The 56,802-nt window shown below is 48.5% G+C and carries 60 protein-coding genes, 1 tRNA gene and 1 pseudogene (1 of these 62 only partly in view); 43 read left to right on the forward strand and 19 right to left on the reverse strand.

The annotated features are described in order from the left end of the window. Positions 1–1,355, forward strand: a 1,355-nt coding sequence (locus tag QQK89_RS12495; RefSeq protein WP_434481674.1) for an ATP-binding protein, incomplete at its 5' end; no start/stop codon positions are given. On the opposite strand, the gene QQK89_RS12500 is transcribed toward QQK89_RS12495, so the two are convergent. Next, positions 1,320–2,357, reverse strand: a complete 1,038-nt coding sequence (locus QQK89_RS12500; protein ID WP_284238907.1) for a YkvI family membrane protein — start codon at positions 2,355–2,357, stop codon at positions 1,320–1,322. The two genes, QQK89_RS12495 and QQK89_RS12500, sit on opposite strands and share 36 nt — an antisense overlap. 67 nt (positions 2,358–2,424) lie before the next feature. Continuing rightward, positions 2,425–3,102 (reverse strand): hypothetical protein, encoded by a 678-nt coding sequence (locus QQK89_RS12505; protein ID WP_284238908.1) that lies wholly within the window; start codon positions 3,100–3,102, stop codon positions 2,425–2,427. A 208-nt stretch (positions 3,103–3,310) separates the two neighbouring features. Between QQK89_RS12505 and QQK89_RS12510 the strand changes: the two genes are divergently transcribed. The 3 genes from QQK89_RS12510 to QQK89_RS12520 are packed head-to-tail and all read left to right on the forward strand — an operon-like array spanning position 3,311 to position 4,471. After that, positions 3,311–3,880 (forward strand): xanthine phosphoribosyltransferase, encoded by a 570-nt coding sequence (locus tag QQK89_RS12510; protein WP_284238909.1) that lies wholly within the window; start codon positions 3,311–3,313, stop codon positions 3,878–3,880. Positions 3,881–3,920: 40 nt separating this feature from the next. Then, a complete protein-coding gene (locus tag QQK89_RS12515) occupies positions 3,921–4,235 on the forward strand; it encodes a hypothetical protein (RefSeq protein ID WP_284238910.1) in 315 nt (104 codons plus the stop codon). 20 nt (positions 4,236–4,255) lie between these two features. Continuing rightward, positions 4,256–4,471, forward strand: coding sequence for a hypothetical protein (locus QQK89_RS12520; protein ID WP_284238911.1), 216 nt, complete (start codon positions 4,256–4,258; stop codon positions 4,469–4,471). 119 nt (positions 4,472–4,590) lie between these two features. Here QQK89_RS12520 and QQK89_RS12525 read toward each other — a convergent pair. Continuing rightward, positions 4,591–4,677, reverse strand: a tRNA-Leu gene (locus QQK89_RS12525). A 178-nt stretch (positions 4,678–4,855) separates the two neighbouring features. Here QQK89_RS12525 and QQK89_RS12530 point away from each other — a divergent pair. Further along, positions 4,856–5,635 (forward strand): divergent polysaccharide deacetylase family protein, encoded by a 780-nt coding sequence (locus tag QQK89_RS12530; RefSeq protein ID WP_434481685.1) that lies wholly within the window; start codon positions 4,856–4,858, stop codon positions 5,633–5,635. Here QQK89_RS12530 and QQK89_RS12535 read toward each other — a convergent pair. After that, positions 5,600–6,310, reverse strand: coding sequence for an N-acetylmuramoyl-L-alanine amidase family protein (locus QQK89_RS12535; protein ID WP_284239194.1), 711 nt, complete (start codon positions 6,308–6,310; stop codon positions 5,600–5,602). The two genes, QQK89_RS12530 and QQK89_RS12535, sit on opposite strands and share 36 nt — an antisense overlap. Before the next feature lie 152 nt (positions 6,311–6,462). Between QQK89_RS12535 and QQK89_RS12540 the strand changes: the two genes are divergently transcribed. Then, entirely contained in the window at positions 6,463–6,651 is a 189-nt protein-coding gene (locus tag QQK89_RS12540) for a YqzE family protein (RefSeq protein WP_284238912.1), read from the forward strand. Here QQK89_RS12540 and QQK89_RS12545 read toward each other — a convergent pair. From QQK89_RS12545 to QQK89_RS12555, 3 genes are all read right to left on the reverse strand, one after another. Continuing rightward, the gene (locus tag QQK89_RS12545) at positions 6,648–7,541 is read right to left on the reverse strand and encodes a hypothetical protein (protein ID WP_284238913.1); all 894 of its coding nucleotides are present in this window, start codon (positions 7,539–7,541) and stop codon (positions 6,648–6,650) included. The two genes, QQK89_RS12540 and QQK89_RS12545, sit on opposite strands and share 4 nt — an antisense overlap. Positions 7,542–7,695: 154 nt before the next feature. Beyond that, the gene (locus QQK89_RS12550; protein ID WP_284238914.1) at positions 7,696–8,628 is read right to left on the reverse strand and encodes a YqhG family protein; all 933 of its coding nucleotides are present in this window, start codon (positions 8,626–8,628) and stop codon (positions 7,696–7,698) included. Beyond that, positions 8,625–10,430 carry a DEAD/DEAH box helicase gene (locus QQK89_RS12555; protein ID WP_284239195.1) on the reverse strand — a complete coding sequence of 602 codons (1,806 nt, stop codon included), beginning with the start codon at positions 10,428–10,430 and terminating at the stop codon, positions 8,625–8,627. Before QQK89_RS12555 ends, QQK89_RS12550 begins: the two co-directional genes overlap by 4 nt. A 332-nt stretch (positions 10,431–10,762) precedes the next feature. On the opposite strand from QQK89_RS12555, the gene QQK89_RS12560 reads away from it, so the two are divergent. Continuing rightward, positions 10,763–13,363 carry an adenosylcobalamin-dependent ribonucleoside-diphosphate reductase gene (locus QQK89_RS12560; RefSeq protein WP_284238915.1) on the forward strand — a complete coding sequence of 867 codons (2,601 nt, stop codon included), beginning with the start codon at positions 10,763–10,765 and terminating at the stop codon, positions 13,361–13,363. Positions 13,364–13,490: 127 nt separating this feature from the next. On the opposite strand, the gene QQK89_RS12565 is transcribed toward QQK89_RS12560, so the two are convergent. From QQK89_RS12565 to QQK89_RS12575, 3 genes are all read right to left on the reverse strand, one after another. Beyond that, on the reverse strand, positions 13,491–13,802 hold the full coding sequence (locus QQK89_RS12565; RefSeq protein WP_284238916.1) for a hypothetical protein: 312 nt from the start codon (positions 13,800–13,802) through the stop codon (positions 13,491–13,493). Next, on the reverse strand, positions 13,802–14,161 hold the full coding sequence (locus tag QQK89_RS12570) for a MerR family transcriptional regulator (RefSeq protein ID WP_284238917.1): 360 nt from the start codon (positions 14,159–14,161) through the stop codon (positions 13,802–13,804). Before QQK89_RS12570 ends, QQK89_RS12565 begins: the two co-directional genes overlap by 1 nt. A 74-nt stretch (positions 14,162–14,235) precedes the next feature. Then, on the reverse strand, positions 14,236–14,799 hold the full coding sequence (locus tag QQK89_RS12575; RefSeq protein ID WP_284238918.1) for a helix-turn-helix domain-containing protein: 564 nt from the start codon (positions 14,797–14,799) through the stop codon (positions 14,236–14,238). Between the two features lie 182 nt (positions 14,800–14,981). Between QQK89_RS12575 and QQK89_RS12580 the strand changes: the two genes are divergently transcribed. The 3 genes from QQK89_RS12580 to QQK89_RS12590 are packed head-to-tail and all read left to right on the forward strand — an operon-like array spanning position 14,982 to position 17,111. Beyond that, positions 14,982–15,977, forward strand: coding sequence for a Gfo/Idh/MocA family protein (locus QQK89_RS12580; protein ID WP_284238919.1), 996 nt, complete (start codon positions 14,982–14,984; stop codon positions 15,975–15,977). Further along, on the forward strand, positions 15,974–16,735 hold the full coding sequence (locus tag QQK89_RS12585) for a sugar phosphate isomerase/epimerase family protein (protein ID WP_284238920.1): 762 nt from the start codon (positions 15,974–15,976) through the stop codon (positions 16,733–16,735). Before QQK89_RS12580 ends, QQK89_RS12585 begins: the two co-directional genes overlap by 4 nt. 13 nt (positions 16,736–16,748) lie before the next feature. Then, entirely contained in the window at positions 16,749–17,111 is a 363-nt protein-coding gene (locus QQK89_RS12590) for a cupin domain-containing protein (RefSeq protein ID WP_284238921.1), read from the forward strand. Positions 17,112–17,165: 54 nt separating this feature from the next. Here the strand turns inward: QQK89_RS12590 and QQK89_RS12595 are convergent, their stop codons facing one another. After that, a complete protein-coding gene (locus tag QQK89_RS12595; RefSeq protein ID WP_284238922.1) occupies positions 17,166–18,041 on the reverse strand; it encodes a LysR family transcriptional regulator in 876 nt (291 codons plus the stop codon). Positions 18,042–18,166: 125 nt separating this feature from the next. Here QQK89_RS12595 and QQK89_RS12600 point away from each other — a divergent pair, with 125 nt between their 5' ends. Further along, positions 18,167–19,093, forward strand: coding sequence for a DMT family transporter (locus QQK89_RS12600; protein ID WP_284238923.1), 927 nt, complete (start codon positions 18,167–18,169; stop codon positions 19,091–19,093). Between the two features lie 59 nt (positions 19,094–19,152). After that, a complete protein-coding gene (locus QQK89_RS12605) occupies positions 19,153–19,899 on the forward strand; it encodes a carboxylesterase family protein (protein WP_284238924.1) in 747 nt (248 codons plus the stop codon). 61 nt (positions 19,900–19,960) lie between these two features. Here the strand turns inward: QQK89_RS12605 and QQK89_RS12610 are convergent, their stop codons facing one another. Then, entirely contained in the window at positions 19,961–20,812 is an 852-nt protein-coding gene (locus QQK89_RS12610; RefSeq protein WP_284238925.1) for an aldo/keto reductase, read from the reverse strand. 279 nt (positions 20,813–21,091) lie between these two features. Between QQK89_RS12610 and QQK89_RS12615 the strand changes: the two genes are divergently transcribed. Next, the gene (locus tag QQK89_RS12615; protein ID WP_284238926.1) at positions 21,092–21,412 is read left to right on the forward strand and encodes a carboxymuconolactone decarboxylase family protein; all 321 of its coding nucleotides are present in this window, start codon (positions 21,092–21,094) and stop codon (positions 21,410–21,412) included. A 20-nt stretch (positions 21,413–21,432) separates the two neighbouring features. Continuing rightward, positions 21,433–21,837 (forward strand): cupin domain-containing protein, encoded by a 405-nt coding sequence (locus QQK89_RS12620; protein ID WP_284238927.1) that lies wholly within the window; start codon positions 21,433–21,435, stop codon positions 21,835–21,837. Between the two features lie 163 nt (positions 21,838–22,000). Here QQK89_RS12620 and QQK89_RS12625 read toward each other — a convergent pair whose 3' ends face one another. Next, positions 22,001–22,603: a hypothetical protein gene (locus tag QQK89_RS12625; RefSeq protein ID WP_284238928.1), complete on the reverse strand. Its 603-nt coding sequence runs from the start codon at positions 22,601–22,603 to the stop codon at positions 22,001–22,003. A gap of 138 nt (positions 22,604–22,741) precedes the next feature. Between QQK89_RS12625 and QQK89_RS12630 the strand changes: the two genes are divergently transcribed. The 4 genes from QQK89_RS12630 (at position 22,742) to QQK89_RS12645 (ending at position 26,133) form a co-directional block, all read left to right on the forward strand. Beyond that, complete coding sequence (locus tag QQK89_RS12630) at positions 22,742–23,032, forward strand: DUF3817 domain-containing protein (RefSeq protein ID WP_284238929.1); 291 nt, start codon at positions 22,742–22,744, stop codon at positions 23,030–23,032. Between the two features lie 182 nt (positions 23,033–23,214). After that, complete coding sequence (locus QQK89_RS12635; RefSeq protein WP_284238930.1) at positions 23,215–24,147, forward strand: ABC transporter ATP-binding protein; 933 nt, start codon at positions 23,215–23,217, stop codon at positions 24,145–24,147. Continuing rightward, positions 24,140–25,078, forward strand: a complete 939-nt coding sequence (locus tag QQK89_RS12640; RefSeq protein ID WP_284238931.1) for an ABC transporter permease — start codon at positions 24,140–24,142, stop codon at positions 25,076–25,078. Before QQK89_RS12635 ends, QQK89_RS12640 begins: the two co-directional genes overlap by 8 nt. A gap of 116 nt (positions 25,079–25,194) precedes the next feature. Continuing rightward, positions 25,195–26,133 carry a hypothetical protein gene (locus tag QQK89_RS12645; protein ID WP_284238932.1) on the forward strand — a complete coding sequence of 313 codons (939 nt, stop codon included), beginning with the start codon at positions 25,195–25,197 and terminating at the stop codon, positions 26,131–26,133. A 51-nt stretch (positions 26,134–26,184) separates the two neighbouring features. Here QQK89_RS12645 and QQK89_RS12650 read toward each other — a convergent pair whose 3' ends face one another. The 3 genes from QQK89_RS12650 to QQK89_RS12660 are packed head-to-tail and all read right to left on the reverse strand — an operon-like array spanning position 26,185 to position 28,815. Then, the gene (locus QQK89_RS12650; RefSeq protein WP_284238933.1) at positions 26,185–27,033 is read right to left on the reverse strand and encodes an ABC transporter permease; all 849 of its coding nucleotides are present in this window, start codon (positions 27,031–27,033) and stop codon (positions 26,185–26,187) included. Beyond that, on the reverse strand, positions 27,017–27,820 hold the full coding sequence (locus QQK89_RS12655; RefSeq protein WP_284238934.1) for an ABC transporter permease: 804 nt from the start codon (positions 27,818–27,820) through the stop codon (positions 27,017–27,019). The genes QQK89_RS12650 and QQK89_RS12655 overlap by 17 nt, the downstream gene beginning before the upstream one ends. Further along, a complete protein-coding gene (locus QQK89_RS12660; protein ID WP_284238935.1) occupies positions 27,817–28,815 on the reverse strand; it encodes an ABC transporter ATP-binding protein in 999 nt (332 codons plus the stop codon). The genes QQK89_RS12655 and QQK89_RS12660 overlap by 4 nt, the downstream gene beginning before the upstream one ends. 325 nt (positions 28,816–29,140) lie before the next feature. Between QQK89_RS12660 and QQK89_RS12665 the strand changes: the two genes are divergently transcribed. The 15 genes and pseudogenes from QQK89_RS12665 (at position 29,141) to QQK89_RS12735 (ending at position 43,594) form a co-directional block, all read left to right on the forward strand. Then, entirely contained in the window at positions 29,141–30,055 is a 915-nt protein-coding gene (locus tag QQK89_RS12665) for an EamA family transporter (RefSeq protein ID WP_284238936.1), read from the forward strand. Between the two features lie 177 nt (positions 30,056–30,232). Continuing rightward, complete coding sequence (locus QQK89_RS12670; protein ID WP_284238937.1) at positions 30,233–30,574, forward strand: hypothetical protein; 342 nt, start codon at positions 30,233–30,235, stop codon at positions 30,572–30,574. Further along, positions 30,571–32,325 (forward strand): ABC transporter ATP-binding protein, encoded by a 1,755-nt coding sequence (locus tag QQK89_RS12675; RefSeq protein ID WP_284238938.1) that lies wholly within the window; start codon positions 30,571–30,573, stop codon positions 32,323–32,325. The genes QQK89_RS12670 and QQK89_RS12675 overlap by 4 nt, the downstream gene beginning before the upstream one ends. Further along, complete coding sequence (locus tag QQK89_RS12680) at positions 32,309–34,162, forward strand: ABC transporter ATP-binding protein (RefSeq protein ID WP_284238939.1); 1,854 nt, start codon at positions 32,309–32,311, stop codon at positions 34,160–34,162. Before QQK89_RS12675 ends, QQK89_RS12680 begins: the two co-directional genes overlap by 17 nt. Positions 34,163–34,524: 362 nt before the next feature. Continuing rightward, positions 34,525–34,862 (forward strand): annotated as a pseudogene (locus QQK89_RS12685) (NUDIX domain-containing protein). A gap of 70 nt (positions 34,863–34,932) precedes the next feature. After that, entirely contained in the window at positions 34,933–35,427 is a 495-nt protein-coding gene (locus QQK89_RS12690) for a hypothetical protein (protein WP_434481676.1), read from the forward strand. A 99-nt stretch (positions 35,428–35,526) separates the two neighbouring features. Continuing rightward, complete coding sequence (locus QQK89_RS12695) at positions 35,527–36,522, forward strand: DUF1835 domain-containing protein (RefSeq protein WP_284238940.1); 996 nt, start codon at positions 35,527–35,529, stop codon at positions 36,520–36,522. A gap of 19 nt (positions 36,523–36,541) precedes the next feature. Further along, positions 36,542–37,501 (forward strand): hypothetical protein, encoded by a 960-nt coding sequence (locus tag QQK89_RS12700; protein ID WP_284238941.1) that lies wholly within the window; start codon positions 36,542–36,544, stop codon positions 37,499–37,501. Further along, positions 37,501–38,022, forward strand: coding sequence for a VanZ family protein (locus tag QQK89_RS12705; RefSeq protein ID WP_284238942.1), 522 nt, complete (start codon positions 37,501–37,503; stop codon positions 38,020–38,022). The genes QQK89_RS12700 and QQK89_RS12705 overlap by 1 nt, the downstream gene beginning before the upstream one ends. 250 nt (positions 38,023–38,272) lie before the next feature. Continuing rightward, positions 38,273–39,727: an ABC transporter substrate-binding protein gene (locus tag QQK89_RS12710; RefSeq protein ID WP_284238943.1), complete on the forward strand. Its 1,455-nt coding sequence runs from the start codon at positions 38,273–38,275 to the stop codon at positions 39,725–39,727. A gap of 106 nt (positions 39,728–39,833) precedes the next feature. After that, positions 39,834–40,724 (forward strand): carbohydrate ABC transporter permease, encoded by an 891-nt coding sequence (locus QQK89_RS12715; protein WP_284238944.1) that lies wholly within the window; start codon positions 39,834–39,836, stop codon positions 40,722–40,724. A gap of 21 nt (positions 40,725–40,745) precedes the next feature. Then, on the forward strand, positions 40,746–41,579 hold the full coding sequence (locus tag QQK89_RS12720) for a carbohydrate ABC transporter permease (RefSeq protein WP_284238945.1): 834 nt from the start codon (positions 40,746–40,748) through the stop codon (positions 41,577–41,579). Positions 41,580–41,724: 145 nt separating this feature from the next. Further along, positions 41,725–42,579, forward strand: coding sequence for an ABC transporter ATP-binding protein (locus tag QQK89_RS12725; RefSeq protein WP_284238946.1), 855 nt, complete (start codon positions 41,725–41,727; stop codon positions 42,577–42,579). Further along, complete coding sequence (locus tag QQK89_RS12730; protein ID WP_284238947.1) at positions 42,572–43,225, forward strand: ABC-2 transporter permease; 654 nt, start codon at positions 42,572–42,574, stop codon at positions 43,223–43,225. The genes QQK89_RS12725 and QQK89_RS12730 overlap by 8 nt, the downstream gene beginning before the upstream one ends. Before the next feature lie 3 nt (positions 43,226–43,228). Further along, positions 43,229–43,594 (forward strand): GntR family transcriptional regulator, encoded by a 366-nt coding sequence (locus QQK89_RS12735; RefSeq protein ID WP_284238948.1) that lies wholly within the window; start codon positions 43,229–43,231, stop codon positions 43,592–43,594. Positions 43,595–43,642: 48 nt separating this feature from the next. On the opposite strand, the gene QQK89_RS12740 is transcribed toward QQK89_RS12735, so the two are convergent. After that, positions 43,643–44,284, reverse strand: coding sequence for an SIMPL domain-containing protein (locus QQK89_RS12740; protein ID WP_284238949.1), 642 nt, complete (start codon positions 44,282–44,284; stop codon positions 43,643–43,645). A gap of 187 nt (positions 44,285–44,471) precedes the next feature. Between QQK89_RS12740 and QQK89_RS12745 the strand changes: the two genes are divergently transcribed. From QQK89_RS12745 to QQK89_RS12765, 5 genes are read left to right on the forward strand one after another with little or no spacing between them, the layout of a single operon-like run. Further along, on the forward strand, positions 44,472–44,681 hold the full coding sequence (locus QQK89_RS12745) for a hypothetical protein (RefSeq protein ID WP_284238950.1): 210 nt from the start codon (positions 44,472–44,474) through the stop codon (positions 44,679–44,681). 20 nt (positions 44,682–44,701) lie between these two features. Then, positions 44,702–45,433, forward strand: coding sequence for a hypothetical protein (locus tag QQK89_RS12750; RefSeq protein ID WP_284238951.1), 732 nt, complete (start codon positions 44,702–44,704; stop codon positions 45,431–45,433). Then, positions 45,430–46,656, forward strand: coding sequence for a glutathionylspermidine synthase family protein (locus QQK89_RS12755; protein WP_284238952.1), 1,227 nt, complete (start codon positions 45,430–45,432; stop codon positions 46,654–46,656). The genes QQK89_RS12750 and QQK89_RS12755 overlap by 4 nt, the downstream gene beginning before the upstream one ends. Next, complete coding sequence (locus tag QQK89_RS12760; protein ID WP_284238953.1) at positions 46,631–47,305, forward strand: signal peptide protein; 675 nt, start codon at positions 46,631–46,633, stop codon at positions 47,303–47,305. The genes QQK89_RS12755 and QQK89_RS12760 overlap by 26 nt, the downstream gene beginning before the upstream one ends. Beyond that, positions 47,302–47,694, forward strand: coding sequence for a DUF350 domain-containing protein (locus QQK89_RS12765; RefSeq protein WP_284238954.1), 393 nt, complete (start codon positions 47,302–47,304; stop codon positions 47,692–47,694). Before QQK89_RS12760 ends, QQK89_RS12765 begins: the two co-directional genes overlap by 4 nt. A gap of 58 nt (positions 47,695–47,752) precedes the next feature. On the opposite strand, the gene QQK89_RS12770 is transcribed toward QQK89_RS12765, so the two are convergent. Next, the gene (locus QQK89_RS12770; RefSeq protein ID WP_284238955.1) at positions 47,753–48,433 is read right to left on the reverse strand and encodes a hypothetical protein; all 681 of its coding nucleotides are present in this window, start codon (positions 48,431–48,433) and stop codon (positions 47,753–47,755) included. A 329-nt stretch (positions 48,434–48,762) separates the two neighbouring features. On the opposite strand from QQK89_RS12770, the gene QQK89_RS12775 reads away from it, so the two are divergent. The 4 genes from QQK89_RS12775 to QQK89_RS12790 all read left to right on the forward strand — a co-directional run bounded on the left by QQK89_RS12775 (position 48,763) and on the right by QQK89_RS12790 (position 54,813). Continuing rightward, on the forward strand, positions 48,763–51,828 hold the full coding sequence (locus QQK89_RS12775; RefSeq protein WP_284238956.1) for a CBM35 domain-containing protein: 3,066 nt from the start codon (positions 48,763–48,765) through the stop codon (positions 51,826–51,828). 194 nt (positions 51,829–52,022) lie between these two features. Continuing rightward, complete coding sequence (locus tag QQK89_RS12780) at positions 52,023–52,862, forward strand: DegV family protein (RefSeq protein ID WP_284238957.1); 840 nt, start codon at positions 52,023–52,025, stop codon at positions 52,860–52,862. A 168-nt stretch (positions 52,863–53,030) separates the two neighbouring features. Then, entirely contained in the window at positions 53,031–53,411 is a 381-nt protein-coding gene (locus QQK89_RS12785; RefSeq protein WP_284238958.1) for a hypothetical protein, read from the forward strand. A gap of 193 nt (positions 53,412–53,604) precedes the next feature. Beyond that, complete coding sequence (locus tag QQK89_RS12790; protein ID WP_434481686.1) at positions 53,605–54,813, forward strand: FAD-binding protein; 1,209 nt, start codon at positions 53,605–53,607, stop codon at positions 54,811–54,813. Between the two features lie 28 nt (positions 54,814–54,841). Here the strand turns inward: QQK89_RS12790 and QQK89_RS12795 are convergent, their stop codons facing one another. Next, positions 54,842–55,702 carry an AraC family transcriptional regulator gene (locus QQK89_RS12795; RefSeq protein WP_284238960.1) on the reverse strand — a complete coding sequence of 287 codons (861 nt, stop codon included), beginning with the start codon at positions 55,700–55,702 and terminating at the stop codon, positions 54,842–54,844. A 93-nt stretch (positions 55,703–55,795) separates the two neighbouring features. On the opposite strand from QQK89_RS12795, the gene QQK89_RS12800 reads away from it, so the two are divergent. Beyond that, a protein-coding gene (locus QQK89_RS12800) for an alpha-L-arabinofuranosidase C-terminal domain-containing protein (protein ID WP_284238961.1) crosses the window boundary here: on the forward strand, positions 55,796–56,802 show its 5' portion. 1,003 nt of this gene lie beyond the right edge of the window; the window shows 1,007 of its 2,010 coding nt (coding positions 1–1,007); the start codon lies at positions 55,796–55,798; its stop codon lies off the right edge, out of view.

A 56,802-nucleotide genomic window follows, 5' to 3' on the forward strand; every position in this document is an offset into this window, starting at 1 on the left:
GCGCCGAGCTGGCGCGCCGGCATGCGCGGCTGCGCGCTGCCGCCGGCGAGCGCCGCGAGGCTGCTGCCGCCGCGGCGGAAGAGCATGCAGCCGCCGCCCGGCAATGGCGCGGCTGGCTGGAAGCGCTGGCGCTGCCGGACATGTCGCCGGACGCCGCGCTTGAAGTGCTCGATCTCGCCGAGCAAGCTTTGCTCCGGCTCCACGAGCGAGACCGCCGCGCGGCGAAGCAGGCCGCGGCGGAAACCAAACTCGCCGCGTTCGAAGCGCGCGCGGCGGAGTTATGCGCCGCTATGCCTGACGCGGCGCATCGCTTCCCTGCGGAGCCGATGCTTGCGCTTAGGCTCCTGCAGGCGGAGCTGCGCCGGCAAGCCGCGGCGCAGGAAGAAGCCGCTCGTCTGGATGAGCGGCTTCAAGCGTTGCAAATCGCAATAGCGGCGGAGCAAGACAAGCTGCAGCAACTTGCGTCTGCCATTCGTCAGCTCATGGATGAAGCGGCATTTGACAGCGAAGCGGAATATGCCTCGGTACTCGTCCATCGCGCACGCCTTGCGGCAATCGATCATGAGCGGGACAAGCTGCATATCGAGATCACCGCAGGCATGTCCGAAGAGCGGACGGCCGAATTGGAACAGCTGCTTGCTAGCCATGACGAAGACGAGATTAAGCTTTTGTGCGAAGAGCTTCAGAATAATACCCGCCAATTAGAACAGAAGAGAGCAGAGCTGCTTGACCAACGCGGCAGATTGCGCCAGCAGCTGGACCATCTGATGCAGGAGGAGAACCATCGGCAGCTGCTCGCGGCCAAAGAAATGTCCATTGCGCAGCTTGCGCAAGACGCCAATCGGTATGCGGTTCTTTCCGTCAGCATTTCATTGATCCGCGCAACGAAACGGATTTATGAAGAAGAGAGGCAGCCTGCCTTGCTGAAGCTGGCCAGCGAATACGTTCGCAGGCTTACGGATGGGATGTATATCCGGGTGCTTACTACGCCGGAACAACCTTCCATCCGGCTCGAGACGGCAGACAACCGTCTGGTTGATTCCGTCCTGTTAAGCCGGGGGACCGCTGAATTGGTTTATCTGGCGATGCGGCTGGCGCTTGCGGCAGAACGAGCAGCAGCAGCGGGTATGCCGCTGCTGCTGGATGATCTATTTGTGAACTTCGACCGTCAAAGGTTGCAGGCTGCAGCCAAGTTGCTTGGCGAGTTGTCCTTAACGCGGCAACTCGTATTGTTCACCTGTCACGAGCATATCTCTGAAGAAATACAACGCCATATCCCGCAAACACTTCAAATCCGGTTGCCGAAGAGAAGCCGCAAGCTAGTGAGCCATTCTTCGCCGGATGATCAGAAATAACCAGCCGAAGCTGATGAGGCCAAAGATCGGATACAACGTGGACAGCAAGGTTCCAAAACCGATCTGGCTGGCGATATAACAGAAGACAAGAACGCCAAGCGTGAGCAAAGAGCGCGACCACTTCAGCCGTTCCTGCAGTTGCAACGTGAGGCCGTAAATGTCGGCAATAAGCGTCGTGAAGATCTCGGCGAAGATGAGAAAGATGTAAATATATTGAACGACGCTGCCTAGCTGCTTCGCAATGCCGCCCATCGGAATGGCGTATTGCTGAATGCCGGGCATATGGACAGATAACGCAATATGTCCGGCGAGCAGCATGAACCCGATTCCGACTCCCCCTATCCAGGAACCAAGCTTAATCGTTGCGCGATCTTTGATCTCGGCTCCGAGCGGAACGAGTACGGCCTGGGCCATCGACAGATTAAACGCCGTGTACAGAAACGGTGAAGCCCAAGCGGCAAATACCGAATGATCGGACGAAATCGTCAGGAATCGGCCGGATTCGGGCGTTTGGAACGTATCCACCATGATGAACACCGTGAACAGCAGCATAATCGGTACAACAATCGCGTTAACCGTCAGAATCGCTTTCATGCCCTTGCGTAGTAGGAAATAGCAGGCAGCGACGGTGATAATTAATCCGGACTGATAGGAAATGTTCCAATTCTCGTAGAAAATGGTGCCAGCCCCGGCGAGCATAACAGCCGTAACGCCAAGCAGGACGACCAGCATGAAATGGCTGATCCACTTGCCGTATCTGTCGCCAAACAGCGCAATATTCAAATCTTCGTATGATTTTGCCCCGATGTCGCTCGCAATGAGCATCATCTTGCCGCCGAGCCATATAAAAAGCGCCGTTGCGACTGCGATCGTCAGAGTACCCCAATAGCCAAACCGGGTGAAAAACTGCAGGATCTCTTGTCCAGTCGCAAAACCAGCGCCAACTATGGTCCCGATATAGGTAGATGCAATTTGCAGAACTTTCCCCGTACGCTTTAGCATGGCCTGTCCTCCCGAAATAACCTTCTATATAAAAGGTATGTCCAAAGAGGGAAGGGCATGACTGCAACTAGGTTTCCGCTAATAATTTAATGGATACGATTTGATCATGCTCGGGATCCAGATCAAACTTCAGCAAGGAGTTGTTGCCTTGGTACGAGATGATGTAGCTGTTCTGTGAAGTAGGTTTGCCGAGCGCTTTAACAACCTTATCCGTTTTGTCCTCGACCCCAAGACCGCTAAGCCCGGTAGTGATGGATCTGTCGTACACTTCAATATATTGAATCGTTTTCTTCGCGTTCATGCCAATGGCGAAACCTTTATATTCATGAACCTCAATCTTTTCCGACTCATCCTGAAGACTGTAGATGTCATCGGCATTGCCAAATCGCTCCGATACCTTGGTTAAGGAGTCTCCGATTTTTAACCCCATCATTACCGGGTTTGCGGCATCCCATTTACCAGCGGGATTGGCATTAGATTTGGTGCCGGACGACTCTGCGCTGGTGTCTCCGCCGCTTGGATTGGAGCTGATCGCATTTGGACCATCCCCGTATTTCTTCCCCTGCAAATAAGTTTTCTGGGGAGTGTCGCCGGTTCCATACGGATTCGTTTGTTTGCCGGATGATTCATAGCTTGTTTCGGCGCTGGGGATCCCTTCATTCGTACAGCCAGCTGTAGCTAGAAGTGTAAAAGCCAGGAGTATGGATCCTCTTGCAACATTGTATTTCCGCGATTTGTTGTTCATGCGAATGCGCTCCTTCTCGGCCGCTCTTGCCTGCGTGCTCCTATCTTTATAAACGCCTAAAACTGGAAAAAGTTTCTTCAATATATACCCCGTTACGCAAAATATCGAAACGTCTCACACCGTGAAAATTTATGTAAATCCCGGGTTGCGTTGTTCGCCTATCCTATGGTAAGTTATCGAAAAGAGATTTTGGTGGAGGGAATTGACGATGGATATTTTAAAAGAAAGAATTTTGGAGCAAGCATCGGTGCTGTCAAGTGACGTGCTGCGGCTTGATTCCATACTAAACCACCAGGTCGATCCTGCTCTTACAATGGAAATGGGACATGAATTCGCTAAACGGTTTGCAGACGAGAAGATTACGAAAGTGTTAACGATTGAATCCTCAGGTATTCCCGTTGCTTTCGCAGTTGCTTATGTATTAGGCGTACCGCTTGTATTCGCACGTCGCAAGAAAACGTTGATTGCGGATCCGGAAGCTTACTTTGAACGCGTACCTTCCTTCACGAAGGGGATGGTGACCGACATCATGGTATCGAAGCAATTCTTGACGAGCGAGGATAAGGTGCTCTTCATCGACGATATTATTGCGAACGGAGATGCAGCCCGCGGACTTATAAAAATTATCGAAAGATCCGGTGCGCATCTGGTTGGGATGGGTATTGTATTAGAGAAATCGTTCCAAGCCGGATCGAGAACGCTTCGCGAGCAAGGGGTTCGGGTAGAGTCGCTAGTAAATGTTACTTCTTTGAATGATGGGCAAATCCAGTTCGACTAAGTTATAATGAGAGTGAAGGAACCGAGGGGAGGCAGCGGCAATGATAACTTCTGAATTTTTGACTGGTAAATTAGGTGACGCGAAAGTTCATTTCGAACGCGCGCTGGATTGCAAGCATACGGAATTTGATGATTTGTATCCTTATATGATTGAACATCCGCAATTTTTCTGGTACAAGCGTTACGTCGCATGGTCGGAGCTTCTGACCATTGTCAAACTTTGCGACGAGCTCGGCGAAGAATGGAAAAGCCAATTCACGGAACGTCAGGCAGAATATATCGCCAAACGCGTCATGTCCTCAAGAGTGCTCGACGAATGGTATGAAACCAATGATTCCAAGGAGCATGTCGGTTAATTGGTTCGGAGGTAAGAACGGTGATTAGTGAAGAACAATTAGATCAGTTCCGCGTGAGCGGCGACCGGATCCGTGTCGTTCGTGACGAAATGGAAGTTAACGATGTCATTGGAATTGTTGTCGCATGGGATGAGTCGACCGTCGTGATCAGGCGTCACAACAGACGGGTCGTCAAGCTAAGCCGTGATTACCGCTTTGAGCTGGCCTCAAGCGAACGCGGCACAACACTTCAATAACAACGAAAAGCAGGAAGCTCTGGTTGACAGAGTTTCCTGCTTTTTTAGTTTCGCCTTATTGCAACAAAAAAAAGGTTCCGGCCGTCAACTAAACGGGCCAAAACCTTGTTTGTTATGTATGGTGCGGTCGAGAGGACTCGAACCTCCACGGCTGTTACACCACTAGAACCTGAATCTAGCGCGTCTGCCAATTCCGCCACGACCGCAAATGTTGTTACCAACGAAGCTTATAATAGCATTATTTTGCAGAATGAGTCAAGCATTTTGTTAAGCTTAAATAAAATTTTCAGCATATTTTACCTCCGTTGGACAAACAATGAAGGAGATAAATAGGAAGGAGTGTAGCGCGTGAACAAAGCTAGCAGAACAGCCTTGATCGGATTGATGTCTCTTGTAATGTTATTGCCACTAAGCACGGGGCGGGCGAACGCCGCGGATGAAACAAGCCAAGCTGCCCGGCAGTTTGCCATTGTCATCGACGATTTCGGCAACGGCATGAACGGCACGGAAGAAATATTGAAGTTGCCCGTCAAAATTACGGTAGCGGTAATGCCCTTTATGCCAACGACCAAACAAGACGCGGAAGAAGCGCATCGCCTCGGTCATGACGTCATTGTACATATGCCTATGGAGCCGAACCAAGGACGCAAGGAGTGGCTTGGTCCCGGAGCTATTACGGCGGACCTTAGCGATGCCGAGATTCGCAAGCGCGTAGAGGAAGCAATCGATAATGTTCCGTATGCGGTTGGCATGAATAATCATATGGGCTCCAAGATTACGGCCAATGAACGGATCATGCGGATTGTGGTAGCCGTATGCAAAGAGCGGGGGTTATTTTTCCTCGACAGCCGTACGACGTTCAAGACGGTAGTGCCGAAAGTAACGGAGGAGCTTGGCGTGCCGGCTCTTGGCAATAATGTCTTTCTGGACGATGTATATACGGAGCAGCATGTTGCCAAACAAATGACCATAGCGAAAAAATATTTAGAAGATCACGATACTTGTATCGTCATTGGCCATGTAGGACCGCCGGGCAAAAAAACAGCAGCCGTCCTCCTAGCATCGATTCCATCCATGCAGTCGAACGGCCATGTGCAATTCGTCAAGCTGTCCAATCTTGTCCCTTCTTTATCGGGTGATCCATTTATATTGCCGAATCCCTAAGGCAATCGCATTAGCGACGCGAAGCTGTTCACGAGGATTAGTGAGCATCGTTCGGTCGCCTTCATGACTGATAAATCCCATTTCGACAATAACGGCAGGCTGATCTACCTTGCGCAGCAAGTAGAAAGGCTTGCCTTCTCGCGGATAAAACGCGGTTTGTTGCTGTCTGTTTAATGTATCCTGAATGCAAAAAGCGAGAAGGGCACTTTCGCCCGATGACTGGTGTAGAACAAGCGGACCAAATTTGGACGAGTTTTTTGTCCAGTTCACATGCAAACTGACCAGCATGGTTGTTTCGATTTCATCCGTTAGCTGGCGGCGTTGCGACAAATCCCTTTTGTGTCGGGATCTGCTAATATGCCATCTGTTGTCGTCGCTTAGCGCATAATCGCCGTTGCGGTTCAGTACCGCCGGAATGCCTTGACTGTTCAGAAGCAGGTACAATTTTTGGGCAACGGCCAAATTAATGTCTTTTTCGAGCGTTGAACCGGACGTTGCTCCGCCATCGATCCCTCCATGCCCGGCATCAATTAAGACAACTGCCGAGGGCATTGTCCAGCTGTCTTCGGGTGCATGGGTAAGTTGACCGTGTTCCGCTTCGGGAGCCGCCGCGTCCAGCTGTGTTCCGAAGCTAAGAAAACCGGCCAATAGAAGGGCGGCGGCTCGCATGATCATGTACAATTTCAATTCCTCCTTCATTATGCCAAGGCGCCGTTATAAAGCAGCTACCGATAGCGTGGCTTAATGAAGGAAAACTCATGCATGTTTATGTTCTGGACATTCCGGGCAAACTTCTAGTAACAAATAATCGCATGGGGTGATCGAAGATGGCAAATGGACATGATCTGATTAAGTATATGACCGTGGAATTTGTGAACTATATCGATACGCCAAAGGATGAACGCAAAGCAGCAAAAGCGACAGCCAAAGCTGCAAAAGAGCATTGGCTGTCGCGTTGGTTCGGTTTTGGCGGGGCCAGCGTGTTGATGTGGATTAAGGGACGTACGAACCGTTAGCGATAAAAGGAACCGAGCTCGGCGAGAAGCTTAAGGGGAATATACCTTGTGCTGGTGCCGAGCTCGTCTGTTTCCAGCGCGGCAAAAACGGTTCCGTCCGTTCCCCAACGATGATAACCGGTGACCGACCATACGTATAACATTTCCTTATTGAATCGCTCTGCCGTATATCGGAGCGGCTCTTTCGAACTTAATGCTTTGAGCACAATTCCGATATTCTCTGCATCGGCTGCAATGGGCTTGTCCGTCAGCCAAGGCATTTTGCTATATGGATCAAACGAACGGCTTTTGACGGCACGGTCGATCATCGCTTCTCCGCCGCTTAGCGCGTATTTGGTCGCCAGCTCTTTCTCGTCTGCCGCGAGGTTGTCCCAAAGGTCTTGCTGAACAGGCAGCCATTCTCCGCTCATGCCGTCGAGGAACGTATCTTCCGCTGCCGAGTGAATATCCCAAACCGCTAGCAGCGGATGGATATATAAGGCTTTGTTGGAATCCGAAGAAGATGGAAGTTCAAGCTGCGCCAGCGATTGATGCAGCGTCGTCTGATCGAATAAGTATTCCCCCGTACCATATTCCCCAAGCACCAATCCGCCATTTTCTTTCGCATGAATAACCAGATAACCTATGGATTGTTCCTGTTGTTTCACAATCGCAATCCAGCTATGCGTACCAGGGCCTAGAGGGGCAACGGTAAATTCGGCCGTATTCCATGCCTTGAATTCGGGTAATTTCGCAAGTTCGTTCATCCAGCCGCGGACGGTGGACTGAAGTTCATTGTCTTGGATGACGGGAGAGGATGGAGCCGGGACTGCTTGAAGGGTAGGAACGGCTACAAGGAACGATGAGGCTATGATTGCGGCCATTGCCGCATTTCGAATCCACTTTCTCATTGTAAGTAACACCCTTTCCTGAATGCTTCTTCTGTTTTTGACATGATCCCATTATATTGGACAAGCCCGCAGAAGGCTGTTGGAACCTGTCGCGGGCGTGCCTGTATGTACGTTCTTTTTTTGCCGTTTTGCTGCGAATGCCGTCTGATTCTCCCTATTCGATGCCTTCCAGGTGGAAAATACCGCAGTTAATGGCGGAAGCCGTCACACGGGGTTCATATTGCCATCTGATTTCGGTCTGCCGCTGATTGAACTGTTCCTCGATCGCCGATTTTACTTCTTCCTCGGCTTGCTGAACCATCGGATCGTAATAATGGCGGATCCTCGCAAGTTCTTCTTCCAGCCTTGCAGTCGCGTCTTCTGCCCACGAATAGTCATATCCTTTCAACTTGCGTTCAAGCGAAGTCTCGACTAAATTTAATGCCTTGGCGAAAGACAGGCCGTTACGTGTCACATGGACGTTGGCGGGAAGGCGCGGCGTTAACTTTAGATTTTTCAGCCGGTCATAGAAATTTTCGACGACAAGTCCCGTTGCCAAGGATACGCCATAGCTATGGATTTCTTCGCGTTTCCTGTCGCAGGCGAATTCAACTCGCATATTAACGCCAAGCCACTGGGTATACGGCGTCGACTGGAAAGGCGTGTTGGATCGCCGTTCCGGCTCTTGGAACAAATTGACGTAACTCCCCGAGTTTTTGGCTGCGCCAAATAATTGCTCCAGCTTGCGCGAGCCAAAGTAAAGGTCTTCCCGATGCGTCCGGACACCGTTTGCAAGATTGTTGTTGACGAATCCGAAGGACCGGTTAAGGGCGGCATCTACCGCAGATGTGGCTGGAGCCGGCGCCAATGCCGGGGCGTTTACGTTGTCCTCGTATTTCTCCTGGTCCGTTACGAACAAATAGGTCATCGTCTCCGGTTCGGAGCCTGTTCGGTCAACAAAACTCCAATAAAATGGCCGGTTTGTCAGCTCGCGATCGGCAACGGGAGAGAGCTTAACCTTGAAATGGGCTGGCGATTTCTCCAATATGGCGCATTGGGTCGCCTCTAAATACCGCTGTACATATTTATGAACCTGCTTCGAATTCATGGCTTCACCTCGACTTTCTGACCAAGTTCCGTCATTTGCGCGAGAATGGTAGGGCCTTTTGGCGCTTCAGCCGATTCTTTCTCTTCGCGAAGCTTGGAGAAAGTTGACCCAAGTTGGTTCAATCTCTGCTCCAGATGGGCGGAGTCCCCTCCGGATTCGAGAAGCATTTTTGCAAGCTGCTGCTCGATTGAACCGGCATCGGTCTCAAACCGCTCCAGAATGTGATCAAGCTCCCCAATGACTAGCTCAAACAAATTGATTTTTTCATGCAGCAGATTTACGATATGCTCCTCAATCGTTCCCAGCGTGCACAAATTGTAGATCTTTACGTCTTCCGTCTGCCCAAGCCGGTGGACGCGGCCAATCCGCTGTTCGACTCGCATCGGATTCCATGGCAGATCGAAATTGATAATATGGTGGCAGAACTGCAGATTGATGCCTTCGCCGCCGGCTTCCGTCGCAATCAAGATTTGGGCGCGTCCGCGGAACAGATCCATCATCCAGTCCTTTTTGCCGCGGTTCATGCCTCCCCGGTAAGGGACGGCCAGAATGTTCTGCGCACGGAAGTACTGCAGCAGATATTCCTGCGAAGCCCGGTACTCGGTAAAAATAATTACCTTATCGTTAATCTGTTGAATCAGCTCCATCACTTTCTCGGCTTTGGTATTGGCTTTGATCTGCTTGATGAATTCTACCAGTTCCCAAATCTTCGCGCGGATCGGGGAATCCTCGGACGTTTTCTTGAACAGATTAACGAGCGTTATGAATACCGCATCCCGGCTGCTGCATACTTCGCGCTGCAGCGTAACAAGGGGCAGCATGCTCATCATGTCAACGCCGTCTTCCTTGTAGCGGTCTCTAACGAAGGCGGTAACGGCATCATAGAGCGCTTGTTCCTCGGCAGACAGCTCCAGCGGGATGTTCTTCACGACGCGTTTCGTAAAGGAGATGCCGCCGTCGCCCCGCCGGTTGCGGATCATGACGGTGGATAAGGCATCCTGCAGCTGATCTTCGTTTTTCGGCAATCGCTTGTCGACGACGAAGTTAGCCGCAAACTCGCTTTGGCCGCCTAACTGGCCCGGCTTCAGAAGAGTAATAAGATTATAGAGCTCGTCCAGATCGTTCTGAATCGGCGTAGCGGTAAGGAGGAGACAATATTTTTTGCGCAGCTGAAGCGCGAATTGATAGTTGGTTGTCTTCTTATTCTTAAGCTTATGGGCCTCATCGATAATAATCATGTCATAATCCTGACCGAGAATAATGTCGCGATGCGGATCGCGCTTGGCCGTATCAATGGAAGCGACAACAACTTCATATTGCCAGGAATGTTCTTTCTTCTGGGCAACGGCAGAGATGCCAAACTTCGAATTCAGTTCTCTCACCCATTGCAAGACAAGAGAGGCAGGGACAAGAATCAAGGCACGCTTCACGAGACCGCGGACCATATATTCTTTGATGACAAGACCGGCTTCAATCGTTTTGCCCAGACCCACTTCATCCGCGAGTATGGCACGGCCGCCCATTTCATGCACAACCTTGCGCGCGGTATCAATCTGATGCGGCATCGGTTCGAAGGACGGTAGAGTCCGCATGCATAACAGCTGTTCAAAGCTGTCGATCCGTTTGGCATGCTCGGCTTCGACCGACAGCTGATAGAGCGTCCAGTCATCCCAAGGTCCGTTCTTTGAGGATCGGTTTTGCAGTTCCTCGAACCAGCTTCGGTCGCATTGCAGATCGACAAGCGGATGCAGCTTGCGTCTTGCAATAGAAGCGTCGGTGGGTTCATTCGCCTGATTATTCATTGTTGAGGTCACGGCCTGGCAGCTCCTTTTGTCAAAATATAAGAAAGTCTAGGTTTCCTATTTGAGCGTGGATTGGCGAATAGAGATAATTGTCCTCAGTATGTCCTTTTTCATCAAAACTTAGTAAATAACGAGTAAATTTAACGATAAGACAAGCAATAGTAAGAGAATCGCCAATGAAAGCGCAGAATACCCGCGAAATAGGTGAAAACAGGTGTGGAGACCGATATGTAGTATAGTATAATATACAGTACACACAATATATGGTGCCCGATTCATACGATAAGAGGTGTGTATGCGAGATGAGGGACATGGGAGGAAGGACCAATCGGATGGCGATAACGCACAAATTGGAAGGCCTTAGCGAAAAAATATTTTTGGACCGCTATGCTTGGAAAAACGCGGACACAAGCAAGACCGCAGTAGGGGACGTAGTACTGGTCCTTACGAAAGATGACCCGAAATTCCCGGCCAAAGAAGTTGGGGAAGTCATTGGACGAAGCGGATCCGAAGTGACCGTGAAGCTTAGAAGCGGGGATACGGTTACGACCAGCGTGGAGAAACTCACGCTTACGATAGAGAAGACGCCGGGCGAAATGTGGGATCGCCTAGCAAGCGCAATGGCAAGTGCAGAGCAAGGCAAGGAGAATCAGCAACTCTGGACGGAGCGGTTCCGTCATGTCTTGGATGACTGGAAGCTGGTGCCTGGCGGCCGTATTGCGGCTGGCGCTGGAGCAAGCGAAGAATTGACGTTGTTCAACTGCTACGTTATTCCTTCGCCGAAGGATAGCCGGGGCGGCATAATGACGACCTTGTCGGAAATGACCGAGATTATGGCCCGCGGAGGCGGGGTTGGCATTAACCTATCTTCGCTGCGCCCGCGCCGCGCGATTGTTGCCGGCGTTAACGGTTCTTCAAGCGGGGCCGTATCTTGGGGCGGATTGTTCAGTTATACAACCGGTTTGATCGAGCAAGGCGGCAGCCGCAGAGGTGCGCTAATGCTCATGATCAACGACTGGCATCCGGATGTTCTGGATTTCATTACGGTGAAGCAAACGATGGGGCAAGTGACTAATGCGAATCTGTCGGTGTGCGTAAGCAACGCGTTCATGAAAGCCGTGAAGGAAGATCTCGAGTGGGAGCTTGTATTCCCGGATACGAAAGAAAAGGATTACGACGAGTTGTGGGACGGCGATCTGGACGCGTGGAAGAAACTCGGCAAGAAGGTTATTCCTTATAAAACGGTTCGTGCCCGCGAGATCTGGCACACCATTATCGAATCGGCATGGAAATCGGCTGAACCGGGCGTTGTATTTATGGAATACTACAACCAAATGTCGAACAGCTGGTATTTCAACCCGATTATTTGTACGAATCCTTGTGGCGAACAAGGGCTTCCGGGTTGGGGCGTTTGCAATCTTTCTGCCATTAATTTATCCAAGTTCTATGATGCAAGCAAACAGGATGTCGATTGGGAAGAGTTGTCGAAAGTTACCCAGTGGTCGGTTCGATTCTTGGATAACGTCATCGATACGACGCCATATCACTTCGAAGAAAACGAGAAGAACCAGAAGAAGGAGCGCCGCGTCGGCTTAGGCACGATGGGCCTTGCCGAGCTTATGATCAAGCTTGGCATCCGTTACGGCAGTCCGGAATCGCTTCTGTTCCTCGATAAACTATATGGATTTATTGCACGCGAAGCTTATCTCTCTTCCGCGGCGATTGCGGCGGAGAAAGGTTCTTTCGAAGCGTTCGATGCGGAGAAATTTCTGCAAAGCGGCTTCATGAAAAACATGGTTGCTGAGTTCCCAGAAGTCGGAGAAGCGGTGCTGGCGAAAGGGATTCGTAACGTTACCGTCATTACGCAAGCTCCAACAGGCAGCACGGGTACGATGGTTGGCACTTCGACGGGCATCGAGCCTTATTTCGCCTTCGAATACTTCCGCCAGAGCCGGCTTGGCTTCGACAAGCAGCTGGTGCCGATTGCGCAGGAGTGGAAAGACGCGCATCCTGGCGAGGAGCTGCCGGATTATTTTGTAACGGCCATGGATCTGTCGGCGAAGGATCATATCCGCGCGCAAGCGGCCATCCAACGCTGGGTCGACAGCTCGATCTCGAAGACGGCGAATTGTCCGGCGGACTTTACGGTTGAAGAGACTAAAGAGCTGTATGAAATGGCGTTTGATCTCGGTTGCAAAGGCGTGACGATCTACCGTGACGGCAGCCGCGACGTACAGGTATTGTCGACGAAGAAGGATGAAGACAAATCATCTGCGGCAGGCGAAGCAGCTGCGGCATCGGAAGCACCTGCTAAAGAGGAAGAGAAGCTGGCGACGTTAAATACGACGCTGAATGCAAAAGTCTCTCCGCAAGCGGAGCAGGACTTCGATAAGCAGTACAAACGCCGTCCGCAAATTCTTCGCGGTGCGACCTACAAAGTAAATACGCCATTTGGCATGGCTTATATTACGATTAACGATCTGAACGGTACGCCGGGCGAAATTTTCCTGAACGTGGGCAAAGCAGGCTCCGACGTCTTCGCCATGGCGGAAGCGCTAGGCCGCGTATGTTCCTTGTTCCTCCGTTACGGCGACCACGGCAACAAAGTGAAGCTGCTCATCAAGCATCTGAAAGGCATTGGCGGCAGCGGCGCTATCGGCTTTGGCGCGAATCGCGTAGAATCGATCGCCGACGCAGTGGCCAAAGCACTCGAAATCCATATCGAGAGCAATGAAGAACAAGCGGCTGCTTATGAGCCGGCTAATGATGCGGCTCCGGCATTGGCGGTTGCGCCAGCTCCAGCCGCGCAAGATTCGCATAAGCACGGCGAGGTCACCTCGCGCGATCTTTGCCCGTCCTGCGGATCGGCTTCGCTTCTGAATGTAGAAGGATGCAAGCAATGCAGCAATTGCGGGTATAGCAAGTGTAACTGATATAAAAAAAGCGATCATCGAGTCTTGTCTCGATTGATCGCTTTTTATTTTATTCAAACAACCGCGGTGTTTCTTCCCATAACTTAAGAGCAGCGGTTTTATCGATTGCCCATGCCAAATGGCTAGCCTACGGACAAGCGAAGACAGCTGCTGCCTTGCTCAGCGTTGCGGTAGACGAGCTTTTCAAACCAGATAACATCCGAGCTTTTACCGTGCATCCGGACCAAAACACTTGCCGCCGCTGGCGCGAAGGTGATTGTGCCTGCAAGGAACGTCGAAAAAGCCAGACAAGCTGTGGCCGGGATTCCAAACGTGATTCTAATCCCAGACCGGCGGATCCGCCGGTAATGATGATGATTTTTCCTGTTAGATCAATGTCTTTTATGATTTGGTTAGCCGTTGTTCTAGCCGAATAACCGGATGAAATAGGCTGTTGCATTAAATACCGCCACCTCGAAGTTTACTGAAGTGAGTCACCTTGTACTGTACCTTTTCCAGTATCCTTTGGCGTTTCACAAGCTCAAGCTCCATCTTGACGGCATGCTCCCGAAGAATCTCGTGGCACCGCATATAGTCTTTGGCCCGATAAGCGTCAACATATAATTTGATTAGCTCCAAGGACATACCCGTATCCTTCAAATGGACAATAAATTGCAGATATTCCACCGTCAATTCATCGTAGATTTTATACCCTCGGGCATTTTTTACCGGCTCGTCAATCAATCCTAACTGTTCGTAGTATCTAATGGTAGGGATTGGCAAGCCGATTAGCTTGGATACCTCGGAAATTTGATACAAGTGATTCTCACCTCGCGAAATCAAGGTTACAACGTAAAGTTGACTTGATGTCAACAGCGCTTGCGATGGAAGTTTTACTCTCCTTCAAGTTTGCCCGTATCTTCCGTAAAGATTGCAAGGTATCTAACCTGCTCGGAGACCGGAATGACCAGATGCTCTTCCAGCGAGTTGAAATACATGCCGTCGCCGGCGCTCATGTCGTATTCGGTGCTGCCGACTTTGTAGATCATTTGCCCGGATAAAACGTAAATGAATTCCTGCCCCTCGTGGGAGAAAACATGGCTTTTGACTTCTCCGCGCTCGGCAACAAACAAGTAAGGCTGCATGATCTTGTCCCGTCTGCCGGAAGCAAACGCAAAAAAAGAATACCCCTTATCCGTCTTGATCCATTTATCGGGATCCTGATAGTCCGACGCGTTTATGTAGACGGTACCGCTCTTTGGGGACGGCTCGAGCAGGTCGGAGACTTTGACGCCAAGCGCGGAGGCGATTTTCATAAGGGTGGCGACTGCAGGCATCGTGCTGCCGTTCTCGATCTTGGAGAGCATGCTTTTCGTAAAGCCGCAGGCCGCTGAAACTTCGTCTTGCGTCCGTTTTTGTTCTTTACGGATTAATCGGATTCTTTTGCCCAATTCCATGTGTATCCCTCGCGTTATCCAGTTTACTCTGTACTACAACTTTACCGATACTTTCGCGAAAACACCAGTCATTTCAATGGAAATACGGATTGCCGGATGGAAACGGATGGATTATAATGGAGCTGCGAAGCAATTCAACATTGTTGAATAGAATTTAAATACGTTGAATGGGGTGGAGTGCGTTGAAGAAATTTAAAGTCGGCCTGGTTGGGGCGGGCGGAGTCTCTGAATTGCACCTGGAAGGCTACAAGGCAAACCCGGAACGCGTAACTATCACGGCCATCTGCGATTCGAATGAAGAGATTCTTCATTCCCGCGCGGATAAATACGGAATCGAGCAGCGATTCACGGATTTGAATGCTTTTATTCAAAACAGCGGGGTGGATGCGGCCGTCGTGTGTACGCCAACCTCCGTTCGAAAGCAGGTTGTTATTCCTTTGTTAGAAGCGGGAATTCCTCTATTAGTGGAAAAGCCGTTCTCCGATACGATAAGCGATGCCATTGAAATTACCGAAAAAGCAAAGCAACTGAATGTTCCCGTGGCTGTTAACCAGAATTTCAGACGCCATTATCCATTTGAAATCGTGAAAAATATCGTTGCCGAGCAAGCGATCGGCAAAGTTACCATGATCTTATTTAACGAGATGTTCTTCCGGCAGGATGCGGGCTGGCGGCTTAATCAGGAACGCCATGCTTTATCCGTCATGGGTATTCATTGGTTTGACGGGTTCCGCCAGATCCTGGGCTGCGAGGCTGAATCCGTCGTCTCTTTGATGAATTCCTCGGATGCCATCAACTGCAAAGGCGAGACGGATGCCACCGTTCAGTTGAGATTTGAAAACGGTACCATCGTAACCTATACGCAAAGCTTCTCTTCGCGGATCAGCCGGACGGAGATGATCGTAATCGGTGAGAAAGGTACGGTAAAATGCAACCATAACCGGGTCGAGCTGTATTTAGGCGGCGATCATAATCCATATAGCACATGGGATAACCATTATTCCCGTGAGCAAAACAGCTTTGATAATCTCGAGCAGCTGCTGACCTGGATCGAGACGGGAAAAGTTGCAAGCAACAGTGCGGAAGATAATCTGAAGACCGTTGCACTACTTGACGCTTCCTACCGTTCAGCCGCCGAATCGCAGATAATCAGGCTTAGCAGCGGGATCAGAATATGACGATCAAGTATGCATTCTCCAGACCAACCTCAACCGTAGAGGAATGCCGCGATCTCTTTCATACCTATACGAAGGCCGGTTATGACGGATTGCAGCTGAAAGCCGGACAATACGCTCCTTATGTGCATCAACCGGAGCGGTTTCTCGAGGAATGGGGGCATAAGCATGGCATAGGTTCCGCTCTAATAAGCGGAGGACATATCGATGAGCAAGGCGTACGGCAGCTAAGAGAGCTGTTCCAATTCGGCCGGAAGATCGGAACGGAGCTTATCGTATTTTGCCATGGCGTCTCCCGCAGCGAGACGTCTACGGAGGATATACGAAGGTATGCCGAGCAGCTGTCCGAGCTTGGGAAAGAAGCGTCGCAGCATGGATTAAAGCTATCGCTTCACCACCATCACGGTCAGCCGGTTATGCACAGGGAAGACTTCGATATCTTCTTCGACCGCGTTCAGCCGGGGAGCGTTGGCTTAACTATAGATACCGCGCATTTGGTCAAATCCGGCATAACAGATGTCGCGGAGTTGATTCGGGCATATGCCAGCGTCATTGATAACTATCATATGAAAGACTTTGCGGCAGGGGATTGGCAGATCCTTGGGCGGGGAGAGATTGACTTTGAACCGATTTTTCAAGCGATTCTGGACACCGGTTACCGCGGCTGGATCTCGGCGGACGAAGAAAGCGGCGGGGAGATCGCTCTGGGATTAACCGAGTGCTTGAGCTTCCTGAAGCAAGGCTTACAATCTACTAGATAAAGGGTGAACCAATATGGCAACAATCTCGGATCTGCGCAAGGAAGAAGCGGGACGGATCCTGCCGATGGATTGGGGCAAGATTCATTGGTTATGCGGCCAGGAAATCGATCCGGAGGCGGAAATGACCTTCGGCATGGTCTATATTGAAGCGGGGCAAGCCAACGGAAGGCATATTCATCCGAATTGCGAAGAGCTTATCTTCGTATTATCCGGTGAGTGCGACCATACGCTGGGGGACGAAGTGTTTCATCTGGAGCCAGGCATGATGCTGCGAATTCCGCGCGGCGTTCCTCATAACGCAACGGTAACAAGCTGGGAGCCATGCCGGATGATTATTGCCTATTCGGCTCCAGACCGCCAGACGATTGGGGAGTAGGAGCGATTGTAAGTAAAAAGGCCTGAGTCCTGATGGATTCAGGCCTTTTTTAGGTTAAGCTTCAAAAGGGAATAGTGTCCGTGCCGCTTCCATAAACGTTTTTACCGCGATGGTGCAATCCTCCAGAGGACCGGAAGCGATATGAATATCCCGGTAAGCCGCGGGAGAGATCTGCTTCAGGACAATTCCCGGGGGAAGGTCCAGAAGGGACAACTCGGACATGACGGCAAGTCCTTCGCCCGCAAGAATCATCTGCAGCGCGGTTCTGTAGTTGTAGAGAATATATTTAATGGTGGGCGATTCTCCGACACTATCAAACCACTTTAATACCGGGGGCTCATAGCCGGCTTTGCAAATGAGCATGGGCTCATTCCGCAAATCCTCGGGGCTAATGATTTTATTCTCATTCAACGGATGATCCTCGCGCATAACCGCATAAATACCTTCGCGGTAAAGAGGATAAGAATGAGCAGTCTTGTCGGACGGGATAAGCAGACCAACGTCAATCTCGCGGTTATCCAGCCATTCCTGCACATCGGCGATGGTCCCTTCAACAAGGCTGAATTCCAGGTTGGGGTATTGTTGTTTTATATGGCGGATCAGTTTTGGCACAAAATAAGTAGCGGCAACAGGGAATGCTCCGATACGGACGCTGCCGGTTTCCATTCCTTTTTCGCTGGCGATTTCCTGATCGATCTTCTCATACCCTTGAAGAATTTCCCGGAAAGTCCGGACAATCCTCTCTCCAACGGGAGTAAGGGCAACGCCATGACGCCGGTCTCTGATCAGCAGCGTTACCCCAAGCTCGCGTTCCAAGGTCGTAACGGCGCGACTGACAGCCGGCTGTGTCATATTCATTTTCTCTCCGGCGGCCGTAAAGCTGCGGGTCTCCGAAATCGCAACAATCAATTGAAGAAGTGATTTGTTCATAACAGATTTGATATCTCCTTCATGATTTATATTCATTTTATTTATGAACAGGTTTATTGTAACATGATTATAGACCAAGAGATAGAAAGACCTGGAGGAGTGAACCGGGAGAGGAGAGTCTGGATATGAAAGCAAAAGCGTGGCTTTTTCTAGTATTAGCAAATCTGTTTTGGGCAGGGAATTTGATTTTCGGCAAGACGGTTACGGCAGAGTTTCCGCCGATCTGGGCAGCGTTCTTGCGTTGGGCGATTGCGGCAATAGTCTTGATCCCGATGGCTCAGCTTGTAGAAAAGCCAAATTGGAGGAAAGTGTGGAAAGCCAACTGGGGAATCTTGATGTTTCTATCCCTGGTAGGCGTTGTATTCTACACGCTTCTTACTTACACGGCTCTGCAGCATACCTCACCAACAAACGGCAGCCTGATTAACAGCTTGACTCCAGCGGTTATGATCATCTTGTCGCTGTTGTTCCTGAAGGAAAAAGTGACGGGGCGGCAAGGAGCGGGATTGGTATTATCATTTGTCGGCGTACTGACGGTATTAACAAAGGGGCATCTGCTAGACGCGTTTGGCATTTCCTATAATGAAGGGGACGGCATATTGCTGATTGCGGTATTCTTGTGGGCTATCTATTCCATCGTCAGCAAACGGGCTCAGCATCTTCCTCCGATTACGTTTGTCGCATTTACGGCTTTCATTGGCGTCATTTGCATGATTCCTTTGCTGTTTATCCAGCCTTTACAGACTGAACATATAACGGTTCTTGGAGTATCGGGAGTCATTTATCTTGGCTTATTCCCATCCATCGGTTCGTTCCTGTTCTGGAACCAAGGAGTCAAAGCGCTTGGACCAGGCAAAGCCAGCATTACGATGAATTTGATGCCAATCTTTACGGCAATCCTGTCCGTACTGACGGGACAGCAGCTGCTAGCTTCCCAAGTCGTTGGAGGAGTTATCGTAATTGCGGGGATGCTGCTGTCGGCCAACCTGTTGATCCGTCCTGGAAAGGCAAGACAAAAGTCGATATCCAAACAGCAACCGGGTACCGTTTAATTGCGTTATAAGGGTGACGAGGGCAGTTCTCAAAGTCATTGGCTTTGGGGACTGCCTTTATGTTCGTTCATAGAATTGGCTATGGGTTCCATGTATTTGAGACTGGAGATTACAACAAAGTACCGGTTATACTAGGCAGTGATAAATCCGAGTTTTCTATCTTTGCCGCACAAGATCCGTTGTTTGTAAAAGCGTTCTTTGGCGGAACGATTGCAACCGATGCTGCATTATTGAAACAATATCAATTCGCCAACAAATATGGCAGCATGCTGTATGCAGGATTTAATGCGGATCAATCTGCTGAGAAGTTAGCCGAAGTGAAAAACCAGCCAAATGTCTATGCTTTCCGATTTGTATGGGGAGAAGATCAATCGGTTATTTCACCGGGTATGGGTTCTTTGGTAGGAGCTTTCCATGGGATTCATATGGACTTTATTACAGGCAGAGAAGATTCGTTTGTCACAACGAACTATACGGAAGCCAACAAGATGGGAAGAACCGATCTGACGGCGACCGTTCAACATTACTTGAAGAACTTCATGTATACGGGAAATCCCAATAGCAAAGGCTTAACGGAATGGAAAACATGGTCCAACGCAAAAGGCGCGCCGAAATTAATGGTCCTTGATGCGAATAAAGAAAAAGCAGTAGTTGGCATGACCAAAGAGTATATTAACGAGAGTGATGTATTTAAAGCTATTGATGAAGATACGTCCATATCCCAGAACGAGAAAACAAAAATGTTGTCCACGGTTATGTCCGGAAGATTCTTCAGTACAAGTCTGGATGCAAGATACAACCAATAATGATGGGTTTATAAATAGAAAGAGCCTTTCCTCTGGGGAAGGCTCTTTCTACTATACCTTGTTAAATATCGAGTTTGCGGGTACCGAGCCACTTCACCATTTCCGGATCGCGATGGGAGAAAAACAAGCTTTCATTTGTATCTAGCGTGGCGATGGCTGCCATATCTTCTTGGCTTAATTCAAAATCAAAGATATTAAAGTTTTCGATGATTCGATCTTTACGAACAGATTTGGGAATCACAACAATGTCTCTTTGCGTTAACCACCGTAACACCAATTGCGCAACGGATTTATTGTATTTTTCAGCAATGGATACTAATACCTCATGATGGAACAAGTTGTTTTTTCCTTCGGCAAAAGGAGCCCAAGACTCGATCTGAACATCGTTCTCTTTCATGAATTTCGCATTGTCGATTTGCTGATTGAATGGATGCGTTTCGACCTGATTAACGGCAGGAACAACTTCATTATGAAGAATCAAATCAATCAAGCGGTCTGGATGGAAGTTGCTTACGCCAATAGATCTGATTTTACCTTCACGATAGAGTTCTTCCATTGCTCGCCACGAGCCGTGTACATCCCCAAATGGCTGGTGAATTAAATACAAATCCAAATAATCCAGCTGCAATCTTTCTAGCGAATTTGCAACTGCTCGTTTGGTGCGCTCATAACCGGTATCCTGAACCCAAAGTTTCGTAGTAATGAACAATTCTTCTCTTGCCACGCCGCTCCGTTTGATTGCTCGGCCAACGGCTGCTTCGTTCATGTATGAGGCTGCAGTATCAATCAGCCGATAACCTGCATGAATAGCGTCGTATACGCTTTGTTCACACTCATTATGATCGGTCATTTGAAAAACACCAAAACCAAGAATAGGCATTTCTACGCCGTTGTTTAGTTTGACGGTATGCATGTATAAGAACCTCCATTCGATATTGGAACATTTATGTTATGCCTTTATTATGCACCTAAAATTCCAAAGCAGATATCTCATTTGTATCGAATAATTGCCTAATCCTCTTAAAGTTCCGGGTTGGATATGAAAGCGCCTCACAGTTCAGGCGCGAAAATTCCTGACCTAATACGAGAGAATTAGGCAATCAATTAAGACAATCGAGATAACGGTCTGTACTTCTCGTCATTCATAATAAGGTTATACGTAGTAAATAATCTGCTAAAGGAGATAATAGTTATGCCAGAAAAACAAACAGCAGGACGAGATCGGCTTGGAGAGTTCGCACCTAAATTCGCAGAACTTAACGATGATATATTATTCGGTGAAGTTTGGTCGCGAGAGAATGAATTGTCCGCTCGAGACCGCAGTATGATCACAGTTAGTGCTCTAATCGCTGGCGGGAACTTTGAGCAGTTGCCAGCTCATTTGCATAAAGCGAAAGCGAATGGACTTTCACAAGAAGAGATTGCGGAAATGATTACTCATCTTGCGTTTTACGCAGGCTGGCCCAAAGCGTGGTCGGCATTTCATATCGCCAAAGAAGTCTTCAAATCATAATGGATAAGGAGGATTCAAAGATGGCTCATGAAGAATTAAGCAACGGTACGATTTTTCCGATAGGTCAGAAAGTTGAAAAAAACTTTGTTGGCGATGCCTATTTGCAGATGGTCTTTACAGACGATAAACCGCTAAATGCGAAGATTGGCAATGTAACGTTTGCTCCAGGTGCTCGAAATAATTGGCATTCTCATAAAGTTGGCCAAGTCTTGTTAGTGACAGGCGGCGAAGGATGGTACCAAGAAGAAGGGAAAGCAGCACGTCACCTTACAAAAGGGGATGTTATTAATATTCCTTCCGATGTAAAACATTGGCATGGAGCCACAAAAGACAGCTGGTTTGTTCACTTGGCCATTACGGCGGGGACTCCAAGCGATACGATCTGGTTAACACCTGTAGAAGATGATTGGTACAATAATTTGTAACTAACTAATCTCAAATATAGCTATAAAGCCCGCCTCCAGGCGGGCTTTTATTCAATCATCCTCTATTGAGGATGATCTTTATTACGTCTCCGAGTAACATTGATCGTGCTGATATTCTCGGGCTAATTCTCATATAAGGCCATAACGACAATATGATCATGAATCACACATAAGTCCAGTTGCCGTCTGGAGCGGGAATGGTTTCGATCTCGAGGACAGGCACTGTAGTAACACTCTTCGTAAAACCCTTCTCGTAATCCATTGAAGTGGCTATTTTTATAAGGTTTTTTCGTAACGTTCTCGGGTCGATGACATCGGATGCTGTGTTAAGCGTGTACAAGAGATCATGATCATAGAAATACAATTCGAACGCGGAGCCTTCGATTGGAATGTTATCAAACGGCCCTTCTCTGCGAATTTCGTTTAGATAGGCTGTTCGACCATTCTTCAATGTGATTTTTGAAAAATAGCTATCAGGGGATGGTCCTATTCCCTCCCGGTATATGTGCAAAGCGATGCTGCCATCACGTTTCTGTGCTCTGGAATAGGTAATGTCCAGATGGTGCGACATAAAAATTCCAGCGTCAATCAGGACATAATTTTTGGGGAGCCAAGTTGGAAGCAAGATGGACTGACCGGTGATTTGCTCGAATTGTTTTGCGAGATTTTTCAGCTCGGAATGAAACGGTTCTTCATCTCCGGCGTAAACAACAGGGGAGCAGACAAGCAGCATAACTAAAGATAACTTCATTATTTTGCTCAGCATCTAATACACCTCTAAGTCATGAATTTGCTGCAGAATAAGCATTTTAGTATCGGACTGCTCAAGGGAATTTATTCCTGCTTTCGTTCTCGTCATGCTGCTTTCACTTATACCTCTCAATGAAAAGGATGGTTCAACTGCATGGAACAATCTGCAAAAGTATGGTTTCGCTGGATCAGTTACTTGGAAGCAGCCTCATTTCTTGTTTTACTCGGAATTGCGATGCCTCTGAAGTACATGTTTGACAGCCCCGGGGCGGTGACGGTTACTGGCGGCATTCACGGGTTCTTATTCTCGGCTTATCTAGTAGCTATAGCGGTAATGGCCGTATTGTTCAAATGGAAGATTGTAAGAATTGCCGGAGCGGTATTGGCTGCTTTTCTGCCGTTTGGCCCGTTAGTTCTGGAACGCCGATTAAAGGCAGAAGCGTGATCCACAAGTTCATATCTACTAGAAAACCTGGTCTCTTCTCTAGCTTTGCTTGGGGGAGGTCAGGTTTTTTGTTCCTCTCAACAACAAATAAATCATGTTATTTAATAATCATTTATTGCAAAACAATAAACAGCGTGCTACTATCTAGTTGGTTGAGACGTAAATAGAGGGAGAGGCAATCTATGAGCAATGAACCGATTATTAGTTTGCGAAATGTAACGAAGCGAATAGGACGGAAAACCGTCATCGACAATCTTACCTTTGATGTGCCGCAGGGCGAGATTTTTGGTTTTCTAGGTCCTAACGGGGCCGGTAAAACAACGACGATCCGTATGATTGTTGGTTTGATCTCGATCACCGACGGTCAAATTCTCATCAAGGGGAACAACATAAAAACCGATTTCGAAGAGGCCATTCGCCATGTCGGGGCCATTGTGGAGAACCCGGAGATGTACAAATATTTAAGCGGGTACCGCAATCTCGTTCATTATGCCCGTATGGTACCGGGCGTCACGAAAGCACGGATTGACGAAGTGGTTGCTCTCGTGAAGCTGGAAGACCGTATTCATGATAAAGTCCGCAAATATTCGCTCGGGATGCGCCAGCGGCTTGGGGTTGCGCAGGCGTTGCTGCACCGCCCGTCGCTGCTTATTCTCGATGAACCCACCAACGGTCTGGATCCCGAGGGCATTCGCGAGCTTCGTGACTACCTACGTTATTTGACCCGGGTGGAAGGCATTACGGTTATCGTATCCAGCCATTTGTTATCCGAGATGGAGCTCATGTGCGACCGTGTTGCGATCTTGCAGCGAGGCAAGCTTGTTGACGTGCAGCCGATCGATTATTTTACGCACGGCAGCGACACCTCCCAGACTTACCAGATCGAAGTGCAGATGCCGGAACAGGCGATGGCGGTTATCGGTCAGATGAAGGGAATCGAGGAATTGAAACGTTCGGAAGACGGATTCATAGAAGTAACGGCGGAGAGGGAGCTTGTACCGGACATTCTGGAGGAGCTTATAAAGAACCATATCCGCGTCTACGGCGTGCAAAGAGTTCGCACCTCTCTCGAAGATAAATTCCTGGAAATTACGGGAGGTGGACAGGTTGTATAATCTCGTATTGAATGAAAACATGAAGATTTACAGGAGAGTACGGACGTGGATCCTCATCGGTCTTATGGCTGGTTTTGTCATCCTTGGCAACTTCGTCATGTGGCATGAAGCAAAAGACGCATCAGCAGATGATTGGCAGACGCAAGTCACACAGGAGAAGGAGAACTGGAACAAGCAGCTTCAGAAGACTAACCTGGATGAAGGGCTTGAGAAGTTCTACAAAGAGCGGATTGCGGTTATCGACTACCAATTGGAGCATGACATTCACCCGACGCAAGGTACGATGTGGAACGGCATTCTCGAGTCGGCGAGTTTGGCAATGTTGATCACTCTACTAACTATCATTATTGCGGGGGATATCATTGCGAGCGAATTTGCGACCGGCACGATCAAGCTGCTGCTCATTCGCCCGGCAAGCAGGCTCAAAATTCTATTGTCCAAGTATATCGCGATGCTCATGTTCAGCTTCGTTTTGCTGCTTACTCTGTTTATCATTTCATTTCTATTGAATGGCATATTGTTTGGCTTTAATCACATGGGATTGCCTCTGATCCGCCTGATTGACGGACAAGTGGTCGAACAAAATATGTTCCTCTATCTATGGAAAACGTACCTGCTGAACGGGATCTCCACGGTTATGTATATTACGATTGCGTTTATGATCTCGTCTGCTTTCCGAAGCAGCGCAATGGCTATTGCATTCTCCATCGGGACTTTGTTTGCGGGCAATATTCTATTGGAGGTGCTGCGAGGATACAACTGGAGCAAATACCTGTTGTTCGCTAACACGGATCTTACGCAGTATTTGGACAACAGGCCTTTTCAGGACGGAATGACGTTATCCTTCTCCATCGGAGTGCTTGTTGTTTATTTCGTAGTCCTAAATCTCATCTCTTGGCTCATGTTTACGAGAAGAGATGTAGCGGCATAACGTTTCTTGGAAGCCAGTCGTCGATCATAATCGACGGCTGGTTATTTTTTACGGATTATTCGTTAGCCCGTTCTATGGTACATTGATAGAGCTGTATAAGAGAGAAGAACAGGCGGTTGATTTCAATTAAAGTGTATGTGCATGTCCGGCATTGGACGTTCTGGTATGGGGTATATGGATTGGATGATAAAAGCTGGAATGATGAAATTACGATCTACGCGGATCCGGAGATGAATCAATTATTAGGCTACTATGATTTAATGACGGGGCAAGGACTAAATCAACTGATCAATGGCGATGATCTTGATCCCGTTGACGATGCGGACTACATAAAGGAGATACGGTCCTTTCTAGATGGGGATAGCGACATTGCATACAGCTATATCTATCCGAGAGACAAGAGTGATCTAGTCCATCAAGTGAACCACTTCGCACCGGTAAATGATAATGGTCACAAGCCTATTTATATCAGGATGTGGTCCAAACAGGCCGCCGCATGGGATATAGAAGAGATTAAGAAAGCAACCAAGGTACTCGGACATGAGTTTCTGCATGAAGAGATTGACGAGATCGAAATTCCCGATCAACCTACATACGAAGAGACTAAACGGTCTTACGACGAGGATTTTGCGCCGTATATGAATATGGAGCCAGTCCCATTTAACGGTGTATTGGTTAAGAGAGGGAAAAGAATGCTTCAAACGATGATTTTCGTCTATTTGATTATTGAGATGTTTGGAGCGGGACAAGATCTATTTACAGGGGAACTTCATCTCAAACACTGGGGGAATGTTCCATTTCTCATATCGCTGATTTTATGTCGAATAGCGTACAGTTATAGATGGGCTGCGTATTTGCTTATGTTGCTTCTTGCAGTGGATTTATCAGGATTAACGGGTTATTTACTCGAGCAAGCAGGAATCTTAAATGGATTACACGCTTCATGGATCATAGCAGGAGCCCTTATCGTTGCTATTGCGGCGGGGATGCGACTGAGGTCGTCTGATAGCTTCCGGACATTCATGAATTTCCAACGATTCAGACGCCTTCAATAGGAAGAAAGAAACGGCCATCATGCGGGATTCCCCGTTCGATGGCCGTTTCTTCTACCTTCTCAAACCCATCATATTACCGGAAGTGTACCTGCTTAACCCCCGATAGAAGAGCAATATGCCTGCTAGGCATAAGACCGCGGCTGTTGCCGATGCTCCATACAAGAAAGGCAGATCAACCTCGCGTATTAAAGAGACTGGCATACTGCTGATGAATCCGGCGGGAATAACCGTAAACAGGACGATGCGGCCAAACCCTTTGAAGATCCCGGTCGGATAAGTAGCAAAGGTAAGTAGGGCATTAAATAATTGGAAGCTTAGTCCTTCCGTATTGCCAAGCCAGAAGGACAAGCAACCGGCCAATACGCAGAAGAAGATGAAAATCATAGTCGAGAGGAGCAGAGCAAGCGCAAATTTGAGGGTACCGAAGAGCGAGACATCTCCAAAACCTACAAAAATAAAGATGGCAAATACCAAGTCGCCAATCGCGCTTACTGACATACGGCTAATCAATACATTCAGCAGAACAGGTTTCGGTTGGGACAAGAACACATCAAGCTGACCAGTGACAATCAGATTGGCAAGGCGGGTTGCATTGCCGAAAAAAATCGACATAATGCCAAAACCTCCCGCCGCGGCTGCCCACATCATCATGACATCCTGCATCGTCCAGCCGTTCAGTACAGGAAACCGTTCAAAATACATGCCCCAAAAAATGATCCATACGATATTGTTCGCGATCATGGTGCCAACCGTGAGCAGGAAGCTGAAACGAAACTCCATCGCACCGGCCAGGTTAAGCTTCCAGCATGCGGTTGTAAAGCGGAGCAGCCGGCGAAGTTTGCCCGCCTCAGCTTGCTCAGATATCGTCTTTATGGACTTTTTCTTATCCGCCGTTAACATTCAGCTTCCTTACCCCCTTCCGATAAACCAACCAGATGACCGATCCAACAAGTGCTGCCCATAAGCCTTGCAAGGCAAGCATGCTCGCGATCTCCCCATGATGCATGCTTACCGCGGTGCGAGCCGGGAAATAAACAATCGTCTGGAATGGCATCCAATGTCCGGCTTTTTGAAGCGTGTCCGGGAACAGCTCAAGCGGCATCAGCATCCCGCCGACCGTAAACAAGATTTTGTTGTAGACGAATTCAAGTCCACGGGTTTCTTCGACCCAGAAGCTGCTAAGAGCAACAAGCATGCCAAGCATAAAATTGACGGTAAATCCGCCTAAGGTGAGTAATGGCAGCCAAACCAAGCCATTTCCTACAGGAGGCGGGCCTACGAGAAGCAAGCCAATGGCCGAGCCAAGCAGCAGGTTGATTATAAAGCGGATGGCCACTTCGCTCATATATTCGACATAATGAAAAGTTATGAAATTAACCGGCCGGATGAGCTTAAACGCGACGTCGCCGCTTTTTACTTCCTCTTCAATCCGGGTACAAAGACTAGGCGTGGCAAGTACCATGGATTCGGTGAAGACAAGATACCACATCATTTGTTTAAAGGTGAAGCCGTTTATGGATGAGCTGCCGACACCGGAATAGGTCGTCTGCCATAATTGCATGAAGATATATAAGATAAGGATCAGAAACAACGATCTGATTATGAAATCAGCCACGTAAGCAAGCTGGCTGCGCAAGGTGATTTTGCCGATAAATACGTATTTGGCCGGCTTCGATAAGCTGATCATAAGCTTACCTCCTTAACCTGAAACGTGCCGTACATGCGGGTAATGATATCTTCCATCGGCGGATCCTGTACCGTCATGTCGACGATCCGGTGACTTGCCATCAAGGCCGCGAGAACGGCTTCTATGGTTGTTATGCCCGTGTCTACGCTAAGCGTGATCCGGCAGCCGCCTTGATTAAGTACCGATACGCCAGGAGCCGCAAGTTCGCCGGGATCATTCTCGAGCACAAGTTGTACGGTCTTGTGAGTCAAGAATTGCTGCTTCATATAGTCGACTTGCCCGTCAAACACAAGCCCGCCATGATTAATGACAATCGCCCTGTCACATAACTTCTCGATATCGCCGGCATCGTGGGAGGTCAGGAAGATTGTCGTTCCTTCCTCGCGGTTCATCTCGACAATGAGCTCGCGGATGCGTTGCTTAACGACCGCATCAAGTCCAATCGTTGGTTCGTCAAGGAACAAAGCTTGGGGACGATGGAGCAATGAGGCGGCGATTTCGCAACGCATCCGCTCGCCAAGCGATAACTTCCGAACAGGCGTATGCAAATACGTTCCAAGCTCAAATCGTTCGATCAGGTTGTCGCGACGCGCCTTGTAATCCTCCCGGCGGAGCTCATAAATGCGGCTCATAAGCTCAAACGTGTCCAGTGGCGGGAGATGGTACCACAGCTGAGACTTTTGGCCAAATACGGAACCAATCCGGTAGGCCAGCTTGGAACGCTCCGTCCAAGGGCAACAGCCAAGAACGGTAGCGGAGCCGGAGGAAGGATGGAGAATGCCGGTCAACATCTTGATGGTGGTTGATTTGCCCGCGCCGTTTGGACCAAGAAAAGCTACCGTCTCGCTCTGATTAACGGAGAAGGTAATGCCTTCCACTGCCGTTTTGTCCGCATATTGCGGCTTGAACAAAGACTTCAGACTGCCCGATAATCCGTGTTGTTTCTTTTTGACCTGAAAGATTTTCTCCAACTGCTCAACCTGAATCGTCTTCACCTCAGCCACTCCTTTGTTCTTTACCCTGCTAAAGGGAAAAAGACCTTCGGTCTGTTTCGCCTTAACAACAGGCGGAACTTTCCGAAGGTCTTTTAATCCTCACGGTGTAGCTTGGCGCCATGCGCGCAAGCCGGCTTCGCTTGGTTCGCCATCCTGGTGGAGTCGGATCCCTAGAAGCCCTTCCGAAAAACTATTTTCCACATATTAACACGTTATGTTAGATGTGGCAACCGCTTTTTTGCTATAAATTTTTGTTGTTAGAGAGCATTGCCACGAGGCCGTAACCTGACTAAGATTAGGAGAATGGAAGGGGACCGCTAACGTTATGTGGATTTTATTTGCAATATTAGCCGCCTTATGTTTTGGACTAAGAGGAATTTTATATCACTATACGAGTCAATTGCCGTTAAGCCGTACGGTGTTGTTATGCGGCGTTTTCTCGATGGGGGCTGTAGTCTGCGGTGCGGCGGCGGTCTTGTCGGGTCAGCCTTGGGAGACTTCAGCGCTTGTCGGCATACAGATGGGCGTGTTTTCCTTTGTGGCGAACGCCAGCATGTTCAAAGGTTTTGCCGTCGGCAAAGCTTCGCTTGTTGCAATCTTAACGGCACTTCCGGCCGTATTGGTTGTCATGGGTGCTTATTTGTTATGGGGAGAAGCGCTTAGCTATATTCAGCTTGCTGCATTTGCGGTTATCGTGGCGGGGATTTTGCTGGTGCGGTATTCAAACGACTTATCTTTATCCAATCTTCAAGGAGCACAGTGGGGGCTGCTATCGCTTCTCATGTTCGCGTGCAACGACTTGTCCGGCTCCTGGTCAACCAAACTCGAAGCGCCTTTATTTCCGACGTTGTTCTTTATGTTCACGTCCGGATCGATTTGTTACGGCATATGGTGGATGAAGGATCGTCTAGCCCGCAAGAAATTCAGTCTGGCAGTTGCTTCGGTATCAGCTGAAGGTTCTGCAACAACCGAGACAGCAGCTCCTGCAACAACCTGGGGCGAACGCCGCACTTTCCTGACCGGCATGCTGGTCGGTACCACGAATGCGGTTGGCATGATGATGATCGTGACGGCTTTTGACCTAGGCAAAGCAGGACTGGTGTCCGCCGTAACGGCATTAAATGTGTTGATCGTTCTTCTGTACACCCGGTTTGTCGTAAAGGAGCAGTTCTCGCGTATTGAAGTAACCGGGATGGCTTGTGCGTTTGGTGGGATTTTGTTCTTGCGCTTGTTTGGATAATAATAGTAAATATTCGAGTCGCCCAATATAGGGCGATTTTCTTTTTTTAGTGCAAAAGAATCATTGTTAGAAAGTTCTGTAAACTAATGGTTGACAGCTAATTCCATGAGGTATACATTTGTATACAGTAAGGTCATGTATACGAACGTATACATGTACAAGAGGAGGCATATATATATGCGTGAGGAACATGGGCATCGAGGTAGGCATCATAGGGAAGATTGCAGGAATCGGGATGGAGGCAAGGCACAAACGTTCCGCCGAGGCAGAGCGATTGCTTTTCTCGAGAAACTTACGGTTACTCGTGCGACTTTGCAGCGACAATTGAATGATCCGTCATTCGATGCGATTAAACCGGTCATCAGCGGCGAGCTGAAAGCGACGGAAGCGATTATGGAAGAGTTTATTCGAGTGTTTCAGCTTCACGAGCTGCCTGAGGAAGACAATTCTTCCGAAGAGACTTCTGCCGGGGAGGAAGTAAGCGGCTCCGAATCCATTGATGGAAGTGATGAGTCTTGAAATCAGAAGGTGTATTAAAGCCGTATTTTAAGCAGACATGGCACATTTATCTAGCATCGGCGACGTTGCATGCGGCAGCTAGCGTTGTGTTCGCTTATTTTCCCAAAGTGCTTGGAGAATTTACGGATAAGTTGAAGAGCGGAGAACTTGGCACTCATGATGTCGTTCATTTCAGCTTGATGCTCGTACTGATCGGATTGGGATACGCCTTGCTTGGAGGGTATGGCCAGTACCTGGTTATGTATGTGGGCCGAGTATTCGAGTATATGACTCGCCGCCGGCTGTTTAGCCATTTCTCCAATCTAAGCGAGCATTACTATTCCAAAAACGGCGTAGGCAAAATGCTGAACTATTTCATGAACGACGTAACTGGCGTACGGGAAGCGATTTCAATGGGGATTAACCAGACGGCCATGGCTTCGATGCTGCTGATTTCCTGCGTTGGCGCCATGATTCTGAGCGATATCCCCTTATACCTGATAGCGGCATCCGTAGGACCGCTCGTATTTATTCCTTGGATTGTGATCAAGATCGGGCCGGTGATCCGGCAGCGCTCCCGCAAGGTGCAGGAGTCGCTTGGTACGATGACAGAGACGGCAGAAGAGCAGTTCGGCGGCATTCGCGTAACGAAAAAGTTCGCCGTTGAGCCGATTATGATCAAGCGCTTTGGAGCCAAAGTGGATCAGATTAAGACGAACCAGCTGTCGCTGGTACGAATCAGTTCGTTGTTCCAGGCGACGGTTCCGTTCCTCGGCAACTTGTCCTTGATTGTATCTTTGGCTTATGGCGGGTACTTAACGATCAAAGGGGACCTTTCGCTAGGTAATTTCGTTGCGTTGACGTTATATGTTCGGATGTTGATGAACCCGCTGCAGCAAATTGGCAACGTTATCAATACCGTGCAGCGTTCCCGCGCGTCCTTGCAGCGGTTAAATGAATTGATGGACGTGCAGCCGGATATCGTGGAAGCGGAACATGCGAAAGAGGCCAATCTGGCGCAAAATCCGATTCGGATTTCGGATCTGACATTCTCGTATCCGGATGCAGCTCAGCCAGCCCTAAGCGATCTTGATCTTGTCATTCAACCGGGCATGACCATTGGAGTTGTGGGGCGTACGGGCAGCGGCAAAACAACGCTGGTCAAGCAGCTGCTGCGCGTCTATGATCCTCCGGCTGATGCGATTAAGATCGGCAACACGGATATTCGCGAGGTGACGCTGGAGAGCCTTCGCAACCAGATCGCATACGTGCCTCAAGACGGCTTCCTGTTTAGTACAACGATTGCGGAGAACATCGCTTTTGCAAGACGGAAAGCCGCGCAAGGCGAGATTGAATCGGCGGCCAAACAGGCTAGAATCTACGACAATATTAGCGAGTTTCCCGAAGGTTTCAAGACTAAGCTTGGGGAAAGAGGAATTACCTTGTCCGGCGGGCAACGCCAGCGCACGAGTCTGGCGCGCGGCTTTATTATGCGAGCGCCGCTTATGATTCTGGATGACAGCGTCAGCGCCGTCGATGCGGTGACCGAATCGGAAATTATTCATACGATTCAGCAAGAGCGCCAAGGCAAGACGACTATCATTATCGCGCACCGGCTTAGTGCCTTGAAGCATGCGGATCTCATCATTGTGCTGGATGAAGGGCGAATTGTTCAACGGGGCAAGCACGAGGAGCTGCTTGCGGAGTCTGGACCTTATGCCGAGCTCCATGCGATACAGGAGGAGGGAAGCCAACATGCCGACGGCCATTAACAACTGGCAAATGGATCAGAAGGGAAGCCAAGGAGGCAAGCAGCCGAAGCCGGAATACAAATCCGCTTTTCGAATATTGAAGTCGTATATCAATCCGCATAGGAAGACTTTTTCGCTGGTTGCCATCTGTACGATTATTGCGATTGTCTCCGATTTATTCCAGCCTTATCTGGTCAAAATCGCGATTGACGACAACTTGATGGTAGGCAAAAACGATTACAGCAGCTTGATTATCATTTGCGCGATTTATCTAGGTTTGTCGGTGTCGGGTTTGTTCTTTACGTATTTGCAAAATAACCTGCTGCAGGATGCCGGTCAAAGCATTGTAGCCCGCATTCGCAAGCAATTGTTCGAACATATTACGAAGCTGTCCATGTCTTATTTCGATAAAACGTCCAGCGGCAGTCTGATCACCCATGTATCCAGCGATACGGAGGCGGTCAATCAGTTTTTTAACCAGGTGCTGCTTACCTTGCTTCGGGACGGTCTTACCTTGGTTTCGATACTAGTCATGATGTTTTATTTGGACACGACGCTTGGCTTCTATTGTCTGCTGCTTCTGCCGATCATCGCGCTGATCGCCATTGGTTTCCGGTCTTTCATGCGAACGACGTATCAGATGGCACGGACGCGCTTGTCCAGACTCGTTGCGTTTGTTGCGGAAAACCTGGCGGGTATGAGCCTCATTCAAGTGTTCCACCAGCAAAAAGCGCAAGGCGAATTGTACAAGGAGCGGAATGAGGATTATTTCAAGGCGAATGTCCGGGAGATCCGAACCGCGGTTACGTTTAACCGGACTTTTGATTTGCTGGGCAACTTGACCATTGCGTTTGTCGTATGGACCGGGGGTAAGGCCGTGCTTGGCGATACGATGGAATTTGGCGTATTGTATGCTTTTATTACGTATATCCGTCAGTTCTTCCAGCCAATCAACGCCATTACGCAGCAATGGAATACCCTTCAGTCGGCTACGGTTGCGGTTAACCGGATCTGGGGCGTTCTTGATACGAAACCCGAAATCCAGGAACCGGAGAAGCCGATTACGGTAGACCAAGAAGCTGTTCAAGGCCGCGTAGACTACAATGACATTTCCTTTAGTTACGGCAATGGCACTCCGATCTTCCGGGGGCTCGATCTGCATATCCATGCCGGCGAAATGATCGGAATTGTTGGAACAACCGGTGCAGGCAAAAGCTCGTTAATGAGCTTGTTGTGCAGGTTCTACGATGTACAGCAAGGCAGCATTCAGATTGACGGGCAAGATGTCAGGGACATCCCGCAGCCTGTGCTGCACCGAATGGTTGGTCTCGTACAGCAGGAGCCGTATTTGTATGCGGGAAGCATTATCGACAACGTCAGGATGTTTGACGAGTCCATCTCCCGCGAAGACGTTATTCGCGCCTGTGAATTTGTAGGGGCGGATCAGCTGGTCAACCGAATGGCGGATGGTTATGAGACGAAGTTATCCGAACGCGGCAGCGGATTGTCGGCCGGCGAGCGGCAACTGATCTCTTTTGCCCGCATAATCGTGTTCCGTCCGAAAATTCTGATCCTCGATGAAGCGACCGCCAATCTGGACTCCCAGACGGAGCAGTTGATACAGCGCGCGCTGCAGGTGGTGTCCGAAGGCCGGACAACAATCGTGATTGCCCATCGCTTGTCCACCATCATGCAGGCCGACCGGATTATCGTGTTGAGCCACGGAACGATCGTGGAATCGGGTACCCATGCTGAGCTGGTTGAACAGCAAGGCGTATACGAGGAGCTGTATCGCCACTCCCAAGGGGAAGCGGCAGCAACATTAGAAGTTACGCCGGAAGCGCATCCGGTAAAATAAAACGTGAAAAAGCTGAAGCCCTCTTGGGGGCTTCAGCTTTTTTCGTTTGTCAGTCTCTCTTGCAGCTTGCACCTGCGGGTTCGTTTAGCATGTTGCACGAAGTGCAGTATATTTCCCTTAATTAGGCCAAAGAGCAAATTATACTGCACGGAATGCAGGATATGAGTTGGCTTGGAACCGTTTTGGGCATTTTTTGACTTATACCCTGCATTTTGTGCAGCATATCTCTAGTTAGTGGGCTCAAACGCCTAAATATGCTGCATTTCGTGCAACGTAACTAAGCTGGCGGCGTTGGGACTTTGTTAAGATAGTCTAGAAAAAGTTATTTAGACAAACTAATAATTTGAAATCGAGGTATTCCAATGGGCTACATAATGGATTTAAGAGCAATAGTCGGTTCTAGACCGCTAATTATGACGGGAGCCTGTGTGTTGCTCTGCAGGAATGAACGCCTGTTATTGCAGCGCAGATCGGATAATGGTTTGTGGGGATTGCCCGGCGGTTCGATGGAACCAGGCGAAACATTAGAAGAGGTTGCAATTATATATGCACCGATTATGCTGGGACTCTAATACAAGAAGAAGGCGAAGTACATGAGTTGCGGTTTTTCAATTATGATGATATTCCCGAACAGTTGTCTCCGCCGGACAAATCTGTGATCTTTAAATTTCTTGAACAAATTAGAGGCATATCCATCTGAAATTGTTCACGAACTTGTCACTTATGAAGAGGGGTTCCAAATCTCTATAATGTCAAGGAGAACAGAAAGGATGGTTCATTTGCCGGCTAATAAGAGAGAAGAATTTTATTTTGGATTGATGATGGTAACGGGGATGGCCCTTGTTATGATCACTTACAACATGATTCGTAACAACCTGTTCGGGACGATTCCCGCTGGAGAAATGGTGCTGCAATATGTGTTAGGATTTGCGGTTGCTTTTCTAATTGAAATGTTTGTTGTTGGACCCGTTGCCCAAAAAGCCGCCTTCGCGATGCCTTATAACAAGTCGAAGAAGGTCTATGTTATTGTAGCGCTTGCGTTCTGCATGGTTACGGGCATGGTGCTTTGCATGTCGTTGTACGGATTGATTAGTTCATCATTGGCGAACGGTCTGGGAGAGGGTTCGCTCATCAAGCATTATTTCTCGATTGTCTTCTACAATTATATTCTAGCATTCCCGCTGCAATTGATCGTGATGGGACCGCTCGTTCGGTTCTTGTTCAGCAAATTTATTGCGGGAAAAAGCAATACGGCAACGGCGTAAACTTGATATGATCTCGGAAATGAATGTCGCAGGACAAGGATCTGTGGCATTTTTTCTATTTGTATATTTATGGTAGAGTAGGAAGCGAGGTGAAGAAGGATGAACCGTTATATCGATTCTATTAACGAACTGAATGAATGGGAGCTTCGGACCTTTCTAAACGAGCTCTTAGAGGCAGCCGAGAACGGTTCGGAGTCGGATCAACTTCTGCGGCAGTGGACCAGCCGCGTGCAAGAAGCGCGAGCAAAGCGCAGAGAAATAGACCGAATCGAGTCTCATGTACATATCGTATTTAGTCTTTCGGATGCGGGTTCATTAAAGGTCGCGCTAAGTGAATTAGGCAGACATGCGAATAATAAGGTTTTGGCCTTTAACGATATGTTTTCCATTGGCCCGCTGTTGCATTTGGATCATTCGGACGGGCAGCGCAATAGACAAAGCTGGATGCTGGGCCGCTTTTCTCCGAGCAGCGTATTAAACGATCCTAACCGAGAGTCCAGGATGGACCGCATGGTCGAGCAACTAAAAGCAATACCGGAAGAAAAATCGATCATTGTTTGGTGCTCCAATAACTCGCATGACCAGATGGGATTGCGGCTGGTGATGCACTTGTTAAAGGATCGTCAGCAACCCGTTCAAATCATTAACTTAACGGAAAGTTTTCCTACTACGGATAATCCGCCAATTGCCCAGGCTTATGTGGATAGAGAAGTCTATCGCAGCATCGTAAGCCAATATGAAACAGCTAGATTAATCACTCCCAATGAAAGGCAGCAATATATCGCAGAGTGGGAGGAACTGTCGAAGGCGAACCATGAGCTCCGATTGTGGCAGAACGGCGAAATTAAAGGTCGTGAGCCTGAAGCAATCGACGGAATTATTGTATCCGCGGCGGTAGCTGCCGTACAAGAAAGCGGCGATGATCAAGGGTTTGTAAAAGCCGGGACGGTTGTTGCCAAGTTATTTGAGCATTTCGATCAAGTTATAGGCAGTCATTTTATCGAATACCGGATTTGGACATTGATCAGTAACGGAGTATTTGAGTTCAGAGGTCTGCCTGGTGCATTATATCAATATTCTATTAAGCTCGGATGATAGATAAGGAGGATTATAGATGACCAAATCAATAGCGGAATGGAATGAGGAACTAGAGATTTTAAGAGAGCAAGCAACCGAGAAGGAACATTTGGAGCGAAAGGCGGAACAATTGCAGAGGCTGAGTACAAACGCAACCAATAGAATAACGGTATTAAAAGCAGAACATACACGGGAGCAGAGGGATGTGGACCAGCTTGAGCGGAAAACTTGGACAAGCCTCATATCCGGCATATTGGGCAATAAAGATACGCGTCTGGAAAAGGAGCGGCAAGAAGCGCTTGCCGCTGCGCTGAAGCTTCAAGAAGCGCAGCTCTCCCAGGTTAAGCTGGAACAGGAGAAGCAGGATGTAGCTAAACAGCTTGAAGAGTTTAAAGAGGCTGCGAACCTATACACGCAAGCTTTACGCCAGAAAGAACAATTAATGCGTGGCTCCATCCCGGAAGCATCTGCCCAATTATCGGAATGGGACGAGCAATTGTATCGGGAGCATTCTGAAATCAAGGAGCTTCGAGAAGCGGCTTCTGCCTGCCGAAAATTGGTGGAAGCATTAAGTCAAGCCAATGTAAAGCTCGATTCGGCCAAAGATTGGGGAACGTATGATATGTTGGGCGGCGGAATGATCAGCACGTCGATCAAGCATTCTCGTATTGATGATGCGCAGGATTATATCTATGAAGCCCAACATCACCTGCGTCAGCTGCAAGTGGAACTGAAGGACCTGAAACGGACGGCGGATTTATACGTCGGCATAGATACGATGGACAAGTTCGGCGATTTTTTCTTTGATGGTCTCATTACCGACTGGATTGTACAGGACAAGATCAAATCCTCCATCAGCAATGTGGAAGCCCAATTATCTGATGCTACGGGATTAATGGTCGGGCTCGATAATGAAGTTAGAGCTTCCGAACGAAGGCAGGCCATAATCAGGCAACAAGTTGCAGCGTATATTGAACAATTTAACGGGGGGAAATAATGATCCGCCGTATCGCTGTAAGCCTGCTTAGAACTCTATTATTCCTTGTGTTCGTTATTTATCTCATAGAAGCCATTCGTGTTATTGTTTGGAAACAAATGCCGCCGGACAATGTGTTTCTTCCCGCGTTACAGCTCTCGGATATGGCGTCTATTAAACGCGCACTGCTTCATAGCAGCAATTTTGTGCCTTTCAAAACCATTTTCTCTTACCTGTTCGTTAACGAAAATAGGAATATCGCATTTTCCAATCTCATGGGGAACATTCTATTGTTTATTCCTTTTGGCATGTTATTGCCGTTACTAACGATGAAGTTAAGGAACACAAGAATGGTTTTTCTACTGTCCATCGGATGGAGTCTATCCCTTGAAATTTTCGAGTTATTATTTTCAAGCGGAACGTTGGACGTGGATGACCTTATTCTTAATTCATTAGGAGCTATGATTGGCTATCTCATTATTCGATTGATGCTCTATTTCGCGCAGCAATTATTTAGAAAAAGTAATAGAGCTATAGTCTAATACTTATGAAGAGTTTCGGATGACAAATTCCGGAGCTCTTTTTTTTATCTCGATTCTTTTATCCCCATTTATTGTCTCCTTTATTTGAAGAGATTTTTGGGAGTCATATAAGTAGAGTGTTTTGTCGCAATATTATAGTCTCGTGTTCTGATTTTCATCGAATAAAGGCACAGGCACATAAATATCTATGAACTATAACCGCAGTGGAAGCGCTTAACCAAGGGTGGTTGACTAATAGGGAGGGATTAGGATGGCTAGCGGTAAACGTTTATGGTCGATTTCAACATCGCTCGTCTTGTGTACAACCCTGCTGTTTGCCTGTTCGAACAACTCGAACAATACAAACAAGCCAAGCAACAGTCCAAGTACGTCGGCAGATACGGGTACGAAGGAGACAAATGCCGGTCAAACGAATAACGGGGGAACGGAAGGCAATACCGAGAAAAAAGTCATTACGATCACTTATCGCGATGACGGCATTGGCCAGGATGGTGTCATGTACAAATGGATTCAAGAGATCGCGGCGAATTATCCCGACAAAAACGTAGAAATCAAACCAACTCCGATTCAAGCGTCGGAAGGGGATTATTTTGCCAAAATCGCGCTTGCGCTGAAATCCAAAGATACGGCGCCGGATATTGTGACAGAGGATACGTTTATTCTGAACTCCGATGCCAGCGCGGGGTATTTGACGCCGCTTGACGACAAGGTAGGCGCATGGGAAGACTGGACGAACGGCTCCTTCATCGAAGCGCTCAAAAAAGGGGTAACCGCTAGCGACGGCAAGGTATACGGCGTGCCGTACAATACGGATTCCAGGGGATTGTGGTACAACAAGGAACTATTCAAAAAAGCCGGACTCCCTGAAGACTGGGCGCCAAAAAACTGGGATGAAGTGCTGGATGCGGCCAGAACAATCAAGAGCAAGCTGCCAGACGTTGTGCCAATCTGGATGAATATGGGCAAGGCAACGGGTGAAGCGACTTCCATGCAGACGTATGAAATGCTGCTCTATGGCACAGGCGAAAGACTGTACGATAACGACTCCGGCAAATGGATTACGAAGAGCCAAGGCATTGTAGATGCCTTAACGTTTATTCAAACGATCAATAAGGAAAAGCTTGGACCGCCGCTCTCCAAAGTGTTGAACGGTCAAGCGGGCAACACGTCGACCCGTGAATATCTGCCGCAAGGCAAGCTGGCGATCTCGCTCGACGGCTCCTGGATTACCGGCAACTACCTCGAAGGCGGCGCTGCTCCGTGGCCGGAATACAAAGATGTCCTTGGCTTTGCGCCAATGCCAACTAGCAAAGGCCAAGCGCCGGGTTCAATTACGCTGGCGGGCGGCTGGGCATTATCCATCCCGGCGAACGCGCAGCATAAAGACGAAGCATGGGATGTCATCAAGTTTGCGCTGAACAAAGAAAATTCGAAAAAACTCGTGATCGCATCCGGTAACATTACCGTTCGCGCGGACGTAGGTTCCGATCCGGAATATACGCAAATGCCGTTTAACGAGATCGCAACGAACTACCTGAAGAATGCCGAGTTCCGTCCGGCGCAGGATAAATATCCAGAAGTATCGACGCAAATTCAGACGATGGTTGAATCCGTTGCGTCCGGCACTTCGCCGCAAGATGCCGCAAACAAATATGCGCAGGATGTTACGCGTACCGTAGGTGCGGATAAGATTGTAGAAAAATAATGGCAGCAGGCTTGCTCAGGCCCCTTCCTCCAGATGCGGCTGCTTGAGCAAGTCTTCTTTTACCGCAAGAGGTTATTCACCTACTGACGGAGGAGGTAGACTTTCAATGAGCAGTGTTGCTCTCAATGGCGCGGCAAAACGAAAGCGGACGTGGACATGGCTGTATTTCTTGCTTCCTTCCGTAGCGATTATGCTCGTGTTTTTTGTTTATCCCATTTTGCTGACCGTGTTCTATTCCTTCACTAATCTCGCTCTAACCGGCGAAGCGGCCAAACATTTGAATTTTGTCGGCCTGGATAACTATTCCCGCATGTTCGAGGATCCTACAGTCCGGACAAGTATATGGAATACGCTCGTTTTTCTGATCGGATCGGCGGTTATTGGCCAGCAGGTGCTTGGATTTCTCATTGCGTTATTGATGAAAAACAAAAATAGATGGTTCCGGCGAATTATCGGTACCATCGTGCTGGCTGGCTGGGTTACGCCGGAAATCGTATGCGCATTATGTTTATACAGCTTTTTTGCTGACGAAGGTACGCTAAACGCGATTCTGACCTCGTTTGGTTTCAGCGAAGTGACTTGGCTGTATACCGTGCCGATGATTACGATCATTCTGGCGAATATATGGCATGGCACCGCCTTCTCGATGCTCGTATTCCAAGCTGCGCTTGACGATGTGCCAAGCGAGATTGAAGAGGCTGCTATCGTAGACGGGGCTTCCAAATGGCAGGTGTTGACCCGAGTCACCATTCCTTATATTAAAGATTCGATTACAACCAATGCGATGCTGGTTACGCTGCAGACGCTGGGCGTATTTGGACTCATTTACGCGATGACCGGCGGGGGACCGGGAACGTCCACCACAACGCTTCCGATCTTTATGTATAATCAGGCTTTCGTTAACTACCAGCTGGGTTATGGTACGGCCATTTCCTTATTGCTGCTGTTTATCGGCATCATCCTCAGCTTGTTCTATATCCGCTCGATGAAAGAGTAAACGGACAAGGAGAACAAACCTATGAGCGCAAAACAACGCAAATGGATTTTTCAAATATTGCCTTATACGATCTTAGCGGTTATTGGAATCTGCTTCTTGCTACCCTTGTTATGGGTGCTTGTTGCCTCTGTGGATACAAACGCCATGCAGTCGCTTAAGACGCCGACCCATCTGACAGGCACCAATTACGTGGAAGTAATGACGAATAAGGAAAATCAGCGCGCCTTCCTGATCGGTCTCATGATGTCCGGCGGCCAAGCTGTCCTGGTCGTTCTGCTCGGGCTTCTTGCGGCTTATCCGTTGTCGCGTTATCAACTTAGATACAAGAAACCTTTTATGCTGACCATTTTGTTTATGACCTCCTTGCCGATTACGGCCGTAATGGTTCCGGTGTACCAGCTGTTCCTATCCTTGAAGCTCTATAACAATGTATTTGGCGTCATCTTGTTTTTTGTTGCATCGGCTATGCCGTACGGGATCTGGATGCTGAAAAACTTCATGGATTCCGTGCCCTCCGAGCTGGAAGAGGCGGCTTGGATCGACGGAGCTTCCGTCCTCGTAGGCATTCGCAAAGTTGTCGCGCCGCTTATGGTACCCGGTATTTGCACGGTAGCGATCTTTACTTTCTCCGGCAGCTGGGGGAATTTCTTCGTACCGTACATCCTGCTGCAGTCTCCGGAGAAGTTCCCGGCTTCGCTGAAGATCTATCAGTTCTTCGGTCAATATGGCATGGCGGATTACGGGAACCTGGCCGCATTCTCCGTCATGTACGCGATCCCATCCGTCGTTCTGTATATTTTGTCCCAGCGCTTTATGTCCAAAGGTTTTAGCATGCAGGGCGGTATGAAGGGGTAACCGACTAACCGGATTTACGAAAAACCTTGAGCAGCTCTTGCTCAAGGTTTTTTTCTATAAATTGGATAAACATGAAGTTGACTTCAAAAACACGTGGTGATATATTGTGTATACACGACATGCACAATTTGATCGGAGGTACACTATGCTGTCGTTAGATGTTAAGCAAGTAAGCAAGAAGTATGACACATTTGAATTAAAAGAGGTTTCGTTCCAACTGGAAAAGGGTTATATTATGGGCTTTATTGGAGCGAATGGCGCAGGGAAAACAACGACCATCAAGTTGATCCTGAATATGATTCGTATTGACAGCGGCGAAGTTCAAATATTGGGGAAAAACATTGCCGAACATGAACTGGAACTAAAACAGATAATCGGATGCGCTTTTGGAGATGTTGAGTTTTATAGCCGGAGTAAAATAAAAACATTGACCGATGTTATTAAGAGATTTTATAAGAATTGGAATGATGACACGTATTATAGTTATTTGAGGAGATTCAAGTTGGATGAGAACAAAAAAATCTCCCAACTGTCGACGGGGATGAAGGTTAAATACAATTTGGCCCTTGCCTTGTCCCATGGCGCAAAGCTTCTCATATTGGATGAGCCAACAAGCGGGCTGGATCCGGTTGCAAGGGATAATCTGCTGGAGATCTTCCAAGAGCTCGTGAGCGAAGGAGAGATCAGCATACTTTTCTCTACGCATATCACTACCGATTTGGAGAAATGCGCTGATTTTATAACGTTTATTGAGAACGGCCGGATTGTGAAGAGCGCGGAGAAGGAAGAGTTTGTAGCTTCTTATCGTTTGCTTAACGGCAAGGAAAATCAGCTGAACGAGGTAAAGGATAAGCTAATCTCCTATAAGAAAAATTCTTTTGGATTTACGGGATTGATTCATGCGGAGGATTTCGATCCGGGCCTCGAGATTAACGCAGTAATCCCAAGTCTTGAGGAAATTATGATTTACTTTGCGAAGAAGGAGGCTATGTATGTTTAACTTAATCTTAAAGGATTTCAAGATAGGAGTTCCGCGCTTCTTTCTGATCTTGCCGGTTTTGACTGGTGCTTTAATGTTAATTCCAGGCTGGATCTACATGGTTGTTCTTTTTTATTTTTGCTGGATTACGATCCCCAATATGCTGGCGGGAGTTCGAACGCAGAACGATCTGATGTTTACCGCCCTGTTGCCCGTGACCAAGTCCGATATCGTGAAGGCCAAGGTATCCGTCATTGTCATTCTCGAATTATTGCATATTGTATTTGCGATCATTTTTGGTATGATAAATCTCAGTCTGTATCCGGATGTCGTCAATTATTTCTTTGCGCCGCATATGGGGTTTTGGGGATTATGTTTCGTGATGCTCGGCATCTTCAACATTTTTTTATTGTCTCTTTATTACAAAACCGCGTATAAATACGGCGTTGCAACGGCTGTAGCGATTGGTGGCGCGATGTTGTTTGCCGTCCTTACGCAATGGATTGCGTTACAAAACTCTTATGTGCACGACATTTTTTATGGCACCGGGATTGACGATACCGTTGTGCAGTTATCTATTCTAATCGCAGGAATTCTGATCTTTATTGCTTTAACCGTCATTGGTTACCGCATGGCGAATCAAAGGTTCCTGAAAGTGGAGATTTAATGAATGAATGTAGCCATTTCCAACTCATCGGACAAACCGATCTATCAGCAAATTTTTGAACAGATCAGTGCTCAGATCTTGAAGGGCGAATTAGAAAGCGGCTACGTTTTACCGCCAATACGGCAAGCAGCTCAAGAGCTTCGAGTCAGTATTATTACCGTGAAGAAAGCCTGGGAAGAGCTTGAGCACAGCGGTTTGATTCATACGGTAACGGGAAAAGGATGTTTCGTTGCGGATTTTACTCCTGACCAAATTCTTCAATTGCGCAATGACATGGTGCAGGGGCAAATGGCAACCGATGCTTCCTATTACAAATCTTTTGGCCTCACGATCGATGAAGTGATTGAACTGCTTAAGAAGGTGTATTAATTGGAGTTATAAATAGGGCGGTGCGACTCTCGCACCGCCCTGTTTGCGTTAACCGTACATGTACCATACTCGAACGGAAGCTTTGAACGATAAGGTGCCTGGTTCAATGGTGGTTCCCGCGTCGCCGGCAGGAGCTGATGCGGCTTTGAACATAACAGGTTCAAAGCCGTTGCTTGGCGATTCTATGATTTTGCAAGGAACGGCGGATAAGGAAACGCCAAGCGCGGCGGCAATCGTAAGCGCCTTGGCTTCGGCATCGCGAACGGCCAGCGTTAAAGCTTTCCGGCTTGCTTCGCTGGCTTGCGTCGATCGGAACGACACGTCCGTTACGGTGTTGGCTCCTTGTGCTACGGCCGAATCTATGATTTGACCTACATCGTTTGCTCCGCTAATCGTAATCCTTAGCAGATGGACGGCTCTGTATCCCCGGAAAACTTGTTTCCCGTCTACGAAATCATATTGCGGTTCAATGGAATATTGCGCGGTAGAAATTTGTTCGCGCGGTACGCCTAGCCCAAGAATGGCATGGATGATTGCGTCTATCTTTTCGGCTTGATTGGTTTGAAGTTCGCTCAGGCTGTCACCTTCTTCGGATACGCCAAGCGTAACAACCGTCTCGTCCGGCATTGCCGTGGCGATTCCTTGACCCATTACTTCAATCGTACAATCGCAAGCGGACTCTTTGCTCATCGTACAGCCTCCAATCTTGGATATTTACTTGTTATATATAGACGTTAGTCGAGCGAAGATGTTTCAATTTTATACTTGATTACGTGGTAAGTGATTTAGGGGTAAATATTTTTTCCATAAACTTGAAACGTCATTATGGTATCCTCGTATAGTAGAAACATCCAACGGAAAGGGGGCACAAACACAGATGCGGGTAGTTCTTCTAGTAAAAGATCCGAAAGCGGGGCTGAGACAGATTGATGACAGGGAGTGGGATTCCGCGATGATCGCCTCTTTGGAGCATGTCAATTATTTGACCATCCATGGCGAGGAGTATCAGACGCTTGAAGGCAAGCTGAATCTCGATGCGGGGCAGCTAGAGCTCCTCCTCGTTCGAATGAATAACAAGACCATATAGACGGAAAGAAGGGAAAGGGCATGCAAGAACATAAAAAAGAGGACTCAGCCAAATCCAAACTTTTGACGAAAGACGGTCTGCCGCTGAAGGTGCTCTCCACTTCGCTTGGTATTGCGCTGCTGGCTAATTTGGCGGCTGTGCCTATACAAGCCGGAGCCGCAGGCTCATCGGCAACAGCAACCCCTACGCCAACACCAACGCCAACCGTCAGCAGTACAGCATCGGGGCCGAAACTTGTTGAATGGTCCAGTGAAGCCGTCAAACGCTACTATGATCCTGCCGTTGACTGGAATCTGCCGTTGCCATCCGACAAAGAACTGGACGAAGCGGGAGAAGCACAAGAGAGTCCTGCGGTTACATCTGTCGGCGGTACCGGCGGGGGCACAACGACCGTTATTCAGCAATCTTCGGGTTTTGGCTGGGACGATCTGATGCTGTATCATTTGTTGTTTAACGGCGGCAGCTCCTATTCATCGCAAACCTGGGCCTCCTCCCATCGTTCTTACCAGTACGGCAGCACTCGTCCTTACGAACCTAAAACCTATTCGAACGGCAAATTCCAGAATAAGCCGGTTGTTGGTTCATCGGTATCGCCGCCGAAGACGTCTAGCTCAACCGGTACGGTTACCCGTCGTTCGACGTCATCTTCACCAGGAGGGATCGGCGGCAAATCGAGCGGGTTTAGTTCCTCTTCATCCAGCTCCTCCGGTTCGCATTCCAGTTCCGTTTCTTCGGGAGGTTTTGGCGGATGAGTTCCGAGATCTTCAAAGTCATTGGCGAACCTCATCCAGACCGGGCGCACAAAGTGGCTCTTCTCAATGAAATGGGCTTTACTTGGGCCGATTTGGAATCGGAACACTATTGGATTGACCAAGTAGTAGGAATGAAGAGAGAGATTTACGAGGAGCTCGAGCAGGCTTCTAGACAATTGTGGCACATTATGGACAAAACGGCGCGCTACATACATGGCAAACATGATCTCTACCAGCTCATCGGCATTCCCGCAATATTATGGGATTTAATAGATTTGTTGCCTATGCCCGCAGAAGGCGTAATTAGCAGGTATGCTAGATTCGATTATGCCATTACGCCTGACGGCAAGATCAAGATGCTTGAATTAAACGCGGATACGCCTACCGGTTACGTAGAAGCATCAATTGCAACACCGTGGTTATGTGAAGAAGCGGGCGTCCGTTCTTCTAATGGGAGAATGATAGACCTTGTTGCATCCGCATGGGAGATTGAGCAGCCGGACACCGTAGCTTGCGTCGCATACGGCACCCACCAGGAAGACTCCGGCACTATCGAAGCCTTGGCCAAACATAGCGGACTGGAGCTTCGTTTGGAGGATTGTCTGGAATTATGGGTGGATAACGGGATATTGAAAAACGGACATGGAGAGCCGATCCGCCGCATGTTTGCTCTCTATCCGAAGGAATGGATGGCGCATGACGATGGAGGAGAAGCGTTAGCATATGCCATCGAGAAAGGCTATTTGCACCTAATTAATTCGGTTCATAGCATTCTGCTGCAATCCAAAGGTTTGCAAGCCGCAACATGGGGATTATATGAGCTTGGCGTATTATTTGGCGATGAAGAGCGGGAAACAATAGAGCGCTATATGCTGCCTACCTATAACAAACCCGTATTTGACGGCGACTTTGTGTCCAAATCGATGTTTGGGCGCGAAGGTGGTTCGGTCAAGATTTTCGATCAGGGAGGGCAGCTTGAGGTGGAAGATCAGGAAGCTTACGATACAAGCGAGTTATTCCCGGTGGTGTATCAGAGAAGAACCGAGTTATCCCGCATTCACACCACAGCCGGAGAGCTTCATCTATTAGTAGGCATGTTTATGATTAATGGGGAGACCGGCGGTCTTCTTGGGCGGGCCGGCGGACCCATTACCGGCAATTCGAGTCATTTTATCCCGATTGGAGTGTTGGAACAAGATGAAGAAATTAACGGTCGTCATTAGCGCGCTGCTGCTAAGCGTTAGCCTGAGCTCCTGCGCGGAAAATGATCCCGAATACGTGTTTAGCACAAGCTCGGACCAAGGGACTTGGTCTAGCGGAGAAAGTGCAAGCGTGTCCCAGACGACAGCAACGCCAACGCCTCATCCGGTACGGAATATTCCATGGGATTACCGCGTTGTAGAAGAACAGGTCGGAGATCTCGTTGGCAGCGACATGACGATTATTCCGGACAACACGCTTCTTCCCAATGATAATAACTATGCAACGGGAGATAAAATATTTGTGCTTCAATACATGGACGCCCAATTAACAACGGATGATCAGAATCGGAGCCAGATTAAACTCTCATCCTGGGATACCTTGAAATCGTTCAAGGACCAGAAAGCCGCTACCGACGATTTGGCTACATTAAAGGAAACGATTCAAACGGAAGTGGATCTGATTGGCGTCTATAAGACGGAAAACGCGGGCAAGACGCGTGAATTTGCCGTAGTTACTTTGCCATCCGGCAATGTGGTGAAGCAACCGATCAGCGATGAGAAATATGCTTCGCTCAAGACAAAGTCCAAAGTGAAAGTAAATATCGAGCAGGTTCATTTGTACAACGATTATGATCAAGTATATTCGAAATTCCGGGGGTGGGCGGATTGACCGTTTTTATCAATCTTATTGTGAGTGTTGCCGTTATTGTCATTCTGCAGTTAGCAGGAATGCTTGTATTTAGTTTAATGACCCCGTTTAATGATCTGGAGGAATTGAAAAAAGGGAATATGGCCGTTGGCCTGGCATTTGGCGGCAAATTTCTGTCAACGGCGCTGATCATTGGCGTTGCGGCTTATACGAACTCCTCTATCTGGTATATGATGTTATGGTTTCTGGTTGGGTACTTTATTCTGGTCGCCTCTTACTGGATCTTCGAGTTGGTTACGCCGGGCCTTAAAATTTCCGAGCATCTGCAAAAAGGCAATGTCGCCATCGGCGCGCTTCTCTGCTTCGTATTTATTGGAACCAGCTTCGCGGTCAGCAGCTTGATTGTTTAAAGAAAAGGGCAGTCCCCTATGTCATCATGAATGACGACCGGGACTCCCCTTATGCAATTTATTTATACATGTCAGCTTGAATAGATTTTAACTTGGTAAGATGTTCCTTTAATTGATTCAATAAAGGAGTTTTAGAATACGGCGTTTGTCCTCTATAAGCCATCTGAGCAGCTGTTTCCTTATAGGAGTTAATCGTTTGATCTAAAGCGCGAAGCTCTGTAGCAAAACTTTTTAATGTTTCACGCGTCTTGGCATTCAGTTGTTGATTTGGCTTTGACTTCCAGTAGCTATAGCTAATGTTGTGCAAAGGAATCCATACATCCGCCTGAAAGGCAAGGATGAACATATCACTCTGGAAATCGGAAGTCATAACAGTCTCGTTTATGGAGATCTTGGGAACCGTATTCTTAGTGAAACTATCACTAAACTCAATAATCGTTAACATTTGTTCGGTGAAAAATTTAGCTTGGGTTTGAGACTTGTAAAGTAGTTGTTGAATGGTTGCCGGGTTTTCATTTTCTTTTGATGCGCTTATTTTCTCTAAGGTTTGCGCTAGCGGAATGGCAGAAGAGGCGTGGGTAACGATATAAATATAGCCAGATTCGCTCTTCTGTTGATAAAGGGATTTAAGATTATTGTATTTCTCTTCCCATTTATGATTGATGTGGTTGTAAGTTGCGGTACTGATTAAGACGAGAGCAATAAAAATAAGTATGTAGGTTCGCAGCTGTTTAGGCATGGTTTGTTCCTCTCTAATGATCGTAGATGTTAGCTTTGTATGAAATGCTAATGGAGAATAACATTATTAAATGAATATGACAAATGGAAAAAAAATCTACGCTTTATAGATGATGAAGAAGACAGTAACGGCACGATTATACCATCTACCACGCAATATTGGCGTGTAGATGGTATTTTTTGTTTGCCAGGTCACAATTTTTACCTTCGAAGTCACGGGAATGGTAGTTATATTGTAATCGCTTACTTATTGTGGAGATGTGAGAAGTTTGAGCGAGAGGAGGAAGCGTGCGTTAACGGTTAAGAACTTAATCCATTGGAGGTTATCTCATGTTGAAACGAATGAAAGGCAACCGTATTTTCATCTATGCGCTCACTTTGGCTTTGTTGGTTCTTCAACTGCCGTTCTCGGCGGCTGTGTCCGCAGCGTCCCAAACGTACGAAGCGGAATCGGCAAGCCGCTCTGGCGGAGTTGTTGTAGCCACGGACCACACGGGCTACACGGGTTCAGGTTTTGTGGGCGGATATACCGATGCGAATAAAGGCAATGCCGCAACCGCGTTTGCGGTAAGCGCTGGCGCGGCAGGCAGCTATACCACTGCGGTTCGATATGCAAACGGCACAGGCTCGGCAAAGACGTTAAGCTTATACGTTAACGGAACAAAGGTGAAGCAAATCTCGCTTCCGGCAACGGCGGACTGGAATAGCTGGACTACGCAAACCGAAACGGTTTCTTTGAATGCGGGCAGCAATACCATTGCTTACAAGTTCGACTCAGCCGATTCCGGTAACGTGAATGTGGACAATATCGTGGTAAGCGATACGTCCTCAGGCTCCACCGGCTCCAACCTAGCGTTAAACAAGTCCGTTACCTCCAATAATAATGTCTCGGGTTTTGCTGCGGCAAACGCAGTCGACGGGAACACCGCCACTTATTATGAAGGTGCGGCGAATTCGTATCCGAATACGCTTACGGTTGATCTCGGCAGCGCTCAGAACGTAAACTCCGTTGTTCTGAAGCTTCCGGCGGCGTGGGGGACAAGATCGCAGACGATAGCCGTATCGACGAGTTCGGACAATAATACTTATAGCACGGCTGCAGCATCCAATTCGTACACGTTTAACCCGTCTTCAGGCAATACGGTTACGATTTCTTTCGCTTCGGCTTCAGCCAGATATTTGAAAGTAAGCTTTACTGCCAATTCCGGCGCTACTGGCGGGCAAGTCTCCGAGCTTGAAGCGTACGGAAGCGCCGGTACCGTTACGCCTCCTCCAACGTCGCCGGCCGGAACCTATGAAGCGGAAGCCGCTGTATTATCCGGCGGTACTGCCGTAGCTGCTGATCATACCGGCTACAGCGGAACAGGCTTTGTGGGCGGATTTATTGACTCCAATAAAGGCAACGCTGCGGTAACTTTTAATGTCAATGTGGCAGCAGCAGGCAGTTATGCGGTTACGTTAAAATATGCAAACGGCTCGACGGCAGCCCAATCTTTAAGTCTCTATGCGAACGGGACAAAAGCCATGCAAACGTCCCTTCCGGCTACGGCGAACTGGGATACTTGGAATACAAAAGCCGACACGGTAACTTTAAATGCCGGCAATAACACGATCATGTACAAATTCGATACGACTGACACCGGCAATGTGAATATCGACAAAATCGAGGTAGCTATCGTCGAGACTCCTCCGGTTACGCCTCCTCCTGCGGGTTCGTACGGGGCAACGATGCCTTACGATACTTATGAAGCGGAAGATCTGACTTATACGGGGACGGTAGTTGGGCCAAATACCACCTTCGGCAACATCGCTTCGGAAGCTTCCGGACGTAAAGCGGTTCAGCTTACCGCGGCAGGGCAATACGTGCAATTCACTTTGGCCAAAGCGGCCAAAGGCGTAACGATCCGATATTCCATTCCGGACAATGCGGCTGGAACGGGAATCGATTCGGCGATCAGCATGTATGTTGGCGGCACGTTGTTCAAAGATATTAACCTGACTTCCAAATATAGCTGGATTTATGGATCGTGGGGAACGGAAGGCGGATTGATCCGCTGGTCGAACAACCCAAGCGCAACGCCAACAACGCCGCATCAAATGTACGATGAAGTATCGGTGTTGCTGAATCAGGAATATCCGGCAGGTACGGTTATCAAGCTGCAGCGGAACGCGACAAACCTGAATTTCAGCTCGACTTCGAACGTAACCGTCGATCTGATTGAAACGGAAGCCGTTCCTGCTGCGCTTACGATGCCTTCCAATTATGTTTCGATCACGAGTTATGGCGCGGTTGCGGGCGATGGCGCAGATGATACAACGGCTATGAACAATGCCATCAATGCCGTGAAAAACTCCGGCGGCACGTACAAAGGGGTATGGATTCCGGCCGGTACTTTTACGCTGAACAACGGAACTGTAGGCGCCGGATATGACGGAAGCGGCACAAGAGTGTATCTGGACAGCGGCATTTCAATGAAAGGAGCGGGCGTCTGGTATTCCGCGTTGTCCGGCAACTTTGCAGGACTCTACCTGCGCGGAGGCAATGTTACCATTTCGGATTTCAAGATTAGCGGTAACGATAGAATTCGCGACGACCGGAACGGCGTGTCCGGCATCGAAGGAAACGGCACCAATTCAACGCTGACCAACATGTGGATCGAACATACCAAAGTAGGCATTTGGCTATCTAATCAGACGAATAACGCTAGCGTCTCGAACTCCAGAATCCGGGATGTATGGGCGGACGGACTAAATCTGCATTACGGCACAACCAATTCTACGGTTACCAATAATTCCGTCCGCAACAGCGGGGACGATGGTCTTGCCATGTGGTCGGATACGTATCTGGACACGAATAATACGTTCAGCTACAATACCGTTCAAATTCCTGCACTAGCAAATAATATCGGCATCTACGGCGGCAAAGACAACAAAGTCATGAATAACCTGTTGATCGATACCGTTGTGAACGGCTCGGGCATTTCGTTTGGCACAAACTTTGAACCGCCTTCCATGACAGGTACGTTAACCATCCAAGACAACGTGCTCATCCGAACCGGTTCCTATCACAAAGATTACGGCTATCAGATCGGCTCGATCTGGGCCTATTGGGTCAATAACAACGGCAGAGCCCAGAACCTGGCGGTTACGGTATCCGGCAATACGATTCAAGATAGCATCTACTCCGGTATCTTCATCGAGGAGCCGGCTCCGAATGTGACGGTCACGTACGCCTCGAACAAGATCATTAATGCAGGCACGTACGGCGTGTATGTGAGAGGAAGCGCGACCGGAAGTTCGGTCTTTAACAACAATACGGTAAACGGCGCTCCATCCGGTAAATTCTCAAACACGTCCACGAACTTTACGGTAAGCGGAACGGGGAACAACTGGTAGAACAACTAATAGATCATAGCGCGTCAAGGAGGCAGCCCGGCTATTTAGCCGGGCTGCCATTTTTTCACCTGTTCGATTAGGCTAAGACATGTGATAATAGACGGAAGTCATAGGAATAAAGTTCCACGTCGAAATAGTGAAACCAATCGCGGTGCTATACGTATTGATCACATTACATTTTAGGAGGCTATTAAATGCCTGGCATCAGGATTGTTACCGATTCCACAACTGATTTGCCGCAGGAACTGCTTGACCAGCACCAAGTGGAGGTCATTCCGCTGTCGGTATATGTAGATGGAGAAACGTACGAGGATAACGTAACGATTTTTCCCATTGAATTTATTCACAAGATGAAAAATGCCTCCGAGCTGCCCAAAACGTCTCAGCCGGCAGTTGGCGTATTCCTCGACATGTACGACCGGCTGGGCAAAGACGGGGACACGATTATCTCCATTCATATGACAAGCGGCCTTAGCGGAACGTATGCTTCTGCCCGTGCCGCGGCGGAGATGTCATCGAGCGATGTGGTCGTGATCGACTCGCAAATGATTTCGCAAGCGCTTGGTTTTCAAGTCATGGAAGCAGCGAAGCTTGCCAAAGAAGGTTTTTCCGTTCAGCAAATTAAGACTAGATTGAAGAGTATGTTGGACAATACCTCTTTATTGGTCGTTGTTGATACGCTCGAAAATCTCGTAAAAGGCGGCCGGGTCGGCAAAGCAAAAGGGTGGATCAGCTCCATTCTCAGCATTAAGCCGATTGCCATGCTTCAGGAAGGCGTGTATACGCCTCTGACGAAGGTCCGGACAACCTCTCAAATTGTTAAAAGTTTAATGGAACGATTCAAAAGCGATACCGACGGCAAGGAAATTACGGATATCGGAATCTCGCACGCGGATAATATCAGCTTGGCTGAACGGTTGCGCGAAGAGATAAGCCGGATTACCTCTACGCCGGTGCGGATCCAACCCGCAACGCCGGTAATAACGACGCATACGGGGCCGGGGGCAATCGGCTTTATGTATTGCGTGAAATAGTAGGCCAACACACCGTCGCTTCTTGGAGAAGCGGCGGTTTTTTTCTAGGTATAAAGATAGAAAACACGAATATAAAAATGGTAGTTGGAACGCTGTAAATTTTTCATTGCTATCTGATGAAGAATTGGATATGATATTGTCGATTTATAGCGAAGAGAGGCGAATGAATTGGCCCAAATAACCTCCGTTCAAGCAAGCGGTTTTGCCTACCAGGTGCTGCCTTCCGGCTTGCAGTTTCTGGACAATACGTTGATTTTGTCTGTAAAGCACATCGAAGGGGCTGTTAACGCCAGACTCGCCTATAATTTCCAGAACGGGCAATGGATCATTGACCGGATCAGTTACAGCGGTGAACCCAATGCGTTGACGGCAGAAATGCTCACGAAGGAGATCGGCCGGATCTTTGAACAAGATGCCGCCATATATGAAGAGGGTACCCGCCTAGTGAAACGAATCATCGAGATGAACGAGCTGGACGACGAAGCATTTGAAGAGGCCAGCGAGCGCGGTGATTTTGACGATATTCCTTTCTATGTTGCCAAGAAATAATACAAGCAGAGACCGGCTTTCTTATAAGCCGGTTTTTCTATTTTTGGAGAGAGAGTAAATCTGTTTAGCAGGAATCTGCGGCCGTTTGCTTAAATTAATAAGAAGCCCTATTTAACTACTTCTAAGGAGCGTGTAACAAGTGGCAATTCTTCGCAACTGGGCAGGCAACTATACATTTGGTGCCTCGGAATATATGTACCCCGAGAACAAAGAGGAAGTACAAGAAATCGTAGCCCGCAGTCATAAACTGAGAGTGTTTGGGACCCGGCATTCATTTAACGGAATCGCGGATTCGAACGAAACGATGCTCTCTTTGCAAAATATGAACCGCGTGCTTGAACTCGATCGCGATAACAAGCGCGTTAAGGTCGAAGGCGGTATCCGCTACGGTGAGCTCGGCGAGTATCTTCATCGGGAAGGCTATGCGCTGCATAATCTGGCATCACTGCCCCACATTACAATCGCTGGCGCAATCGCAACCGCAACCCATGGTTCAGGGGACCGGAACGGCAATCTGGCAACGGCGGTTTATGCCATTGAGATCGTGAAGGCGGATGGTTCCATCGCCGAATTTACTAGGGAGAACGGTTCTTTAAACGGTGCGGTTGTTGGACTTGGAGGCTTGGGGGTCGTAACGGCGATCACGCTGGATATTCTTCCCTTGTTTGAGATCAGCCAATATATTTACGAGAACTTGCCGCTCTCTCAGCTGGAACACCATTTCGACGCCATCTTCTCAAGCGCTTACAGCGTAAGCTTGTTTACGGACTGGAAGGATTCCTCCTTCAATCAAATTTGGCAGAAACGTCTGTCAGAGCCGGGGAAATCCGAGGTTGCAGGCAATGAATTATTTGGCGCACGCTTGGCCGAAGCCAAACGCCATCCGGTTCCGGAGCAAACCGCGGAAAACTGCAGCGAGCAGCTTGGTATTCCGGGTCCATGGCATGAGCGTCTGCCGCATTTCCGGATGGATTTCACGCCTAGCGCGGGAGAAGAGCTGCAAAGCGAATATTTTGTTGCCCGTGAAGATGCTTATGCGGCGTTGTGCGCGATTAATGAACTTAGCGAGCAGATTGCCCCGCTGTTATTCGTCTCGGAGGTACGCACAATCGCGGCGGACGAGCTATGGCTCAGTCCGAACTACAAGCAGCATTCCGTTGGCGTCCATTTCACATGGAAACCGGATTGGGAAGGCGTAAAGCAGGTTCTTCCTTTAATCGAAGAGAAGCTGGAACGCTTCCATGCGCGTCCTCACTGGGCGAAGGTGCATACGATGCCGCAAGAACGCGTGCAATCGCTCTATGAGAAGCTGCCGGAATTCCGTCAACTGCTGCTGGAGCAGGATCCTGATGGGAAGTTCCGCAATGCGTACGTAGATACGTATATTATGGGAGAGCAATAGCTTGTAAGTTTAAGAACCTTGATGGCAATCAAGGTTCTTTTGCGTACTGGCGGTGTGACGTGGGAGATAAGCCGGTCTTTTGCTTGAACAGGTTGGAGAAATATTGCGGATCTTCGTAGCCTAAATGTACGGCGATATCCCCAACGGGCATATCGGTATCTTGCAGCATCATTTTGGCCATGTCGATCTTGCGGTTCAACACATATTGATAGACGGTGCTGCCGGTATGCAGCTTGAAAATCCGGTTTAATTGCTTAAACGATAGAGCCATTTGCCGAGAGAAATCTTCCGAGTTAAAAGGTTCGCCTACCAGCTGATCCAAATAACGTTTCATGCGAATTAACAGGGGAGGAGAATGATCCGTCGAACGAACTGCCGATTGCTGTAACGCAATCAAGATCTCGGTGCAGCCCAGCGTAATCGTCGTTTGAATATCGATGTCTTCATCGCGTTGCTTGACCGCATCCAATCCTCTTTGGAATAAGGATCCGACGCTCGTATTCGGGATATATGAGGTTTGCAGGAGCTGGAACGCCTCCAAGAGCGGCAAGCTGTTGCCATGCAGATTATACCAGTAATACGTCCAGGGCTCATTAGCGGCGGACAAAGCGGTAACCTCATGCCTACTCCCTTTCTTCAGAATAAAGGAGTCGCCTCTCTCAAGACGGTGCGTCTCGGCATTCACCTTTATTTCGCCATGTCCGTTTATCACATGTCCAAGGACAGTTATGTCTGCTTTCTCGCGTATGTTTTTGTAGGTTGGCGCGCAGATGTTAATCCCGATCATGGGAACGTAAAGAGACAGATCCTGAGAGTGGGGAAGCGCCAATATGTCGCCATATTTCCGCAAGGCGGGATTCAGTAGATTGTCAATTTGAATAATGTCCATTTTCCTCACGTAATCTTCCTTTTCCTCTATGTTCAACTTCTAACCCAAACACTATCATGGATATACAATCTAGTCTAGATAAGGAGAATCTCCATGAATCAGAGAGCAGTCATTACCGTCAACACCGAAACGCCGTCCGCGCATCGCGTAAATCCGTACATCTTTGGACATTTCGTAGAGGATATCCGCGATCATATGGATGCCATGTTAGCTTTTACGCTGAAGGATATGGACTTTGAAGACGAAGCTGACGGAAGAGGCGTCTCCTCCGGCTGGTACGCGGTAACCAATGGGAAAAACACCGAGTATGCTTTGGAGCCTGCCGCTCCCAGGCATTCCGGACATAGCCAGCGTATTCGCATCTTGAGCGCCGATCGCTGTTATGGCGGGATCGGACAGCGGGTCAGCGTAGAAGGCGGGATGGCGTACCGGATCCACGCGGTGGCACGTGCGGCCATAGATTTAAGGATTGCTGCCTGTGAGCTGGTCGACCGTTCGACGGGCGAGCTGCTTGGCCGTGCCGAGCTGAAGCTGAGTGGTCATCGTTGGCAGGAATACAAGACGCAAATGACCCCTAGCCGTTCCTGCGAGAACGCCGAGTTCCGCATCCTGCTCTCCTCGGAGGAGGAGACATGGCGTGACGGAATGGGATCCGGCATGTTATGGCTCGATCATGTCTCCATGCTTCCATCGGACAGCATCGGTTATGTGAAGCGCGAAGTCGTGGAGCTGACGAAGCAGCTGAAGCCGGGCATGATGCGCATTGCGGGCAATTATATTAGCGCCTATCATTTCGAGGATGCGATTGGCCCGGTATTAGAACGTCCCAATATGATCAATGAAGCATGGGGCGGTTGGACAAACAAATATTTCGGTACGGATGAATTTTTGCAATTTTGCCGGGACACGGATACAGAACCGCTAATCTGTGTCAATGCCGGCACCGGTACGCCGGAGGAAGCCGCGGCTTGGCTGGAATATTGCAACGGCAGTATCGACACGGAATACGGCGCGCTTCGGGCGCTTAACGGTCATCCCGAGCCATACGGGGTCAGATATTGGGAGATAGGCAATGAAATTTATGGCTCCTGGCAGCATGG

This window comes from Paenibacillus glycanilyticus (assembly GCF_030161375.1).
Classification (GTDB): domain Bacteria; phylum Bacillota; class Bacilli; order Paenibacillales; family Paenibacillaceae; genus Pristimantibacillus; species Pristimantibacillus glycanilyticus_B.

Excerpts from the sequence above, each read along its gene's own strand:
- QQK89_RS12500 (WP_284238907.1), bottom strand. The coding sequence starts at position 2,357 with ATGCTAAAGCGTACGGGGAAAGTTCTGCAAATTGCATCTACCTATATC.
- QQK89_RS12505 (WP_284238908.1), bottom strand. The coding sequence starts at position 3,102 with ATGAACAACAAATCGCGGAAATACAATGTTGCAAGAGGATCCATACTC.
- QQK89_RS12510 (WP_284238909.1), top strand. The coding sequence starts at position 3,311 with ATGGATATTTTAAAAGAAAGAATTTTGGAGCAAGCATCGGTGCTGTCA.
- QQK89_RS12515 (WP_284238910.1), top strand. The coding sequence starts at position 3,921 with ATGATAACTTCTGAATTTTTGACTGGTAAATTAGGTGACGCGAAAGTT.
- QQK89_RS12530 (WP_434481685.1), top strand. The coding sequence starts at position 4,856 with ATGTCTCTTGTAATGTTATTGCCACTAAGCACGGGGCGGGCGAACGCC.
- QQK89_RS12535 (WP_284239194.1), bottom strand. The coding sequence starts at position 6,310 with ATGATCATGCGAGCCGCCGCCCTTCTATTGGCCGGTTTTCTTAGCTTC.
- QQK89_RS12540 (WP_284238912.1), top strand. The coding sequence starts at position 6,463 with ATGGCAAATGGACATGATCTGATTAAGTATATGACCGTGGAATTTGTG.
- QQK89_RS12545 (WP_284238913.1), bottom strand. The coding sequence starts at position 7,541 with ATGAGAAAGTGGATTCGAAATGCGGCAATGGCCGCAATCATAGCCTCA.
- QQK89_RS12550 (WP_284238914.1), bottom strand. The coding sequence starts at position 8,628 with ATGAATTCGAAGCAGGTTCATAAATATGTACAGCGGTATTTAGAGGCG.
- QQK89_RS12555 (WP_284239195.1), bottom strand. The coding sequence starts at position 10,430 with ATGAATAATCAGGCGAATGAACCCACCGACGCTTCTATTGCAAGACGC.
- QQK89_RS12560 (WP_284238915.1), top strand. The coding sequence starts at position 10,763 with ATGGCGATAACGCACAAATTGGAAGGCCTTAGCGAAAAAATATTTTTG.
- QQK89_RS12565 (WP_284238916.1), bottom strand. The coding sequence starts at position 13,802 with ATGCAACAGCCTATTTCATCCGGTTATTCGGCTAGAACAACGGCTAAC.
- QQK89_RS12575 (WP_284238918.1), bottom strand. The coding sequence starts at position 14,799 with ATGGAATTGGGCAAAAGAATCCGATTAATCCGTAAAGAACAAAAACGG.
- QQK89_RS12585 (WP_284238920.1), top strand. The coding sequence starts at position 15,974 with ATGACGATCAAGTATGCATTCTCCAGACCAACCTCAACCGTAGAGGAA.
- QQK89_RS12590 (WP_284238921.1), top strand. The coding sequence starts at position 16,749 with ATGGCAACAATCTCGGATCTGCGCAAGGAAGAAGCGGGACGGATCCTG.
- QQK89_RS12595 (WP_284238922.1), bottom strand. The coding sequence starts at position 18,041 with ATGAACAAATCACTTCTTCAATTGATTGTTGCGATTTCGGAGACCCGC.
- QQK89_RS12600 (WP_284238923.1), top strand. The coding sequence starts at position 18,167 with ATGAAAGCAAAAGCGTGGCTTTTTCTAGTATTAGCAAATCTGTTTTGG.
- QQK89_RS12605 (WP_284238924.1), top strand. The coding sequence starts at position 19,153 with ATGTTCGTTCATAGAATTGGCTATGGGTTCCATGTATTTGAGACTGGA.
- QQK89_RS12610 (WP_284238925.1), bottom strand. The coding sequence starts at position 20,812 with ATGCATACCGTCAAACTAAACAACGGCGTAGAAATGCCTATTCTTGGT.
- QQK89_RS12615 (WP_284238926.1), top strand. The coding sequence starts at position 21,092 with ATGCCAGAAAAACAAACAGCAGGACGAGATCGGCTTGGAGAGTTCGCA.
- QQK89_RS12620 (WP_284238927.1), top strand. The coding sequence starts at position 21,433 with ATGGCTCATGAAGAATTAAGCAACGGTACGATTTTTCCGATAGGTCAG.
- QQK89_RS12625 (WP_284238928.1), bottom strand. The coding sequence starts at position 22,603 with ATGCTGAGCAAAATAATGAAGTTATCTTTAGTTATGCTGCTTGTCTGC.
- QQK89_RS12630 (WP_284238929.1), top strand. The coding sequence starts at position 22,742 with ATGGAACAATCTGCAAAAGTATGGTTTCGCTGGATCAGTTACTTGGAA.
- QQK89_RS12635 (WP_284238930.1), top strand. The coding sequence starts at position 23,215 with ATGAGCAATGAACCGATTATTAGTTTGCGAAATGTAACGAAGCGAATA.
- QQK89_RS12650 (WP_284238933.1), bottom strand. The coding sequence starts at position 27,033 with ATGTTAACGGCGGATAAGAAAAAGTCCATAAAGACGATATCTGAGCAA.
- QQK89_RS12655 (WP_284238934.1), bottom strand. The coding sequence starts at position 27,820 with ATGATCAGCTTATCGAAGCCGGCCAAATACGTATTTATCGGCAAAATC.
- QQK89_RS12665 (WP_284238936.1), top strand. The coding sequence starts at position 29,141 with ATGTGGATTTTATTTGCAATATTAGCCGCCTTATGTTTTGGACTAAGA.
- QQK89_RS12670 (WP_284238937.1), top strand. The coding sequence starts at position 30,233 with ATGCGTGAGGAACATGGGCATCGAGGTAGGCATCATAGGGAAGATTGC.
- QQK89_RS12680 (WP_284238939.1), top strand. The coding sequence starts at position 32,309 with ATGCCGACGGCCATTAACAACTGGCAAATGGATCAGAAGGGAAGCCAA.
- QQK89_RS12690 (WP_434481676.1), top strand. The coding sequence starts at position 34,933 with ATGGTTCATTTGCCGGCTAATAAGAGAGAAGAATTTTATTTTGGATTG.
- QQK89_RS12695 (WP_284238940.1), top strand. The coding sequence starts at position 35,527 with ATGAACCGTTATATCGATTCTATTAACGAACTGAATGAATGGGAGCTT.
- QQK89_RS12700 (WP_284238941.1), top strand. The coding sequence starts at position 36,542 with ATGACCAAATCAATAGCGGAATGGAATGAGGAACTAGAGATTTTAAGA.
- QQK89_RS12705 (WP_284238942.1), top strand. The coding sequence starts at position 37,501 with ATGATCCGCCGTATCGCTGTAAGCCTGCTTAGAACTCTATTATTCCTT.
- QQK89_RS12710 (WP_284238943.1), top strand. The coding sequence starts at position 38,273 with ATGGCTAGCGGTAAACGTTTATGGTCGATTTCAACATCGCTCGTCTTG.
- QQK89_RS12715 (WP_284238944.1), top strand. The coding sequence starts at position 39,834 with ATGAGCAGTGTTGCTCTCAATGGCGCGGCAAAACGAAAGCGGACGTGG.
- QQK89_RS12720 (WP_284238945.1), top strand. The coding sequence starts at position 40,746 with ATGAGCGCAAAACAACGCAAATGGATTTTTCAAATATTGCCTTATACG.
- QQK89_RS12725 (WP_284238946.1), top strand. The coding sequence starts at position 41,725 with ATGCTGTCGTTAGATGTTAAGCAAGTAAGCAAGAAGTATGACACATTT.
- QQK89_RS12730 (WP_284238947.1), top strand. The coding sequence starts at position 42,572 with ATGTTTAACTTAATCTTAAAGGATTTCAAGATAGGAGTTCCGCGCTTC.
- QQK89_RS12735 (WP_284238948.1), top strand. The coding sequence starts at position 43,229 with ATGAATGTAGCCATTTCCAACTCATCGGACAAACCGATCTATCAGCAA.
- QQK89_RS12740 (WP_284238949.1), bottom strand. The coding sequence starts at position 44,284 with ATGAGCAAAGAGTCCGCTTGCGATTGTACGATTGAAGTAATGGGTCAA.
- QQK89_RS12745 (WP_284238950.1), top strand. The coding sequence starts at position 44,472 with ATGCGGGTAGTTCTTCTAGTAAAAGATCCGAAAGCGGGGCTGAGACAG.
- QQK89_RS12750 (WP_284238951.1), top strand. The coding sequence starts at position 44,702 with ATGCAAGAACATAAAAAAGAGGACTCAGCCAAATCCAAACTTTTGACG.
- QQK89_RS12755 (WP_284238952.1), top strand. The coding sequence starts at position 45,430 with ATGAGTTCCGAGATCTTCAAAGTCATTGGCGAACCTCATCCAGACCGG.
- QQK89_RS12760 (WP_284238953.1), top strand. The coding sequence starts at position 46,631 with ATGAAGAAATTAACGGTCGTCATTAGCGCGCTGCTGCTAAGCGTTAGC.
- QQK89_RS12770 (WP_284238955.1), bottom strand. The coding sequence starts at position 48,433 with ATGCCTAAACAGCTGCGAACCTACATACTTATTTTTATTGCTCTCGTC.
- QQK89_RS12775 (WP_284238956.1), top strand. The coding sequence starts at position 48,763 with ATGTTGAAACGAATGAAAGGCAACCGTATTTTCATCTATGCGCTCACT.
- QQK89_RS12780 (WP_284238957.1), top strand. The coding sequence starts at position 52,023 with ATGCCTGGCATCAGGATTGTTACCGATTCCACAACTGATTTGCCGCAG.
- QQK89_RS12790 (WP_434481686.1), top strand. The coding sequence starts at position 53,605 with ATGTACCCCGAGAACAAAGAGGAAGTACAAGAAATCGTAGCCCGCAGT.
- QQK89_RS12795 (WP_284238960.1), bottom strand. The coding sequence starts at position 55,702 with ATGGACATTATTCAAATTGACAATCTACTGAATCCCGCCTTGCGGAAA.